Source organism: Streptomyces yangpuensis, from assembly GCF_024666385.1.
Taxonomy (GTDB): Bacteria; Actinomycetota; Actinomycetes; order Streptomycetales; family Streptomycetaceae; genus Streptomyces; species Streptomyces yangpuensis.
Map to the genome: position 1 here is coordinate 56,939 of NZ_CP102516.1, position 56,857 is coordinate 113,795.

The window sequence follows — 56,857 nt, forward strand, 5'->3', positions numbered from 1 at the left end:
AGGCCCACCGCGACTTCACCGCCCACCATCCCGCCACCGACCTGCCCTGCGACAACAACGGCAACCGCCAAACCGCCTGACCCCTGCCCGATGGACACGGACGCCGCTGCGGAATGTTCCCTGCTCTCGCGCGGGCCGCAGGGGATCAGAAGCGGTGGACGGGGGCGGTGCCGTCCGTCCAGTGCCAGTTCACCGGCGCGTGCTGCCGCTTCAGCGCGTTGCGCCCGGGGCCGTAGTCCTTCAGGGCGGCCCGTACCGCGTCCTCCAGTTCGCAGAGGTCCTCCGGCACCGGCACCCTGAGCAGCAGGTGCTGCTTCTGGTGCACGAGGAGCAGCTCGCCGGCGGGGGAACAGCCCATCAGGAGGAAGTGGGTGAGCGCCTTGAACGGGGCGTCTGCGGTGCGGATCCGGGAGCGCAGTTGCCCCTCGGCGTCCCAGGCGTACAGGCCGTAGCGGTTGAGGTGGAAGGCCCGGGCTCGGTACGGATCGCCGACGACTGTCCAGTAGGACCCGGTGAACGGACTGTCCTCGTACCGGTGCATTCCCTGCAGCTTCCCGCGTTCCGTGCCCTGCCCGTCGAGCAGGAGGAACGAGAACACCTGTCCGCGGCTGCCCGACCGGTAGGTCTTCCCGAAGACGGGGACGACGAACAGGTCGTCGCCCATCGCTGCGGGGCGGCCCATCCGGCAGCCCGTGTAGTCGTAGCGGGTTCGGTCGTCCGTGGACACCATCTCGGTGAGTGAAGGGGACGGCCGGTTCGTGCCGGCGACGGGCGCGCCGTCGTACTGGACGTGGGGGTACCGGTCGGCCTCCGTCTGCCGGTCGGATCGCGCGTCGTGCGTCGCGATGGCCCGCAGAGTGGCCTTCGATCCGGGGCTGAGCGTGCTGCCCGGCTCGGAGAGCGCGACAAGGTTGGGTACCTTCCCGGCCCAGTTGCTCACCCCGTACTCGGCCACCGCGCACAGCAGTCGGCCGGACGGCGTGACGTCGATCGACATGGCGTACGGATCGCCCGTCCGCTGCTTCTCCTCCTGCCAGCCCCAGGGCGACTGCCAGGACTCCACGAGCCGGCTCAGATCGGCGGAGAACAGGTGGGTGTTCCCCGGCTTGGAACTGACCGCCACCGTCCCGTCGGGGAGAACGGCCAGGTTGAATTCCGATCCCTGGGCGAGTCCGGTCGGGACGTTGCCCCGCGTGCCCCCGCCGTACAGGGCCGTGGCGGTGGGTGTCCCGTCCGGGTCGTACCGGGTGATCACGTGGTACGTGAAGTCCATCTGGAACGGGTCGGAGGACGCGTCGCCCCGCGCCCGATAGCGAACCGCCCCGGACAGCGCGTACGTCGCTCCGGCCGCGGTGGCGGCGACGTCGTACGTCGTGAACGCCCACCCCTCGGAGTGTTTGGCGGTCAGGTCGACGAGGTGCTCACCCACGACGGCGGCGGGCAGGGTCAAAGGAAGAAGCGCAGTCATGATCACTATCCTCCTCAGGGCCACTGACAGCGGTGCGGAGGGGTGCGACGCTGCCGTCCGGCTGCTCACAGGGGGACGAGTGCGTGCGCGCTGCCACGGGGACCGGGTGGGAAGGAACCCTCGGGACATGCGCCAGACATCCCTGAAGCTCGCACCCTGACTGGTTGGTTGTCACCCCTGTCCATGCCTGGGACGCCTGGCTGGGCTGAGACCAGCAGTGTGGCGTCAAGCCCGACGGCTCGATGAGCAACCCGTGCGGGGATGCAGAATGAGCTTGCGATTTAGCCCTCGGAGTCCGGCGGGGCAGGTTCGGTTCCAGCGGCGAGGGTGAGACCTGGGCGGTCCATGCCCAGCCCAGGGCGCCCGAGGGGGATCCCGGCTCACCTCGACGTCGGTGTCGTGGAAGTCTCGCGCGAGTTCCGTCACCATCCGGGCCGCCGCAGCTCGCGCGTCTTGTGGGTCGGTGTTGATTGGCACGTCCAGACACCCGCAGAGCATGCCGCCTTCCATGGTGAGGAGGCTGTGGCGCCAGCCCTCTGGCGTCGCCGACAGCACGATCCCCCTTGGGAATGCCCCAGTCTGGCCGCCGCTTCTTCTCCTTCTTACGTCTCACCCTGCGGTTGTCCAACATTGTCGGGGTCGTGGCGATAAGGCCGGGTGGCAGCTCACCTTGCCGACTGGTCCGGTCAGGGGTTGCCTGTCGCCGGTGGTCGGGCGTGGGACCGCAGCCGCAGTGCCTCGGCGTCCCGCGCGCCGCCCGCCGCGCTACTCCCAGCCCACCTGGCGGTTCCGGCTCGCGCACGCACGAGCCGTCCCACTCGGGCCCGGGCGTGTGGAGATCGAAAACGCGCCGTCGCAGGTCACGTTCGACGGTCGCCGCCCGCGCAGGCCGGACCGGCGGGTCAGGCGACGGTGGCCGCGTAGTGGTCGGCGTACGCCTGGAGGCGGGGAGCGAGCCGCCCCTGCGAGTCTGCGGAGTTGAGCTGCATCCACAGCTCGTTCTCCACGACGAAGCGGTACGCGAACTCCTCGAAGGAGCCGGCGCACCGTATGAGCGAGCCGGCGGCGGCCTCCTGGAACCCGTCTGCCCCCTCCTGTGCCGCCCAGGCCTCGGCGGACTCCAGCTCCAGGTGCGAGCACACCACGGACGCCTCCCCCGAGGGCCGCAGGTACAGGTACCAGATGACGCAGTCCTGCTGGTCCCGCAGGAACCGCACGAGACGGGCGCCCTCCTCGGCCGGGCTGCGCAGGGCCGGGGACAGATCGGTCCAACAGGCCGTCACCGACACCTCGTCGAAGGCGCGGCACAGTCGCTCGTCGCGGTAGAACGCGGCGAAGTCCGAGGGCAGCGTGAGTCCGGCCGCCGCCAGCTCCCCTTCGAGGGCCGCCAGGTGTGCCGCGTGCTCCGACGGCCTGCCACTCACGCCGTCCATCCACCCGAACCCGCCGTCGAGTCCCACGGCGTCCAGCCGGGGCAGGCTGTCCAGCGGGTAGACCTCGTAGGTGGAGTCGCAGGGGCGGAACCGGCCCAGGTCGGTGGCGCACCAGCCGGTGGGGAAGCGGACGGACGCGGTGTCGGACTCGGCAACGGACATGGGAAACCCCTCGTGGTGATGCTGGATCAGTGGTACGCGTCCATCCTGCCGCCGGCCACTGACATCGGCCGCGCCCCCGGCCGCCCCGCCGTCCGGGGAAGGGGGAAGGTCGCACGTCGCGCACACGAAGACCACCGCGTCGCCCGCCCCGGCCGCGTCCGTGGTGGGGGCGGGGCAGGGCGGGCGTCGCCGGGCGGGCTGGTCCCGTCCGGTGCGGCGGACCCGCCCGGGCCGTGCGGCGCCGTGGTCACGTGCGTGGGCGGCGGGCTGGGGTGCGCGGCTCTCGCGCTGGTTCCTGCCCACGTACCTGACCGGCCGGGTGGGCGGGCGTGGTCGCCAGGTGCTCGTCCCGCGGCTGCTGCTGTACCCGCTGCTCGCCTGGTGGAGCCTGCTGCACCGGATCGGGACGCCGGCCGGGGTCGAGGCCGGACGCCGCATGTGCCTCCACCCCCGCAGCCGCGCCCTGGCCGCGCTCGCCGCCGCGACCTGGCTCCCCTCCGGCGACCTCCACCACTACGCCCACTCCCCCGCGCACCCCGGGCTGCGCTGGGACGACCTCCCGGTCCTGGAACTGCACCTGCCCGCACCCCACTTCACACCGGCCGCGCTCTTCGCCGGGCAGGCGTCGGTCGTACGACGCCACCGCGCAGCACCGACCTGACACCCCCGCTCACGCCGACGGCGGGCTGCACACCGGTTTCCGGTGTGCAGCCCGCCGTTTCGTTTCAGTACACGTCGCGCCGTGTGGTGCTACCGGCCGAGGATCATGGCGAGTGCGGCTACAAGTCCGAGGTGCGCAACGACCAGCAGCAGCCACCCTCCGACCCCCGTACGCCAGCGGTTGCGTGCCAGCGTCTGCCATTCGAAGGCGAGGCACCCGAGGGTGACGGCCAGCAGAGGTATCCAGAGCAGGGCCCACCAGGACCAGACGCCGCCGAAGCGGAGCACGGCACACGTCGCTCCGGTCAGCAGGAGGGCCAGTTCCCAGGAAGGCGTTCCGTGCGCGGCATCGGTGTGTTCGGTGGTGGAGGGGTTGTTCATCGCTGACGCCTTTCGTGTGTCGATACGTCCGGAGAGCGCGGGCGCGAATGCTGGTGAGACGCACAGGTCGCAAAACCCGCTGAGCGAGTGCCGGTAGGAACGCATAAGGTGCGCGTACCGCGGCGGGGAGCTGTAGAGCAGAGGTCGACGCGCCCCCTTGCCAGGAGCGAGGACGCCGGTTCGAATCCGGCCTCCCCGCGGCCGGCGCCGCCGAGGGCTCGCACCTGGGCGTGCCGCTGTCGGCGACGCGCCCGCCGGTGGCACTGCACGGAAGCCGTGCCCGAACACAGCAGCCCCGCGCAAGCGGGGACCCGCGTCTCGCTGGGATTCCGGTGCGGGTAGCCTCCGCCTGATCATCCACATCGTGCCCGGGGACAGACCATGCCAATACGTTTTACACTGCGGGCTTCCGGCGGGCCGGCTCTCGTGGCCGTCGCCGCACTGGCCGTCGTCGGCTGCGGGGCGGGTCCTGAGAAGCCTGCGTCCGAGCTCGCGCCCCCCGAGCCCGCCTCCGCATCCGCCTCCGCCTCCGTCTCCCCTTCCGCCCTGGCCTCCGCGAGCCGCCCGCTGACCGCCGAACAGCTGGTGTCGGCCGCGCTGCCGCAGGAGAGCCCGGATGAGGACTGGCATCCCGTCTCCGTCCGTGAGCCCCAGGTCAGCGACCGGGACTATCAGGTCTCCGATCCTGCCTGCCGGCAGCTGCTGGCAGCCGCCCATGCCCGGCGTCCCTCCCAGCCGGCTCCGGCCGTGGTGGGCCAGACGTTCAACTGGGAGGACGACAATGGCGGCGCATCCACCCTCGCCTCGTACGGGAACTCCGGCGCAGTGGCGGTGTTCGCGGAGGTCCGCGAGGGTCTGAGCACCTGCCGGTACTACGAGAGCCCGGCCCCCACCACGACCTATAAAGGCACGGTCACAGTCGGTCCCGCCCCGCGGCTCGGGGACGAAGCGGTGCAGTTCGAGATCACCGCCCCGACCGAGGTGGGCCCGCACGTCACCCAGTACACGGTGGTCCGTACCGGAAGCGTCATCGCCACCTTCACCAAACTGTCGGTCGGCGGCCGCGACATACGCGCCTTCCCGCCCGCCATGATCGCCCAGCAGATCTCTCTCCTCCAGCAGGCACAAAGCTGAACCCCACGCGCCTGGGCCGGCGTGTCCCGCAGCATGCCGGTGAGCCGGCGGCAGGCTGCGACGAGCAGAGAGTCCATGGCCGTGGTGTCTTGCTGCGTCGTGACACGGGACGGCCGGCCAAGGGCCGACCCGCACCCGCACCCGCCGGGCCGGCCTGCCCCCATCCCGGGCCCCAGGGCACTCTGCGTTCACGGGCGCGGGTAGCCGTGGCTCGGGCACGGGAGTCCGGCGACGCCATGGAGGACGAGCCGCTCGGACTCAGGCCGCTCCCCCGCCGTGCCGGCACGGACGGCGACGGCGTCGTCGACCGCCCGCAGCAGCCTCGGCGAACGCTCCCGGTCCGCCTCCTGGTCCGCCTCCCGGTCCGCCTCCCGGCGGGCCGGGCACCCAGGCCGCCCAGCGGTGTCGTCGGCCGTGTCCCGCAGCACTCGAACCACCGTGCCTGTCATCGCCGGGCTCCTGCGTCACCACCGTGTCCCGGTGCTGTAAGGGAACTGGGCTCGGGGCACCAGCCCGCCCGGTCGGCGCACTAGCGTGCGGCCATTGGGCCCAGCGGCCCAGCCGACCACCACACCCCGGGAGACTCCGCCATGTCCATCGTTGGTCCCCGCACCCTCCTCGCCACGATCGCGCTGGCAGCCGCGCTGACGCTGACCGCCTGCGACCCCGCGGCCGAAGCCGAAGCCCCTCCCGCTCCTCCCGCTCCTTCCGCCGCCTCCGCCACTGTCCCCGAGCCCGCCTCCTCCCCCTCGCACTCCTCCTCGCCCGCCGGTTCGGGCAAGCACACGCTGGCCGAAGCCGCCACCGCCGGCGGGCTCACCAAGGCCACTGGTGCCGACGCGGTATCCGACGTCCCCATTGACCCGGGCGAGATGCGTGAGGGCATGCACCTGGTGGTCGCTGACTACAACCGGGCCGGGCAGACCTCCGGCCGCCGCATCCTTTTCGTCGGCGTCGACAGCGTTCCCGAGGACCCGGACAAGCGTCGCGAGCACCTTTGGCGCGGCCTGATCGACTACGCGCTGCAGAACGGTTCCACCGGCACCCCCACCACCGCGAAGCCGTACCAGCCCGGCCCATTCGGCGGATCCCTCGAGTGCCTCAGCCTGCCGGAGTCCGCCAGCACCACCGACGTCATCTGCGGCTGGTCCGACACGACCACCGCTGCCGTCGCACTCTTCCCCCGCACGACCCCGGCCGACGCTGCCCGCCTCTTCGCCGCCATGCGCGCCGACCTCGAACACTGACCGCCCCGTCTTCCGCACCCCCATGGCAGGGCGTCGCGCAGGCGGCGGCGCCGCCGGGTGGCGACGGAGCGGTCGCTGAGGGGGCGGCTGTACTGGGTGTGGACGTGGCTCTGGTCGACGGGGTAGATCTCCGTGCGGTTGCCGCGGGCGTTGTTGTCGAGGGGGCGGACCTGCCAGCCCGAGCGGATCAGGTTCTTCCGTCGGCGCCACCGGTACGCCGCGTCGATCCGCTCCCGGCTCGCCGCGGACGGCGTGGCCTGCCCCGCGTCCAGGAGCGCAGTACTGGGCCGCCGCCGCGGTCGTTGCGCCCGGCGTGCTTCCGTGCGCGTGGGGGATGCGCCCCGCCGGTGGAGTGAAGGCGGTCCAGGCGCCCGGGATACCCATGGCCGAATTGGATCAAGGAATTTCCACAATCCCGGTCAAAGGAGACTTCGTGGAAAAATCAATGGTTTTCGGTGAGCTGGAACTGGCCTTCACCGACCAGTACATCTGGCGATGGGATGACGAGGACACGGGTGGCAAGCACTGGGTGAGCTTCTGGCACCCCAAGCCCCCGCAGGGCTTCCACGCACTCGGGACGGTCGCGCTGCCGGCGTGGGGATCGGACAACCTGAACCCCAAGACCCCCAACACCAAGGTCAAGGAACACATTGTCTCGCTGTGCGTGAAGAACGGTCCGGCCGAGGCGAGCCAGGGCAAGAAGCCTCCGCTGGCACACCCCGAGGACTACACCGTCGTGTGGAAGGACGTGGGCAGCGGCGGCAAGCACTACGGTGCGTGCTGGCGGCCTGTCGCACCCGGCGGATACGTGGCGCTGGGGTGCGTCATGTCGGAGAACACCTACGACAAGCCCGCGCTGACGGACGTGATGTGCGTGCGGGAGGACCTCACGCACACGGCGGACCTGAAGTGGATCTACGAGGACAAGGGCACCGGCGCCAAGGACTACTTCAGCGTGTGGGCGAACCAGGTGCCGCCTGCCTACCAGGACGGGCGCGACGGCGGCCACCGGGCGCTGGTGGCGCCGAACACCTTCACTGCGGCATCCAGCTGGGACGAGCCCTCGCGCGGGGCGCCGGAGCGGCGGGTGCTGTGCATCGAGATGCCGGTGGAGGAGAAGCCGCATCCGGACGGTTTCCCGAAGCTGACCGGCAGGGTGCGGCCGGCCGACCGGACGCCGGAGACGACGGTCAACGTGGTGTGGGTGCCGTTCATGGCCGTGAAGGACGACGACAAGTCGGCGTCCTGGAAGCTCGCCAACTCCCCGTTCTACCGGATCGAACGGCGGGCCTCGTGGTACATGCACCGGTTCTCCAACAACACCACCAGCGCCTCGCAGTCCATCTCGGAAACGGTGACGGTCGGCGTGGAGAAGGACAGGAGCGACACTTTCAGCGCTGAAGTCGGCATCTCCGTCAGCGCACAGGTCGGCGTCAGCTCAGGCGTCGCCAGCGCCTCGGTCACCACCACCTACAGCCTGGCGCTGGGTTACTCCCGCAGCACCGCCACCAAGAACCTCGAACACAAGTCGGTGACCCACAATCTGACGGTGCCCCCGAACAAGGCAGCCGCCATGTGGGTCGGCGACCACACCATCCAGGTCACCCGCCAGGACGGCACCCACGTCGGCACACCCCTCACCTTCCACGGAGACAGCACCCACTTCGACGAGTTCCCCGACTGACCGGCTCCCTCAGGCCTGTCAGACACCGCCGCGGCCGCAGGTCGTCGGCCGCGGCGGGCGGGCGCCGGCGCGCCCCCTCCTGGCCGTGGGAGCGGGCATCACGCCGCAGGCCGACCCTTGACGGCCTCGGGTCTCCTGTCCCGGATCCGGGTGCAAAGCAGGCGTCTCAGCTCTCGGCGGGGGCGGCGGGCCGGTCTGCTCGCCGGGAATCGGTTCGCCCTCAACGGGGTTGGGGGGATGAGCCGTTATCGGAGGGGTCATGCGAGCGATTCAGGTGTACGAAGTGGGCGGTCCCGAGGTGCTGCAGGAGGCCGAGGTGGACCAGCCGCGGCCGGGTCCGGGCGAGGCGGTCGTGGAGGTCGCCGCATCCGGGGTCAACTTCCTCGACGTCTACCACCGCGAAGGCCGGTACAGCCTCCCGCTGCCCTTCACCCCGGGCGCTGAGGGCGCCGGCACGGTCGTCGAAGTCGGACCCGGCGTGGCTGACGTCGCAGTCGGGGACCGGGTCGGTTGGGTGGAGATTCCCGGCACGTATGCCGAGCGGGCCGTCGTGGACTCCTCCCGGCTGGTGCCGCTGCCCGACGACATCGGCTTCGAGACCGCTGCCGCCGTGCTCCTCCAGGGCATGACCGCGCACTATCTCGTCAAGGACGCCTACCCGGTTCAGGGGGGCGACACGGTGCTCGTGCATGCGGCCGCTGGTGGCATGGGGCTGCTTCTGACCCAGCTCATCACCCATCTCGGCGGCAGGGTGATCGGCACGACGTCGACGGCGGCGAAGGCCGAGCTGGCGAAGCGTGCCGGGGCCGCTGAGGTGATCCTTTCCTCCGCGGTCGACGGTCTCGCGGCCGAGGTGAGGCGGCTCAACGGCGGTCAGGGACTGCCGGTTGTCTTCGACGGCGTCGGCGCGCACACCTTCGACGCGAGCCTCGCCAGCCTGCGACCTCGCGGCCATCTCGTGCTCTTCGGCGCGGCGAGTGGTGCCGTGCCTGCGTTCGATCCGATGCGGCTCGCCCGCGGCGGTTCCCTGACCCTGATCCGGCCCAGCCTCGGGGACTTCATCGCCGACCGGTCCGAACTGCTCCGACGGGCCGCCGATGTGTTCGAGTGGGTGCGCTCCAAGGCGCTCGAGGTCACCGTAACGGGCCGCTACGCGTTGTCCGAGGCCGCCCAGGCCCACAGCGATCTGGAGGCTCGGCGTACCACCGGCAAGCTGCTCGTCGTACCCGATGCGGCCGCTGCTGGACGCCGCGGGGAGACGCAGAGCTGATCGCGGGTGGCGAGGTCGGGGATCTTGGAGACCGAGATGTCGAGGGCACGACCGACCGTCATCGCCGAGATCCCCGACAGCGTCAGGCACTCAGCAGGCCAAGATCAACTTCTGTCGGGTTTCCGGCGTATCCGGGTCACACCCCGTCGAGATCCCTCAGCCGAGACCTGGCTCACCCGTCCCCGACTTCCCGGGACAGAACACCTAGGCGACGTTCGGGTTGGCCGGCTGTTCTGAGCCCGCCGTCACCCGGCGGCCCTTGCCGCGCTTGACGAGGACCACTGTCTTCATGGTGACCCCCGGGTAGTTCGGGGTGTAGTACGCGCCCGTCCAGTAGTCGTGGAAGGAGGCCACCGTGCCGATCGTGTACGTCATCGGGTTCGCGGACGTCTGGCCGCTTCCGGCGAAGGCCTCCATCGTCACCGTGTCCTGGCCGTCCATGCCCACCACCGCTGCGGCGTGATACTGCGACATGATCTGTTCCCCGGGGTTCATGGCGAGCATCAGGTAGGACTGTCCCACCACCGGGCTGGCGTCGCGGTCCGTCGCCCCCTGGAAGTCGCCTGCGCGGTCGCGGTTCTGCTCGTCCGACATGCCGAAGGCCTTGAGCCCGGCGCTCGTACGGACGTTGCTGTTCGCGCCGTCGGCCAGCTCTCCGACGGCGTTGTGCATGATCTCCTCCGCCGTGTGGAGGCAGTCGTCCAGGATGTTCCGCGCCAGCTCGTGCTCCTGGTACAGCTCCGTGCCGCCGAAGAGGGCCTGCTGCGCCGTGCTTGTCGGGCGCAGGGCCGGGGAGTAGGACCCCGCGGGCGCGCTGACGCGGATCCAGATCGATGTGGCGTTGCCGTTCGGGACGGCGAAGACGCCGTTCGCCGAGACCGTCATGGGCTGCTGGTTCGGGCCGGGCTGTGCCGCCCAGCGCTGGACCGACTCCTGGGCCGCCCGCCGGCCGGCCCGGCCCGCCTCCTGTGCGTGCTGCTCGGTCCTCGGCGCCGCCCCGCTCATGGCGCGGCGGGCGTTGCTCTCCGCCTCCCGCTCGAAGCGGTCGGAGGGGTCGGAGACCCGCAGGCCCGCTCCGTTGTCCGTACCGGCCACGGGGCCCTGGCGCTGCTGGATCACGTGGGTGAGTTCGTGGGCGAGCGTGAGCTTGTCGGCGCCGCCCTCCCCGATCACCACGTGGTTCCCACTGGTGTACGCCCGAGCGCCCACCTCGGCCGCCGACGCCTTCGCCGCGCTGTCGTCGTGGATGCGGACGTCGGAGAAGTCGGCGCCCAGCCGGCTCTCCATGTCCGCGCGCGTGCTGCCGTCCAGCGGTCTGCCGCCGGCCCGCACCACGTCGTGGACGGCCGAGCGCTGGACCGGCGCCTCCTCCGCCTCGTGGCCGCACCCCGCACCGTGCCGGTGCGGCTGCTGCTTCAGACGCTGGACGACCACAGCGTTCCCCACCGTCGCCTGCAGCCCGAGGAGCCCGGAGGCCTGTGCGGGTGGTGCGGTGACCGGCCTGCGGACCCTCGACCGGGCGTCCTCGGTGGCGTTCGACCTGCCCTTCGCGTGGTCCTGCACTGGCGCTTCCTTCGTCGGAGAATCGGAGCCGTACGTGATGCCTGTGTCCTGCGTACGTCTCGCGTACGTCCTTGTCCTGGATACGCCGGGCGACCCCGCGGACGCCAGGTACCCGAGGGCAGACTCGACCGGCCGTGAGGGCAGTCTCAGTTCCTCCTGAAGAACTCGACCTCCGCCGGCGCCACATGTCATCCCCGTGCATGAGGCGGTGCCCCTTGTCCTCGGCGCCGCTCGCAGCGTGGGCGCGACGGCTCGGAGTCGGGGCCGGACGACCGTCCGGTACGCAGGGAGACTCGAACCCTGTCGCCGCCCTGGGCACCTGCGCCTGTCTCTTCGGCTCCTGCCCGGTGGCAGGGCTCAGTCCTCGGCAGCCTCGTCGGTCCAGATCCCGGTCGGGTGCTCGCCGACCGGGAGCCACAGGCTGGGCTGCGCGCGGCAGCCCGGGCTGGCGTGCTCGTCCGACGGCCAGCGGTGATCCCGGTCGGGCCAGACCAGCTGGACGAAAGGGACCGGAGTCCGGCGGTAGAAACCGACGGCCGTACCGAGCAGAGGGCGGTGCCAACTGACATCGACGGGGTGGAGCCGGACCTCGTACCCCTCGATGACGCCTGGGAGCAGCGTGCCGGGCTCTGCCGCGGCCCCGTCGCGCAGGGCGGCGGCAGCGTCATTGACCCAATGCATCAGCCCCTCGAGCTCCAACCCGAACATGGCGACCTCGGGGATCCGGTAGGAATGCCACAGGCCGACGGTGAAGGCCCAGTCCGGTATGTCCTCACCGCCGACACCCACGACGTGCCAGCCGTACTTGCGGACGTCTGCCATCACCCGGGCCCAGCGCTTCTTCCGCTGCCGGCGTGTTCGGAAGGTCGCCGCGGCTGCGGGATCGCACAGCGTGCAGGGGCACGACGAGGACATGGTCAGGTCGGTCACCCGGGCATCCAAGCAGATCAGGATCGGCTGCCCGCCGTGCGGGGCGCCACGGGGGCGGCCACGGGGCCCACGGCGCCACGGCACCTGCATGGGGCGGCGCGGCCCCCGCCGGGTCGCGCCGCGAGTCCCTGGCCCGGGCGGCCCGAACCGAAGCGGACCTTCCGCAACATCCTTTAGCTTGATCTTTAACCTGTGCGGCGTGGGCGAGGAGTCGTTGGCTTTTTCGTTTTCGGTTTCGTGGTGTCGGGTTTGCGGACTGTGTGCACGTCGTGTCGTGGGGTGGGCCGAGTGTTCTTGCGGCCTGGTGGCCTGCCGGGGCCGGGGCGGGAGGGTTTCGGTGCACCGGCCGGGCAGGTGGTCTTCGGGCGGATGTGCCGGAAGTCTCGGCGGACGCGGGCGGGCGTGAGGCGTTCGACGGGTGCGGGCTTCTCCCAGGGCCGACGCAGGTCGGCTGCCAGTGGCCGGGCGAGACGGAGCTGGGTGTAGGCGGCGAGGACCAGCCAGGTCCACCGGTCCCCCGCCTCGGGGGTGCGGATCTTCGGAGAGGTCCAGCCGAGGGTCTGCTTGAACAGGCGGAAGGTGTGCTCGATGTCGAAACGCCGCAGGTATGCCTGCCAGAGGCGGTCGACGTCAGCTGCCTCCGCGTCGGTGCCGGACCACCACAGCCAGACCGGCTTGGGGGTTGCTCCGCTGGGCAGGTGGTCGATGTCCAGACGGATCACCGTCCCCTCGACGATCGGGAGGGTGCCGTCTGCTCCGGCCCAGGAAGATCGGTGGGTCAGCTTGGGGTGGAGCCGGTCCCAGCATCGGGCGTTGGCGGTGCCGTATAGGCGCGTGTCGGTGACGGACTCGGCGTCCGGGGTGCCCCAGGTGTCGGGCTGCCCGAAGACGAACTCGCTGCCGTGCCGGGGAGGGCGCCCCATGATGTGGGGCTGTCGTGGTGGGGCGGCTCTGCGCAGGACACGGTCCGAGCGCATCCGTGCCAGGACCTGGACCGGCAGGTCCCGCAGGAGGTGGGCCAGGCGGGGCGCGTCGTATCCGGCGTCCGCGACGACGAGGACTTCCGGGTCACCGACCTGCCACTGGCCTGCGGTGATCAGCCGCTCGATCAGCTCGCGCAACTGTCGGGCGGTGATGGTGGCCGTGTCGTCCCCGGGTGCCAGACGCAACGCGTCCAGCGGGGCGGTCCACGAGCTGCGGCCGGGCTCCAGCGCGCAGATGATCGAGTACGGCCAGCCGGGGACGGGAATGTGCTGGTCTTTGCCCCGTCCGTAGGTGTGGCACAGGATCCGCTGGGGTGAGGTGTGGGCGTCGGGCCGCAGCCAGCAGGTCACGTCCACGGCCAGTACCAGCCGCCCGTCGGCGGCCCGCGGAAGCGGCACCGAGGCCAGGACCTGCCGCATCCGGTCCGCGTCGAGCCGGCCCTGGGCGAGCGCGGCATAAAGCCCTCCGTGACCGCGCCGGTGTTCACCTACCAGTGACAGCTCGGCCAGTGATCGCACCGGCCCGTCGCCGCACAGAACCGCGTCGGCCAACTCGAACAGCGCGTCCGAACGAGCGGTGAGACAGGAGTAGAACTCGCCCCGGAAGCGTGACAGTTCCGCCAACGGCTCCCGCCGGCCATCACGATGCAGCAGACTCATCCCCACGGCCTTCGCGCTGGACATGTGTGTTCCTTGGTCGGAACACATGATCCAGACGAAGGCCGCTTCCGCGTACGGCGGTTACCGAACCGAGTGATCAAGTACGAGGCATCGTTCGACCTCGGACGTTAAAGATCAAGTTAGTCGTCCATGTGGGCCAGGAGGAGGTTGGGGTCCTTCGCCGTGACGTACGCGGCGCTCAGGACGTAGGCGGTGTCGCCGCGCAGGGCGATGGAGGTGGGGTTCTGCAGGCCGTCGGCGGCGGTCAGGACGGTGGAGTGGGTGCCGTCGCTCTGGACGAGAGCGACCTGGCCGGGGCCGTTGAGGGCGGCCAGGATCTGGTCGCCGTGGCCGGTGAAGGCGAAGTCGTCGATCCCGGCCAGCCCGGTGGCCCGGGTCTGGACCTGGCCGGCGCGGCCGTCCCGCAGGACGGGTATGCGCAGGACGGTGCCCCGGTCGAGGTTGGTGGCCCACAGGGCCCCGCCCCGGATCTTCAGCCCGTTGGCGCCGAGGAATCCGGTGGAAGCCAGTTCGGGGGCGGAGGACCAGGTGTGGGGGGTGCCGCCGGTGGTGGGCACGCTTGAGATGGTGCCGAGGACGGAGTCGGTGACGTAGAGGGTGCGGGTGCGCGGGTCCAGGGCAAGGCCGTTGGGCAGGCCGGCCGCGGGCAGCGCGGCGATGCGCTGCGGTGTGCCGCCGGGCCGCAGGCGCCACAGGCCGGTCAGGTCTGCGGTGCCGGTGGCGTACAGGAAGTACAGGGTGCCGTCCTGCGCGCGGACGATGCCGGTGGTCAGCGGGAAGCCCAGGACCGGGGTGTGGACGCCGCCGTCGGCGGGTGCGGGCAGGGTGGCCAGGATCCGGGTGGATCCCCCGGGGGTGATGCGGGCGACCTGTCGGGCGGCGGCGAAGGTGACGTATGCGCTGCCGTCGGGAGCCAGCGCGATGTTCTCGGGCGTCTGGTGCCGGGTGAGGTCGAAGTGTGTGGCGATGCGTGCGCAGCTCAGTGGGGCGGAGGCGGCGGAGGCGGTGCCGGGGGTGGCCGCGATGACCGCTGCCGCGGTCAGTACGACGGTTGCAGCGGCGGTCGTGGACAACGTGTTCCTGGACATGGTTCCTTCACTGTTTTCGGGCATGCGGCAGCGGTACGCCGGCGTGCTGGGGTGGGGGGTTGGGGTGGCCGCCGTACCCGGGTGAGCGGAGGGAGGGCGGGTGTTCGCGGATGTCTGCCCGGCGTTCGCCGGTGTGTGCCGGGTCAGCCGGAGCCGGCCCGGACTCCCGGTCGCGTCGGGTCGTGCTGCGGGGTGACCTGGTCGAGCAGGGCCAGTGTGGTTCGCGCGGGCGAGTCGGCCTCGGTGGTGGCGATGACGATGTTCTGTTCCTGGCCCTGGCCCTGGCCCTGGCCCTGGCCCTGGCCCTGGCTGAGGGTCTGCTGGGTGACGGTCAGCGCCCCGATCAGCGGATGCCGCATCTCGTAGGTCGCGACGGCGCACGCCGTGACGCGGTGGTCGGCCCACATCGAGGCGAAGTCGGAGCTCTTCGCGCTCAGTTCACCCACCAGCGTGTGGAGTGCGGTGTCGTCCGGATGCCGGCCCGCCACGAGGCGGAGATTCCCCACCACGGCCCTGGCCTTGGCCGGCCAGTCGGCGTACAGGTCACGGGTGTGCGCGTCGAGGAACACCAGCCGGGCCATGTTGGGCCGTTCCGCCGGCCGGTCAGGGGCGCCGGGGTCCAGGTGTCCTGCGAACAGCGCATGGCCCAGCCGGTTCCATGCCAGGACGTCACTGCGGCGGCCTGTCACGATCGCCGGGACGTGGCCCAGTGCCTCCAGCAGCTGGCCGGTCGCCTCCGTCACCCGCTCCGGGGCGGGCCGGCGGCCCCGTCCTGCGCCCGTGGCCGAGGACCGGGCCAGGTTGTGCAGGTGCAGGCGCTCGGTCTCCTCCAGCCGCAGGGCCGCGGCGATCGCGTCCAGTACCTGCGGTGAGGCGTTCAGGGACTGTCCCTGTTCCAGCCGGGTGTAGTAGGAGACGCTGACACCTGCCAGCGACGCCAGCTCCTCGCGTCGAAGACCCGGCACACGGCGCCGCTCCCCGTAGCCGGGTATCCCGAGATCCTTCGGTCGCAGCTGGGAGCGCCGCGTCTGGAGGAACTCCCCGAGCCGGACTTTTGCGTTCATGGATCCGAGTATGGGCCGGGCCCGACCGCGCAGCCTGACCCTGTCGTGGATAGGCAGCAGCGGGTCTGGCTCGGCGGCGCGAGCGGTGGTGACGTGGACGTCGCCGCCATGGCACCACCCCGCCCGTCCAGGAGGACGCCTTGAACGCCATCACCAGCGCACACGACCCCTTCGAGGTCCTGGACGCATCGGATTTCACCTTCACCCGGCGCGCCTGGGTCGATGCCGTGCCCGCCCGCGTCTACGACCTGGTCAGTAACGTGTCCGCCATCGGGCGCTGGAGCCCCGACGCGAGCGACGTCACCTTCGACCAGGGCGCCGGTCCCCGGGTCGGGGCCTGGTTCAGCGGCCGCAACCACAAGGACGGCAGGCAGTGGACCACCCGCTCCCAGGTTGTACGAGCCGAGCCCGGCGCCGCCTTCGCCTTCGTCGTCGGCGGGGCCGAGGACGGTATCGTGCGATGGAGCTGGGCCTGCCACCCCCATGGACGCGGAACCGTCGTCGCGCAGTCCTGGCAACTCCTGCGCCTCGACCCCGTCCTGGGCACCACCCGCGCCGACCTCGACGCCCTGCGCGACTACATGACCGACAGCGCCGAAACCACCCTGCTCTCCCTCGCCCGGTGGATCGCCGAAACACCGGCCCGGTGAACGACCCCGCAGGCCGTACATGCGCGATCCGCAGGAATACCGCGGCCCACCTCCACCCTGGCCGGACCGTACTGACCGGCGCCGCACCGGCCGCCACCGCCTGCACCCGCGTCCTCGGCAAGCAGACCGGACTCGCCTCCTCAGGGAATCCCACCGGTTGCAGAGGTCAGGGTCGAGGTCACGCGGAACCGTCAGGCCCCCGGTGTGGACGACGAGGGTGAGGTGGATGCCGGTCTGGGCGGCGGCGGGCGGTTCACGGGGCGGGGCGTAAGTCGTCCTGGTCCTTGAGGACGGTGACCTGTTCGCCGTCGGCTGCGTACGAGACCACGCCGCTCCACCGGCCGTCCCCGCCGCGCCGCCACTCGGTGAGCAGGCCGGGCACCCACCGGCCGTTCTCGCGGACCAGGCAGGGCTTGGCGGTGCGGGACGGCCTGTAAGCGGGGAAGCAGGGGATGCAGGCGCCGCGGCCCTGGGCCATGGCGTCGGCGAGTGCGGAACGGGTGGGCTGGTGAACGTCCCGGCCGAAGCGTGCGGCGCGGGCCTGACCGTCGGCGAGAGCTTCGCAGGCCTCCGTCCGGTGGAAGACGGAGCCGCCGCGGGTGGTCCAGACGTTGGCGGTGAGCCCGTGCGGCACCGGCTTGCAGTGTCCGCACTGGCCGACTATCAGTCCGTGGTCGCAGCGCTGGTCGCTCATTCCTGCATCGTGCCCCGGCGTCGGCCGGAGATCAATGACTGCTCGTCAGCCCATCGTCCCGGACGCTTCTTGGCAGGCCGGCGCCGGGCGCCGGAGCGGCTGCACACCGCGAACGGACGGCTTCGTGATCGCACTCAAGTGCCGGCGGCCGCCCCGCACCCGTACGGGACCAGCACCACCAGCCCTGAGCCGGGGTGAACCGGCCGCGTCGGTCCCCACCGGGCACCCGGCGGCCCCTCACCGGTGCGGTGGCCCGGGCGGCCGGAAGGTCAGGGTGCCGAGGGGGCCGTGCCGGTGGTGGGGCCCGGGTGATCCGTGCCTTGGCTGCTGGTCGTTGATGCGTCGGGGACGAGTGCCGTCGGTCGGACACCCCCTAGGGCTGGCGCTTCCAGAGGGTGACTTCGGTGAGGTAGGTCGGGACCGTGTACTGCTTGCTGGGTGACGGCTCAACAGTGACGATCTTGACCAGGGCCAGGTTGCCCTTGGATGTGACCGTGCACAGCAGATCGCCCTGGACGATGGCGCTGGCCGCGCCTGAGAGGTCCGAACTCGGCAGCCGCTCGGGGATCGGGTTGGTGGCGGCTGCGTCCGCGCACAGCTCGGGGGTGGTTCCCTTGCTCTTCCCGAACGTGGTTGAGCTCTTGACGTCCTCGAAGCCCATCTGCAGCTCTCGCTCCTTCCAGCCGATCTCCCCGAACGGAGCGACCTTGGGAAAGTCCAGGTCGACGGCGTTGACCTTGCCGAATTCCCGGCCCGCCAGAAGCCTGAGCGGCTTGTCCTTGTAGACCTCGGTGTAGGCAGGGCTGATGGCGGAGGCCTGGGGCGCGGCCGCGGAGCCGCTGGACTGCGCGGCGGGTGCGGCGGCGTCCTTCGGCTGGTCTGCCGCCTTCTGCTTGTCGTCGCTCGCGCTTGTCTTGCTGCTGTCGTCGTCGGCGCTCGTCAGGTACCAGCTGCCGCCCGCGATCAGCGCCAGCGCCAAGACCCCCGCGCCGACGATCAGCGGCGTGTTCCTCCGACCCGCGGCAGCGGGCACGGGAGCCGCCGGGCCGACGGCCGGGGGCGGCGTGTAGGCGGCGCTGGTGGGAGCGTCGTGCAGGGGGAAGGGCGGGTGGCCGCCCGTCGCGTTGTGCGTCGGCACGTGCGCCGGGTGGGCCGGTGCTGCGGCCTGGGTGGGTGCGTACGCGGGCCGGGCCGGCTCGGGGGTGTGGGTCGGCGTGTACGCGGGCTGGACCGGTGCCTGCGCCAGTTGTTCGCGCCGCGTGATCTCCGCGGCGATCGGTGCGGGCAGCCAGTGCGCGAAATCGCGCAGGTTGCGCCCTGCGGATGTGCTGCACAACTGGGCGATTTCCGCGGGCAGGGGCCTCTGCGCCGGATCGGCGGCCAGGCAGCGTTCCAGCAGCGGCCGCAGTGCGTCCGGGTAGCGGCTGAGGTCCGGTGCCTGCTGTGGGGTGTTGGCTATCGAGGCTGCGATGGAGATGCCCGAGCCGTCGCCGTACGGGTGGCGGCCGGTGGCCACGACGGCGGCGATCAGCCCCAGCGCGAAGATGTCGGTGGCGGGGGTGACGGTCTTGCCGAGTGCGTGCTCGGGTGACATGTACTGGGGGGTTCCGATGAACCCGCCGCTGCGGGTCAGTTGGGTGGTGTCAGTGGCTCGCGCGATGCCGAAGTCGATCACCCAGGGGCCGTTTGAACCCAGCAGAATATTGCTGGGTTTGAGGTCGCGGTGCACCACCGAGGCAGCGTGTACGGAATGCAGTGCCTGGGCGGTGCAGCCGATCAGCTGGAACACGGCCGGCAGGGGCAGCGGTCCGTGGGCGGCGAGGGCCTCGTCGAGTGGCAGGCCGGGCACGAACGCGGTGGCCAGCCAGGGCTGGTCCCCGCTGGTGTCGTGGTCGAGAACCGGCACGATGTGGTAGCCCTGCACACGGCGGGCCGCCTGCACTTCGTGCTCGAACCGTGCCCGGAAGTCCTGCTCCTGGGCGAACTCGCGTCGAATGACCTTGAGTGCGACCGGCTGATTCCCCCGGGTCCGGGAGAGGTAGACGGAGCCCATGCCCCCCTCGCCGATCTTGGCGAGCAACCGGTACCCGGCTATCTCCTGCGGGTCGTTCGGCCCCAGCGAGCCCATCAGGGCACGGTCGGCGTTCGACATTGATTTCCCCTCGTTGATCAACGAGGGAAGATCGTAACGGGCGTTCGTCTCCCGGCCCGTGCCCCGTCCCTTCCGAGAGTGCGAGGGAGGCCAGCCAGGTCGGAGTGCGGTGTCGGCCGCGCCGAGGGACGCCCGACGAACGGGGTGAAGGCCGGGCCGGCCCTGAGAAGAAGCAGGCGGCGCGCTCCCCCTGGCGATGGCGGTGGAGTCGGCTGCCGCGGTTCACCCACGAAGAAGTCAAATAAGTATAATTACGGCAAAATCGAGTATTAGGGGCGCCGCCCTACCGACTGCCGTTCCGCGGGGGTCCTCCGTGCACGACGTGCCTTACTGGCTGTGGATCGTCTTCGCCGTCACCGTCCTCGTGGCGCTGGCGGTCGATCTCCTCGCGCACCGGCAGGCGCACGTCATCGGCTTCCGGGAGGCGGCCGCGTGGAGCGGGGTGTGGGTCGGCCTGGCGCTGGCCTTCGGGGGCCTCGTGTTCGCCGTCGTGGGCACGCAGGCCGGTGTGGAGTACACGACGGCGTGGCTGCTGGAGAAGAGCCTGTCGGTCGACAACCTGTTCGTCTTCGCTCTGATCTTCGGCTATTTCAAGGTCCCACGGGCCTACCAGCACCGTGTGCTGTTCTTCGGGGTGCTGGGCGCGCTGGTGTTCCGGGGTGTCTTCCTCGCCGCCGGAGTGGCCGTCGTCAGCCGGTTCACGGCCGTCCTGTACGTCTTCGCCGCGATCCTCTTCTACAGCACGTACAAGATCCTCAAGGAGGAGGACGACAGCTTCGACCCGGGGCGGAGCCTCGCCGTCCGGCTGCTGCGGAGGATCGTGCCGGTCAGTGACGACTACGTCGGGACGAAGTTCTTCGTGAAGGAGGCCGGCCGGCGCGTCGCCACACCGCTGCTGGCCGTGGTGGCCGCGATCGAGGCGGCCGACCTGGTCTTCGCGGTCGACAGCGTGCCCGCCGTGCTCGCCGTCAGCAGTGACGCCTTCATCGTCTACAGCAGCAACGCCTTCGCCATCCTCGGGCTCCGGGCCCTCTACTTCATGCTGGCCGGCATGCTCGACCGCTTCCACTACCTGAGCACGGGGCTGGCCCTGATCCTCGCGTTCATCGGCGTGAAGCTGGTCCTGCAGGCCTCTCACGAGCTGATCAGCCCCGCGGTGCCCGAGATCCCCTCGCCGGTGAGCCTGGCCGTGATCGTCGTCGTTCTCGCGGCGTCGGTCGCCCTCAGCCTGCTCCGGCCGCCGCCGGACGGCGGCAGGCCCGCCGACAGGGCGTAATCACCCCAAAGAAAGCTTCAAATCGGGGCAAAGTGGCGGTAAAGTCATTTTTATGGACGGAGAGAAGCATCCCGCCGCATCCCTTCCCGGACACCTCTGCCCCAGCTGCCATCAGCAACTGCCCGCGACGGTCCAGCGGCACAAGACGATGGGCGTCTACGTTCCCCTTTACGCCGACGCGCCCTGCACCAACCCGGCCTGCCCCCAGGCCACCCCCGCCAGCCGGCCGGAGCCGCGGACGCAGCCACTCGGCGAGGGCCGCACCGCCCCCTGAGGCGCGGCCCGGCGGCATCTCGGCGGGCCGCGCGCCCGCGACGGCCGCCGGTGCGCTCCCGGCTCCGCCGCGTCACAGCTGCGTCACGGACCGCTCCCCCGCCCCGCGCGGAGCCCACCATGTTCTGATGCGTACACACCAAGCTGCGATGCTGCTGGCCGCCGCCACCCTGTTCGCCCTCACCGGCTGCACCAGCGATCCCGAAGCCGACGCCGGACCCACCCCGGTCGCCCCCGCGCCCACCGCGCCCGCCTCGCCCGCCGGCCCCGGCGCCGCGGACACCCCCGGAATCCCGCCCGAGCCCACCGGCGACAAGCGCGTGATCTACCTCGCCACGCTGGGCGGCATCGACCCGGACATCGTGGACGGCAAGGACGACCAAGCCATCAGCCGCGGCCGCGACCAGTGCGCCGCCATGAAGGACGAGAAGGACCCCGACAAGCGCATCGCCCAGGTCGAGCAGCGCTTCACCGGCCCCGGCCACCCGGGCGGCTTCGGCCCGACCAAGAGCGCGCTCATCCTCGCCACCGTCCAGGCCAACATCTGCCCCACCTACTGACGGCACGTCGCCGCAGGGCTTCAGCCGAACGATCTTCCCCACAGGCACAGGTCGGGCCGGGGGGCAGCCCGCCCCGGGTCGGCAGGGGACGGGACCACGCAGGACGGGCTGTTCCCTGCTGGGCTTGGCCGGTGTCCGGGCGCGGGTCAGCGCTGGGGTGCGGGTCCGTTGAACTCGACACCGACCCGGCAGGGCACCCGGCCGGCGGGCGGTCCCAGGATGAGCGCGGTGTCGCCGAGCAGGACGCGTGCATGTTCGGGGTCGAGGGTGACCTCGACGCGGTCGCATTCATGCGGCCGGTCGGACGGGCCGACCAGGAGGTGGAAGGCGAGGGTGCCGTCCGCGTCGCGGGTCGTGGTGACCACCGCGTCCATGATTCCGGAGATGGGCCTGGGGGTGTGGGGCGACACGGCCGGCCCCTCCCTTCCTGTCGGTACGTCGCGCCTGCCGGTGTGTCAGGCGCTGAGCGTGGCGGGGTCTTCCCCGGCCGCCAGTTCGTCCGCGAGCTGGTTCCACAGCCGGGCATAGCCCTGCGCGAGCTGGGCCATGGGCTGCTTGCAGTGGGCGGGCAGTACGGCAGCGATCTGGTGCCGGTCCTGGGTCATCACGGTGCAGGCGCTGAGCAGTCGCAGCACGTTGCGGCCGGATTCGCTCAGCCGCAAGGAAGGGTCACGGCGCAGTGCGTCGAAGATGCGCAGCAGCCGGTCGGGGGGCGGGGCGGCGGGGACGGCCGGGTGGCGCGGAGCGAGCCGGACCGGCGCGAGTTCCACCGGAGCGGCGGCCTCGGCCGGGTACGGGGCGGAACCGTCGGGAGCGGTGCCGGGCTCGGCGGGAGGGGATTGCGGCTGGGGGCCGCGCGTCTGGGGAGCGGGGTCGCGGCCGGGCACGGGGTGCTGTCCGCGTCGCAGGCGGTCGCGTACGTCGGCGACGGTCGCCGGCGCCAGCCCGGCCTCCGCAGCGATCTGCCGCAGTGAGGCGCCGGGGTTGGCGCGGAGCAGTTCGCCGGCCCGCTCCCGGCCCGCGCAGGAGTTCACCGGCCGGACCCGCCCGTCGCGGCCGATCCGGCGGACGGCGGTGTCGGCGGCGCCGGTGTCCTTGCGCAGCCTGCCGACCCGGCGGGCCGAGAGTCCGGTGAGCGCGGCTACCGCGCGGTCCGACCACAGCGGGTGGAGGGTGAGGATCCGGGAGGCCGCGGCGGCTCGATCGGCCGGGGTGAGTGGGCGGCCGTGGGCCGTATTGGTGGCCACGGCCAGCAGTTGGGCCTCGGACGGGGGCCCGTCGAAGTACCGGACCCGGATGTCCGTGCGGCCCTGGACGGCGGCGGCGCGCAGCCGGTGGATGCCGTCGACGACGGTCATGGTGGGGCGGTGGACGAGGATGGGCGGGAGTTCGGTCTCCGTCTCGGCGAGGGTCCGTACCCAGTCGGCGTCCTCGCCGTCCACTCGGGGTGAGAAGCCGACGGAGATCTCGTCCAGGGGAACCCGTTCGACGGGGAGGTCGAGGATTCCCCGGTCCCGGAGCCCGATCAGCCGGTCTGCTGTTTCAGCGGGGCGGGGGGCCACGGTCGTCACTGCCAGCCGAGGTCGTCGCCACTCGGACGCTGTTCCGGGGTGGTGCTCACAGCGGCCGACGGGGGTGTCGTCGTGGTCCCGGTGTCGGCGTGAGCGGCGCCCGCCCCGAGGGTGCCGAGGGCCAGGGCTCCGGCCGCGATGGCTCCGCGGAGCATGCTGTGGGAGATCTTCGGCGACATGGTGTTCCTGCCCTTTCACCGGACGGGTTTGGTGACGTCCCTGAGTCTGCTCACCGCCCTGAGCTGTGGACAGGGGGGCCGGGACGGGCAAACCGGCCTTGGCATACTCAGTCCAGCTTCGACCAAGGGCAGGTAGACCTCAGGTAAATCGATGGTCAAGTGGACGGCTCCGGTGGCGGGTTCGGCAGGGCCTGCGGCAGCAGCAGCGGAACCTCGGCCCGCAGCAGGGTCCAGCCCACCAGCGACGGCAGGGCTGTCTGCGCCAGCTGCCACAGGCGCACGGCCGCCGCCTCCGCTTCCGCCAGCGAAGCAGCCCGCAGATAGACGCCGAGGACCGGGTGGTCTTCGGGCTCGGGGTGCACGCTGATGTGAAGCAGGCCCTCGCAGTCCTCGGCGCAGCCGGCGATGTCCGCCGCAGTGGTGTGCGGGAGTCGGCCGCAGGCCGGCGGGGCCCACAGGTGGATGTGGACGAGGTACATCGAGTGCCGCAAACCCTTCACTTCCGGATACTGGCGTCTGGAGGCTGTATTCCGGACGCATTTGCCAAGGCCGTATTGATCAGGGGACGACTGGCCCGTATGTTCGGCGGAATCACGCATCTCATCTCCCGGTCTGGAGTGGCGCTCGATGCTTGACCTGCTCGGACTCGACACGGCGGCCGAATCGGTCTACCGCGGAATCCTGGACGGGCCACAGGATGTACCCGATTTGTGCGCCCGGCTCGGACTGTCCGAAAAGGAAGTCCGCGATGCGCTCGACAGGCTCAGCGCGATGGCCCTGGTACGCCCGTCGACGGAGGATTCCGGACGGATGCACGCGGTCAGTCCGCACGTCGGCATGGAAATCCTGCTCGCCCGCCAGCAGGCCGAGCTCGCCCACCAGCAGCAACGGCTGGAGGAAAGCCGGGCCGCTGCCGCGCAGCTGATCCTCGAGTACGACGGGCGGAGCGACGGTGTTGCCGGGGTGCGCTATTTCGACGGGATCGACTCCATACGCGACCACCTGGCGGTGTTGCGCAGCAAGGTGACCGACGAGCTGCTCACCTTCGCCCCGGGCGGTCCGCAGACCCTGACCAACATGAATGCCTCCCGCCCGCTGAACCAGCAGCTGCTGGAACGGGGGGTGCAGATGCGCACCGTCTACCTGGACTCCATCCGCAGCTGCCCGGACACCATGGAGTATGCCCACTGGCTCTCCGAGCAGGGATGCCAGGTGCGTACGGTGCCCTCGCTGCCCAACCGGGTGATCATTTACGACCGCCGGGCGGCGGTGATAGCCGCCGACACGGGCAACACGGCGGCCGGGGCGGTGGAGGTGACCTCGCAGGGGATGGTGGCCACCCTGCACGTTCTGTTCGAAAGCGTGTGGCAGTCGGCCGAACCGCTGGAAGCGTGCAGCCGCCCGGTTCCTGGCGCCCTCAACCGGCAGCAGGCCGAGGCCCTGCGGCTGCTTGCCCAGGGCTACACCGACGAGGCCATCGGCACCCGGCTCGGTGTCTCCCCGCGCACCGCGCGCCGGATCGCCTCCGGCTTGATGGACGCCCTCGACGCTGCCAGCCGTTTCCAGGCCGGCGTGCACGCGGTGCAGCGCGGCTACCTGCCCACCACCCCCGACTGACCGGCCGGCCGGCGGGGCCGGCCCAAGGCCTGTTCTCACACCGGGGCCGGCACGGCCGCTCCCGGTGCGGCCAGCAGGTCCAGGGCCTCGTCGGCGGTCTCGGCGCTGCGTACGACACCGCGCTCCTGCGCGGTCAGGAAGCCCTCGGTCACCAGGTGGTCGAGCATGGCGAGCATCGGGGTGTAGAAACCGCGGTGGTTGACCACCACGACCGGCTTCTCCATCAGGGAGAGCTGGTTCCAAGTGGCCACCTCCATCAGCTCGTCCATGGTGCCGATGCCCCCGGGCAGTACGGCGAAGCCTGTGGAGAGCCGGTACATGAGCGCCTTGCGCTGGTGCATCGAGCGCACCACGAAAATCTCGCCGCGTGCCCGGTCTCCGCGCTCCCGCTCGTAGAGGCTGCGGGGGAGCACCCCGGTGACGGTGCCGCCGCCGGCCAGCACCCCGTCCGCGACCGCTCCCATCACGCCCACTCCCCCGGCTCCGTAGACCAGGTCCCGGCCGCGCCGGGCGAGTTCGTACCCGAAGGCACGGGCGAACGCGACGTGGTCCTCGCTCACTCCGGGGCGGGCGCCGCAGAACACCGCGATCCGTCTGCTCCTGGTGACTGGCGTCTGCATGGGCCCTTGCTCCCCGGCATTGCTCGTACTCCCGGCCGGACCGCCTCCCGGCCGGTTCACAGCACTGTCCCGTCGGCCACCCGAAGGGCGGTGCGCAGCAGCACCCGGGCTCCGGCCACCAGGTCCTCCGGTCGGCTGTTCTCCTCGGGTACATGGCTGATCCCTCCGAGGCTCGGGACGAAGATCATCCCGATCGGGGCGAGGTCCGCCACCACTTGGGCGTCGTGGCCCGCCCCGCTGGGCAGTACCTCGTGCGCCAGGTCCAGCCCGTCCGCGCTCCGCTCGATCGCCGCGCGAAGCCGCAGGTCTGCGGAGACCGGGTCCGAGCGGGTCTCGGCCACCACTTCGATCTCGGTGCCGGTGGACAGCTCGATCGACCGGAGCATCCGGCGCAGCACCTGTTCGGCGCCTGTCATGCGCCACACGTCGGTGTCGCGCAGGTCCACCGTCAGGCGGACGGCGCCGGCGATGGTGTTCGGCGTGTTGGGGTGCGGGTCGAGGCGGCCCACGGTGGCCACCCGGCACAGTCGGCGCTCCGTTGCCAGGTTCTCCGTCGCCAGTACCACCCGGGCCGCAGCCGCCATCGCGTCGCGCCGCCCCGCCATGGGGCTGGTCCCTGAGTGCCCGGCGCTGCCGCGTACCTCCAGGGTGAGCACGGTCCGGCCGGTGATGGCTTCCACCACGCCGATCCGGTTGCCGCTGCGCTCCAGTACCGGTCCCTGCTCCACGTGGAGTTCCAGGTAGGCGGCGATCGAACCAGCCGGCCAGCAGGCGCTTCCCAGCGCATCCAGGTCGCCGCCGGCAAGCCGCAGTGCTTCGCGCAGCGGCCTGTTGTGGTGGTCGGCGGGTTCCTGGGGCAGTGCGGCCAGCCGTCCCGCGACGGCCATGGATCCCCAGAACGGCTGAGGGAACAGGGCTCCCTCTTCGTTGGCGAAGGCCACCGCAACCGGCTCGAAGACGGTGTCCAGTCCTGAATCGGCGAGGGTCTGTACCACCTCCAGGGCGGCCAGCACCCCGTATGCGCCGTCCAGCCGTCCGCCGTTGACCACGGTGTCCAGGTGGGAGCCCATCATCAGCACCTGCCGTTCGCCGGCCTCGTCGCCGAGGGAGCTGGGCAGGCAGGCGCGGACCACGATGTTCCCGGCGGCGTCGACCGACGGGGTCAGCCCGGCCGCCCGGGCCTGGTCCATCAGGTATGCACGCCCCTGGCGGTCTGCGGCGCTGAAGCCCTCCCGTGTGATGCCTCCCGTCACCGGGTCCGCGCCGATGCGCGCCAGCTCGGCGACGCGCCGCAGCAGACGGTCCGGGTCGATGTCCAGGGTGCGCTGTCCGCCCCGCTCCAGTACCTGGTCGCTCATCTCACTCGCTCCTCGGCGCCATCAGCGTGAGCCGGTAGGCCGGCCGGATGTACATGCGGTCGCCCTCGCCGACCCCGAACGCTTCGTAGAAGCCGGGGATGTGGCCCAGGACGCCGTTGCAGCGGAATCGGGGTGGTGCGTGTGTGTCGTTCTCCAGGCGCTCACGCATCCGCTCCGGGGTGCGCTTTGCGCGCCACATCGACGCCCACAGCACGAAGAACCGGCGCAGTTCCCGGTGGCGGGCGGCTCCGGTCACCCCGCAGGAGGCCAAGTGCTCCTCGAACGCGGCCTGCGCCACCGTCAGACCGGCGATGTCGGCGATGTTCTCGGCCAGTGTGCGGGCCCCGCTGACCCGGCGGCCGCCGGGTCCCTCGGGCGCGTAGTGGTCGTACTGGGCCGCCAGCGTGGCGGTACGGCGGTCGAACTCGGCGCGGTCGGCGCCGGTGCGCCAAGCACGGACGAAGGCGTGCGCCATTTCGTGGCAGACGATCGCGCCGAGCACCGCGTGGTCGCGAGCCGGGTCCGCCCCGGCGGTGAACACCGGGGGCCGCAGGAGTCCCGCCGGGACGACGACCTGGTTGAGTCCGTGCCGGTAGTAGGCGGTGACGGCCTGCGGCAGGACCCGCCATTCGGCCGGGTCCGGCGGACCGCCGAGCCGGCTCAGCTGGTGGGCGAACAGCCGGGCCCGGCCGCGCTTGACGTTGCCCATCAGGTCGGCGGGGTCGGTGACCAGCGGGCCGGGTCCGGCCGGGGGGCCGGGCCGGCCGGGACGGGGGTGGCCCGGGTGGTCGGCGGCAGGGCCGCCGAGGTCGAAGCGCATGCCGGCCAGCAGTGCCAGGTCCGCCGCCCGGCCTGCGGGGCTCTGCCAGTCGGCTCCGGCCAGCCGGTCGCGGAAAGCGGTGGCCAGCCGGTTCACCAGGGCGGTGGCGGCTCGAAGGGTGTGCGGGTCCAGGTGGGTGCGCAGGTAGCGGGCGCCGACCAGGTCGCCTGCGGCGGTCTGGACGAAGGCGGTGGCCCGCAACCGGCGCGGCCAGGGCCGGCGGACGCCGGTCAGGTCCCGCCAGTAGAAGCTGAAGTGCTCGCAGAACATCCGGCGTGGCCCGAACGGGGCCATCTCGTGGACGTAGCGCCAGACCAGCCAGAGCCGCAGTGACTCCAGCGGGGTGGTGGCCCACCAGTGCTCGAGGGCCTCCAGGAAGCCGGCGGAGCGGATCCGCACTCGGGCGGCACCGGGGACCGGGCCGAGCTCCTCCAGCCACTGCGGCCAGGGGAAGCCACGGTCGCGGTTGGCCAGCTCGGCGGCGGTGCCGGGCACCGGGGGGATGTCAGGGGCTCCGGCACCCGTGCTGTCCGGCGGGATGTGCCCGCCGGACAGCAGGGTTTCCGCCCGCAGGACGCGGGCCGCGGCCGATTCGGCGTCGGGCAGCCCGGCGAGGGAGAGCATCGCCGCCACATGGACGGCGTACCGCTCGCGCAGGCGCCCGCTGCGCGCCTCGCGGTACAGCGAGGCGGAAGGCAGGCCGAGGCCGGAGGGGGTGAGGTCGAGTACGTACTCCCGCGTGTCGACGGTGACGGCGGGGGCGGCGGCGCCGGTCACGCCCTGCGCCTGTAGCCGTCCCAGGACCCGGGCGAGTGCCCGTCGGTCGGGCGCGGTGCGGATCGCGACCAGGTCGCCGGCAAGGGCGCCGACGCCGAGTTCCTCGATCCGCGGTTCGTCCATGAAGCTCGTGTACAGGTCGGTGATGCGGCGCCCGTCCGGGTCGGTGCCGGGGGCTCGTACGAGGGCGGCGACCTCTTCCTGCACCTGCTCGGCGAGGAGGGACAGCATGGTGGCCTCGGCCCGGTGCTCGGGCAGGACGAACCCTTCGGCCCAGCGGCCCGATGCGTACTGGTGGAAGTCGTCCTGCGGGCGGACCGACAGGTCGAGCAGTGGGGGCTCGGTGCCGTGGGCCTCGGCAGCGGGATCGAGGGTTGCGGCGGACGGGCGGGCGGGGGCCCGGGCAGCGGTGGGGGCGGTGGTCATCGGTCCACGCTCCCCGCCCCGACGGCGGCCGGTTCCAGCAGGCCGAGCCGGGTCAGGGACTCGGCGGCGCGCACGGAGCGCGGGGCGGGGGCGCCCTGGAGCAGTTCCCCGGCCTGGACCGATCCGCCCCCTTCGAGCAGACGCAGGGTGGCGGCCACCGCATCCGGGACGGCAAGGGTGTGGCCGTTGACGGTCAGCTGTGTTCGGCCGCCGTCGCTCGGGCCGATCGCCACCGGGATCCTGCTGCGCCGCAGCGGGTCGTGCGGGGAGAGCCCGGAGAGGGAGGCCAGCCGCTCGAACTCCCTCGGGCGGGAGGCGCCTGCCCGCTCCTGGCCCGCTGTGGTGAGCCGTGCCGCCTCCGCGGCGGGGGCCACCTGGGCCAGCCGTTCGGCGAGCAGTGTGAGCTTGGCGGCGAGCGCGGTGGCGGACGGGCCGTGGTCCGTGCCCGTGCCGCCCAGGTGGGGGACGGCGGCGAACTCCTCGTCGGCGGTCAGCGCGTCGACCGTCTCGCGCAGCAGGTCCCGCCAGCGGCGCGGGGTGACGGTGACCGATACGTGCAGGGAGACCAGGTCCCCCGCGGCGGCGGCGTGCGGGGTGCCGTAGGGCAGGTAGAGCACGTCGCCGGGGTGCAGGGTGGTTTCCAGAGCGGGCTCGCCGAGAGTGCCGTCGGGGTAGGTGGCAGGTTCGCTGCGGCGTTCGCCCGTCGGCTCCCAGACCCGCCAGCGCTTGGTGCCCTCCGTCTGCACGACGAACACGTCCACCGGGTCGTGGTGCGGGGCGTAGCCGTCGTGGCCGGCGGGGGTGAGGAAGGCGACCGCCTCGGCCGGGGCGGCGAAGGCCTGTGTGAACGCCTGGACCAGATGGCGGGCGGAGGGCAGGAAGTGGTGGAGGTAATTCCAGGTGACGGTGCCGCCGGAGCGGAACAGCTCGTAGACCTGCTCGGGTACGACGGCCTCGGTGAGTGCGGCGCCGTGCTCGGTGGCCACCCTGGTGTAGGCCTTGCCGGGGATGCCCTGGCCGCCGCGGGCCACGCGGATGTAGGCGGGGTGCACGGTCTCCATGGCGACGAGGTCGTCGAGCCGGCCGACCGACACCAGTTCCCGGGCCCGGGTGGCGTCCAGCGCCCCGCGGCGCAGCATCGGGCGCTCGCCGAAGTGTCGTGAGAAGAACTCCTCGGTGTCTCCGACCAGTTCCTCGAAGGTCCAGTCCGTCACGATGCCGTCTCCTGTTCGCGTCCCTGCGTGCCTGCGGCCGTGCGGGCCAAAGGGGCGGCCGGAGCCGCCCCTTATGCCGCGACCGGCTATTACTGGATGTTCACGTGGTACGCGGTGGCCAGCAGCTCGGCGGAGGTCTCGATGAACTCGATGTCGTCGTAGGTGTTCTCCATGACAATCAACTCCCTTTGTTTCTGGCCGGGTTGTTCCCGGCGTTGATGAAATGTTGCCCCACGGACGGGATTGCGGTCAACGAATGCCGACGGTGTTCAACCTGTTCAACCGATGCGGCGTGCGCACTTGAACGGAATCCGGAAGAAAGTGGAGCGGAAAAACAGAGAAGCCGTGCCTCGCTGCCGGGAAGGGCAGCGGGGCACGGCGTGAAAGGGTTTTGCGGGACCGGGAATTCAGACCCCGGTGGTGCCGTCGATTCCCTCGCGGAGGAAATCGGCGTGTCCGTTGTGCCGGGCGTATTCGTGGATCATGTGGAGCATCACCCAGCGGAGCGAGACGTCGAGGCCGCGACGGCGCTCGTGGACCACGAGCTCCAGGGAGCCGGCCTCCGTCTCGATGCGCCGGGCGTGCTCGACCTCGGCCCGCCAGGCGGCGAATGCCGCGGGCACGTTCGCGTCGTCGGCCTCGTAGGCCGTCTGGAAGTCGAAGTCTTCGGACCACACCAGCGGGATGTCCTGCCCATCGACCACCCGGCGGAACCAGGAGCGTTCCACTTCGGCCATGTGCCGGACCAGGCCCAGCAGGGTGAGGGTGGAGGGTGGCATGGAGCGGGTGCGGAGCTGGTCGTCGGAGAGGCCGGCACACTTCAGTTCGAGGGTCTGCCGGTGGAATTCCAGGTGGGCGCGGAGCATCTCGCGCTCGTCGGCGACGGTGGGCGGAGAAGGTCGTTCGATGGTCACAGCCGGATCCTCTCATCCGGGTCGCGGGTCCGGTTCAGGCTGCTACCTCCAACAGGCCGATCCTGGCCAGTCCTTGCGCGGTACGGGTGGCCCGCTCGGCGGGGACCCCGGGGAACACACTGGCGGCGGACATCTGTTCGCCCACCGCGAGGCCTGCCAGGCTGACGGCCACCGGCTCGGGCACGGCGATCCGGTGCCCGTTGACGGTGAGCTGGACCCGTCCGCGGTCGGGAGTGTCGAATTCGACGGTGGCGGCGGTGCGGCGCATCGGGGTGTCCGGTTCCAGGGCGTCGAGGCGGGCGGTGGTCCGGAAGGTGTTCCCGGCGGAGTTGCCGGGCATCCGGCGGCCGAGCTCGGCCAGCCGGTCCAGCTCCGGTCCGGGGGCGAGGGTGGCCAGACGCCCGGCAACGGCTCGCAGCTTCTCGGTGAACAGCGTCTCGGTGCCGGCCGTTCGGTCCGCGCCGATGAACGGGAACTCGTTGAACTCCGGGTCCCGGACCAGTTCCTCGAAGGTCTGCTTGAGCAGGTCCTTCCACATCCGCGGGCGGATCATGATGGAGAGGTGGACCGAGGCCAGCTCCTCGGCGGCGGCCGCGTGGGGGGTGTCGTACGGCAGGTAGAGAACGTCGCCGGGCTCCAGCAGGACGTCGATGACCGGCTCGCCCAGCTGCTCGGCGGTGTACGAGGCGGCCTCACCGCGGCGTACCTCGGCCGGGTTCCACAGCCGCCACCGCTTGGTGCCCTCGGTCTGCACGATGAACAGGTCGACGGGGTCGTGGTGCGGGGAGAAGCCCTGCTTGCCGGCCGGGGTCAGGAAGGCCACGCAGTCGGTCTTGGCGCCGAACCGGTCGCTGATGACGCGGGTGAAGTCGCGCAGGGAGGTGTCGAGGTGGTTCAGGGAGCTCCACACGATGGTGGCGCCGGCCCGGAACAGCTCGTAGACCTTCTCCGGGACGATGGCGTCGGTGAGGTCGGTGCCCTGGACGGTGATGGTCCGGGTGAACCCCTGGTCGGGGACGCCGGCGCCCTTGAGGTTGGCCCGCAGGTAGGGCGGACGGATGATATCGAGCTGGACCAGCTCGTCGAGCCGGCGCAGCGAGAGGATGTCCTGGGGGGCTTTCAGCGCGCCCTTGCGCAGCAGCGGCTTCTTGTTGAAGTACTCGGCGAAGAATTCCTTCTCGTCGCCGACCAGGTCGGCGAAGGTGTAGTGCGTCATGCTGGCAGTCCGTTCCAGGTGTCCCGGATTTTCTCCGGGGAGGGGTGTCAGTGGCGGAGGGCGGGGGCGTCGCCGAAAACCGTGCCCGGGCCGTGGTCGCGGCGGAATTGCTCGAGGTTCTGCGCGAAGGCCGGGTCCTTCGAGGCGACCCGTTCGGCGAGCAGCCGGATGCGGTTGGGGGTCCAGGTGTCCGGGTCGGCGAGGAGCTGCGGGGTGCCCGTGAGCAGCAGCAGGCCGGCTTCGGTGTAGCCGCGGTCGAGCCAGGACTGCCAGATCGCGTCGCGGTCGGCCTCCTGCCCGGCGAAGTATGCGGTGGCCCGGGGGTGCGGGCCGGCCAGCGGGACGGCGTCGGCGGTGCCGGACTCGTGGAGCAGCACGCGGCGGCCGGCCAGGTAGACGATCCGGATGCCCTTGCGGACGGCGAAGTTCAGCGCCTGTGCAGCGGTATCGGCAATCGGCTCCCCCTTGTCGTTGAGGGAGGTGTTGCACACGATCGGGACCCCGGTGGCGTCCCGGAACGCCTCGATCGCCCGGTACAGCAGCGGGTTGTCGGCGGCGGTCAGGGTCTGGTGGCGGGCGGTGCCGTCGAGGTGGAGGACGGCCGGTATCCGGTCTCGGGCTTCGGGGCGGACCCGGGCGGCTTCCAGCATGTAGGGGGAGGGGCGGTCCTGCTCGAACCAGTCGCCGGCGTGCTCGGCGAGCACGATGGGGGCGACCGGACGCCACCACTGGCGTTGCTTGTACGCGTTGAGGAGGTCCTTGACCTTCTCGGAGCGGGGGTCTGCGAGCAGGCTTCGGTGGCCGAGGGCGCGTGGTCCCATCTCGGCGGCGCCGTCCGCCCAGACCACCACCGAGTCGGTGAGGTCCTCGGCGAACCGCTCCGGTGTGAAGTCCTCGACGTTCTCGATGAAGGGGGCGAACGCGGCGAGCGCCTCGTCGATCTCGTCGGTGCGCAGGTCATTGCCCTGGTAGGCCGTGGTGATCTTGAGGTCGGCGGTGTCGAGGGCACCGGTCGTCCAGAGCCCGAGCAGGCCCAGGCCCAGGGCTACGCCGGAGTCGTTGGCGCAGGGCGGGGTCAGCAGGCCCCGGAACCGGTACCGCTCCAGCATCCGTGTGTTGGCCTGCACGTTGAGGGCGAAGCCGCCGCTGACGCAGAGGTAGCCGTCCTCGGGGCGCACGCCTCCCAGCGCGGCGAGTTTGTCCACGGTGCGGGCCGTGATCAGCTCGCAGCACTCCTGGACCACCTTCATCACGGCGCTGTGCAGGTTCTCCTCGGCGGTGAACCTCGGGTCGGGGGCGGTGCCGGCCAGCTGCCGTTCCGCCTCGGCGAGCACGCGCCGGACCAGGCCGAAGGCGTCGGCCCAGGGCTGCACATGCCCGCCGAAGAAGGTGAGGTCGCCGAGTTCGGCGGCCGCGTCGAGGTCGGCTGTGGTGTCGCAGGCGGAGGCGAGTGCCATCAGGGTGCCCGGCTCCTTGCCCAGTACCCTGTCGGCGGCGTGGTAGAGCGGCGCGGGCGACTCGATCGGGGCGAAGGTGATGTCGCCGCGGACCGATACGCATCCGGCGTAGTAGGCGCCGGGCAGCTCCCGCTCCAGGACCAGGTCGGGGGCGGCGTCCACGGCGAGCCCGATGATCACCGACTCCTTGAACAGCCGGGTGTCCGTCATCAGTCCGCTGAACAGGTGGCCCAGGCTGTGCAGCGGCAGTCCCTCGGCTCCCCGGGGCACCTGGAGCGGCTGGTAGCCGGGCAGGCCGGGGGTGCCCCAGCTGACGGTGACGTCGGCGGGGGTGAGGCCCTCGCCGGCCAGCAGATGGGCCAGGAAGGCCTCGGACCGCTCGGCCGTGTAGAGCGGCCAGGAGTGGTGCTTCTGGCCGCTGATCCGTTCCAGCTCCCAGTGCCGGACCAGTTCGACCCGGCCGGCGGTGCGCCGCCACAGCGAGAGGTTGTGGTCGTGGCGCGGGGAGATGACGGCCCGTTCGCCGGGCGGAGTGAGATAGGTGGAGAGGATGTACTCGGCGGGCTGGTCAGCGTGCGGGGGCACGGTCGTCCTCCTCGGGCATCTGGCGGGACCACCAGTCGAGAATCGCCTCGTAGCGGGCGACCCGGTGGCTGGGCAGACCGGTGCGGGACATGTCGTGCCCCTCGCCGGGGAACAGCAGCAGCTCGACGGGTACCCCGCGCATCTTCAGCGCGACGAACATCCGCTGTGCCTGCTCCATGGGGGTGTGCCGGTCCTCCTCGGACTGGATGAACATCATCGGGATGTCGATCTGGTCGGCGTAGCTGATCGGGCTGAGTTCCGCCCACCGGGCGGTGTCGGCGCCGTAGAGGGCGATGGAGTTGTTGACCCCGTCGTCGGCCGAGCCGAAGTGGCTGTCGATGGCGTAGCAGCCGCGTTCGCCCATCGCTGCCCGGAACCGCTTGCCGTGATGGGCGGCCAGCCAGGCCGACATGTAGCCGCCGAACGAGCCGCCCTGGACGCCGACGCGGCCGGCGTCCAGGGCGCTGTCGCGCAGCGCGTGGTCCAGCAGGGCCAGCAGGTCGGGGGCGGTCCGGCGGGCCAGGTCGTCGGCGGCCCAGCGGCCGTGCGCCTGCCCGTACCCGGAGGTGCCGCGCGGGTTGCCGAGGACCACCGCGTAGCCGGCGCGGGCGTAGACCTGCGCTTCCTCGAAAGAGGCGGGCCCGTTCAGGGTGTAGCCCCACTGGGTGTACGGGCCACCCTTGATCTGGAGCAGCACCGGGTGCGGCCCGGGGCCCTCCGGCCGGATCAGCCAGCCCTGGAGGGGGTATCCGTCCTCGGTGTGCGCGGTGAACTCCTCGATCGGTCGCAGCCGTGCGCGGGCCCGCAGTTCGGCGCCGAAGGAGGTCAGTTCGCGTTCGGTGCCGTCGCGCAGCACGGTGAGGTCGCCGGCGCTCTCGGCGCCGGACAGTACGGCGGCCACGGTGGTGGTGCCGTCCGGGGCCTCGGCGACCGCGAACCCGTTGACCTGGCGAGGGCCGGTGACGACCGGGCGGGGTTCGCCACCGTCGTAGGGCACGAGGACCAGGTGGACCTCGCCGTGCCAGTCGTTGGGGAAGTACACCCCGTCCTGGCCGGTCTGGATCATCAAGGAGGAGAAGCTCAGGTGGTGGGTCTCGGGGTCGGTGAGCCGGACCGGGTCGGCGGAGCCGTCGCTGAGGACCGACCACAGGCCGTAGCTGCTGGCGCCCCGGGCGCGGCCGTCCGCGGTGAGGGTCTCGGCGGCGAAGTAGACCGTCCTGCCGTCCGGGGAGAACTTCGGACAGCTCATTTCCAGGCCGCCCTGGGTGAGCGGGCGCTGGCCGCTGCCGTCGGGGGCGCATACCCACACGTCACGGCGGAGGTCGTCGGCGTGCCCGGGGTGGCGGCCGGAGACGAAGGTGAGCAGGGAACCGTCCGGGCTCCAGGCCACCTCGTCGTGGTCGAAGGGGCCCGAGGTGAGCTGGGCGGCGGCCGGGGCAGCGGCGAAGGCGCCCGTGGCGAACGGGGCGGTGACGAACACGTGGCGGGGCCGGTCGAAGGTGAACCCGAGGCCGTCCGCCATGAAGCGCAGCGCGGTGATCCGGCGCGGCCGCTCCTTGCCGGGCGGTACGCCGGGCAGATACCGGCCCGGCTCGGGCACCCGGGCCGTGAAGGCGAGGCGGGTGCCGTCGGGGCTCCACGCCGGCTGACCGGCGCCGAGTGGGAGGTCTGTCACGGGGAACGGGTCGCCGCCGTCCATGGGGAGCAGGTGGATCTGGGCGGGACCACCTCCGGGCAGCGGACGCAGGAAGGCGAGCCAGCGGCCGTCCGGGGAGAAGGCCGGGGCACTGTCGTGGGGGCCCCGGGTGAGCCGACGGGCCGGTGTGGACCCGTCGGTCGCGGCCACCCACAGCTCGGTCGCGTTGGCATCGGCGGCCACGTCGGGCGCCGTCACGCTGACGGCAGCCAGACGTCCGTCGCCGGACAGGGCGGGCCGTCCCAGTATTCGCAGCAGATCGATATCCGTAGGGAGCATGGACGGAAAATTAGGGGTGGAATCCGAATGTCCTCAACCGCGTTCAACTGTGCCGTTCAACTGCGCCTTTGGTCTCCGGAGGTGTTCAACCGCAGTAATGCGGCGGTTGAACGGGGAAGTTGAGCCGGCCACGGATGTTCGGCATCATCTTGCGCTCCTGCCCGCCGACCGCAGATGGTGAGGTCTCCGCAATGACCCGAGCAAAAGGCCTCCCGAAGGGACCGCTGAAGGGTCCGTTGGCGAACCGGGATTTCCGGCGGCTGTGGTCCGCCGGATTCGTCTCGGAGACCGGTGACTGGATCTTCATGATCGCCATGCCGGTGTTCGTCTACCAGCTCACCGGCTCGGTCACGGCCACCGCGGCCAACTTCATCCTGGAGCTGCTGCCCGGTCTGCTGCTGTCGCCGGTGGCCGGGGTGCTCGCGGACCGCTGGGACCGGCGTCGGCTGATGATCGGCGTGAGCCTGCTCCAGGTGCTGGTACTGCTGCCACTGCTCGCCGTCGACGGGCCTGGCCAGCTGTATCTGGTCAACCTGGTCACCTGCGCGCAGGCGGCCCTGGCCACCGTCTTCCAGCCCGCCAAGTACGCGCTGCTGCCTTCGGTGGTCGCGCCGGAGGATGTCGCCGCCGCCAACGGCCTGGCCAGCCTCAACGGCAATCTGGCGCGGCTGCTGGGCGCCTCCTGCGGCGGGTTCGTGGTGGCGGGGCTGGGGCTGCCAGGAGTCCTGGTCATCGACGCGGCCTCCTTCCTGGTGGCGGTGGCGCTGCTGGCCCGCCCGTTCGGGGTGGCGCAGCCGGCTGCGGTGCGGGAGCCGGTGTGGCGGGCCTGGGTGGCGGGGCTCCGGGAGATCAGGAACCAGCGCGGGCTGCGGCTGATGGTGCTCCCGGTGGGGCTGATCGGCCTGGCGCAGGGCCTGTTCGCCGTGCTGTTCATCGTTTTCGTGACCGAACGGCTGGGCGGCGGCGAGGGCGAAACCGGTCTGCTGCGCGGGGTCCAGGCGATCGGCGGCATCGCGGGCGGGGCATTGATCGGCACGCTGGCCCGGCGCACCGATCCCGGCCGGCTGCTGGGCTGGGCGCTGCTGGTGTTCTCCGCCATGACCGCCTTCACCTGGAACAGCGCGTATGTGACCACTGCGATCTGGTTCCAGGCGGCGCTGTTCGCGGTGCTGGGTGCCCCGGGGATCGGGGTGTTCGCGGGCCGGATGGCCATCGTGCAACTGCACACCTCGGATGCCACCCGCGGGCGGGTCCTGGCCAGTTTCCAGAGCGTGTTCGACGGGTTCACGGCCCTGGGCATGGCGCTGGCCGGCGCCCTGGCCGGGCTGCTCGGGCTGCCGTTCGCGCTCGACGTCCAGGCCGCGCTGCTGGGCGTGGCGGGGCTGTTGGCGCTGTGGCACTTCCGGCCCGGTACACGGGCGGCGGAGCCGGCCGTGTCCCGGGCGGCGGAGCCGGCCGTGTCCCGGGCGGCGGAGCCGGCCGAGCCGCACGCCGGTGCGGCAACGGGCACTGGGGCGGCGAGCACCGTCGGCACACCGGACCGGGCACCGTCGCCCGCGTCCTCACCCGTTTCTCCCTGAGTGACGTCGTCCCCGCGTCCCACGACACCGGGGCCGACCCGGCCCCGGTGTCGTGGGACTGCGAACAGAAAGGAACGATCGCCGAAGATCCGGTCGTGCCGGTGAGGGCCGGGAAATTCGGAGGCGCCGCTGTCCGCGCGTCTCATACCCTCGGCCCGCACCGACCCGTCGAGTATCACCAAGGATTTTGTGAATCACTCCGATCTCCTCGCCAAGGCTCCTTCGCTCGCGGCCGGCATGGCCGCCGCCGATCACAGCCCGGACACCCAGCTGTCCCAGACTCGCCACCGCGCCGCGCTCGTGGCGGGCTGGCACATCGCACCCGGCTCAACCGTCCTGGAGCTGGGCTGCGGCCAGGGTGACATGACCGCGGTCCTTGCGGAGGCGGTTGGGCCCGAAGGGCGCGTGGTGGCCGTCGACGTGGCCGCACCCTCCTACGGGGAACCGGTCACGCTCGGAGAATCGGCAGCCCGGCTCGCGGCGGGCCCTCTCGGGCCACGCATCGACTTCCGTTTCGGCACCGACGTCCTCGACCCGTCGGTCGACTTCCCCGAGAGCACCTTCGACCATGTGGTGCTCGTACATTGCTCCTGGTACTTCGCCTCGCTCGGACAACTGCGCGACACGCTGGCCCGGGTACGGCCGTGGGCGCGGCGACTGTGGTTCACCGAGTGGGACCTGACGCCTGCCTCCGACGACCAGTTGGCGCACCTGCTCGCCGTGCTGATCCAGGGCCAGACCGAGGCCGCGGGATCGCATGGCCAGGGCAACGTCCGCACGCCTTTCTCCCGCGAGAGCCTGCTGCGTCTCCTGCCCGGGGCCGGCTGGACGGCCGACAGCGGCGAGCCGGTCGACACCCAGGAACTTCAGGACGGCGACTGGGAAATCGCCGCGTGCCTCGACCTGGTGGAAAGGGATGAGCATCTGGCCGCGCTGCCCGAGCCGGTACGACAGCTCGTCCTGAGCCAGGCCGACGTTCTCCGGGCCGTCGCCAGGCCGCGCGGCAACCGCGCGCTCGCCGCGTATTCGGTCACCGCACACTGACAGCCCCGCGTGATGGCGTCCTCGCAGCTCTGGACTCCCCCGCCGCGTTCCCCGTGAGGTTCCTGCCCGGGGGCGGCTTCGGGCGGGCTGCCGTCAGGTTGCGCAGCTCCCGCTCCGAGCACCGGCCGGTCCTCGCGTTCGATGCCGTCCAGAAGGTGCGCGGCGAAGTCGACGCGGTGGAGACGGTCCCCGAGGAGACGGGATCCACCACGCGCGCGTCACCAGCGGCTTCCCCGACGCGGGGGCACGGCCGCACTCCACGCAGTCGGCGTATTCGTCCCCGGTCCGGCCGGGCCAGGAGCACCCCGCACCGGCTGCGTCGACGGGCGGCTCCGAGCGCGGCGGCCAGATCGAAGCCACGGAAGGCCATCGGCGGACCCGGCACGGCTCGGGGCGCGGTACGGGCGGGGCCGGGGAACACGGCCCCCTCCTCTGCGGCCGGGCTGGGCCGGAAGCGGGTTGCGGCGGCGGTCAGGCCGCTCGCGACTTCCGCCGGAGGGCCTCCCTTGATGCGGGGTTCCCGGTCCCGGGTGCGTTCGACCGGAATTTGGTATGGACCTGACAAATCAGGTCGGCTAGCGTAGCGCCGACACTCCCTGAGAGCGCTCTCAAGCGGTCGGTCCCCCACACCAGGAGGTCTCGTGAAACGCACCACCCCCTTACGCGCCGCCGTCGCCGCCCTGCTGCTGACCGTCGGCCTGGGCGCCGCCCACGCCGGCGCGGCGAGCGCCGTCCCGCTGCCGGAGCCCGCCGCGGCATCGTCCGCCGCGGTGCCGTCCGCCTCGGCCGGACTGCTCGACGCGATGCGCCGGGACCTCGGGCTCACCGCCTCCCGGGCCGAGGAACGGCTGCGCGCGGAAAAGGCCGCCGCGGCCGTGGAGAAGACCGCACGTCAGGCCGCGGGTGGCGCGTACGGCGGCTCCTGGTACGAGCCGTCCACCGGCCGGCTCGTCGTCGCGGTGACCGACCCCGTGGCGGAGTCCGAGGTGCGGGCACTGGGCGCCGACACCCGCCTCGTCCGGCACAGCGCCGCCGCGCTGGACCACGCCAAAGCGCGCCTGGACACGCTGGGTGCGCCCACCGGGGTGGCCGGCTGGCACGTCGACCCGCGGACCAACAGCGTCGTCGTCACGGTCGTACGTACCGAGCGGGAAGCCCCCGCCGTACGGGCGTTCGTCGACCGGGCCCGGGCCGGCGGACCCGTCACCGTCGCCGAGACGGCGCAGGCGCCCCGTACGTACGCCGCGGGCACCGTCGGCGGCGACCCGTACTACACCGGCAACGTCCGCTGTTCGATCGGCTTCTCCGTGCACGGCGGCTTCGTGACGGCTGGGCACTGCGGGCGGGCGGGGGCCGCCGTGCGCGGCTGGGACGGGTCCGCGATGGGCACCTTCCGGGGATCCTCGTTCCCCGGCGACGACTACGCCTACGTCGCCGTCCACAGCGGCTGGTGGACGGTACCGGTGGTGCTCGGCTGGGGCACCATCCCGGACCAGCTGGTACGCGGCTCCGCCGAGGCACCCGTGGGCGCCTCGATCTGCCGGTCGGGGTCCACGACGCGCTGGCACTGCGGCACCGTCCTCGCCAGGAACGAGACCGTCAACTACAGCCAGGGCGCCGTCCACCAGATGACGAAGACCAGCGTCTGCGCCGAGGGAGGCGACTCCGGCGGCTCGTTCCTCAGCGGGGACCAGGCCCAGGGCGTCACCTCCGGCGGCTGGGGCAACTGCTCGTCCGGCGGCCAGACATGGTTCCAGCCGGTCAACGAAATCCTCGGCCGCTACGGCCTGACGCTGCACACCGCCTGACCCCGCACCCGTCTGAGGCCGGCGCGGCGACAGGTCCTTCCGGGCGCGAGCATCCCGCAAGGACCTGCCGCCCCGCTTCCCGCAAGGACCTGTCGCCCGGCTTCCCGTACGGGGCCGGCGGCGCCGCTCGTCGAGGTGTCCGGTGTCGCGGGCCGACGCCGGTGCACCGGTCGACGGGCTGCGCGGCGCCGGACACCCGCGCGTGAACGAGGAACCGCCGGCCGGGGCCGGGTGCGTGGCCGGGAGCACGCGGTCCGGACGCCCGCGCGAGTACCCGCGGCGGCCGTCCCGGCCGACGATCACGTGAGGCTCCGATGCACGCATCTCTGCATCAAGCCAGCCTTAAGAGATCGTTAAGCTGCGGGCCACACGAGAAAACCGCAGGTCACAGGCGTGCGATGAGTGACGTCTGACGTTGCCATGACGGTTACCCCTCCGTAATACTCACTGCCACGGGTGACGTTGCGTCATGTTTGAGAGCGCTCTCATATCTCTCTGTCATTCTCCACGGCTCGCCCGGCCCGGCGCCTCCGCTCCTCCCCCACCCAGACAAGGAACCACGCCCATGGCTGCTGCTCATCGCGCACGTCGCCGCTCTCTCGGCGGAGTGGTGCTCCTCGTGACCACCGCCCTGGTCGCGGCGGTGCTCCTGTCCCTCACCCGTTCGGTCGCCCCGCCCGCCGGTGCCGCGGTTGTCGCGCAGACCTGGTCCGACGAGTTCGACGGTCCGGCCGGCCGCGCTCCTGACGCCGCCAAGTGGACGCTCGAGACGGGCGGTTCGGGCTTCGGCAACCGCGAGCTGCAGTACTACACCAACAGCACCTCGAACGCCGCGCTCGACGGCCGGGGCAACCTCGTCATCACCGCGCGGAAGAACACCGACGCCGGCCTCGGCTGCTGGTACGGGCCGTGCCAGTACACCTCGGCCCGGCTGAACACCGCCAAGACCTTCACCCAGGCGTACGGCCGCTTCGAGGCGCGCATCAAGATCCCGCGCGGCCAGGGCATCTGGCCCGCCTTCTGGATGCTCGGCAACGACCTCGGCAGCGTGGGCTGGCCGGGCAGCGGCGAGATCGACATCATGGAGAACATCGGCCGCGAACCCAGCACCGTGCACGGTACGGTGCACGGCCCCGGCTACTCCGGAGCGGGCGGCCTCGGCTCCGCGTACAACCTGCCCGACGGCCGTGCCTTCGCCGACGACTTCCACGTGTTCGCCGTCGACTGGAGCCCGAACTCCCTCGTCTGGTCGGTGGACGGCACCACGTACAAGACGCTCACGCCGGCCGACACCGGTGGCAACAAGTGGGTCTTCGACCACCCGTTCTTCGTCATCCTCAACCTGGCGGTCGGTGGGGACTGGCCCGGCAGCCCGGACGCCTCCACGTCCTTCCCGCAGACGATGACCGTCGACTATGTCCGCGCCTCCTCCGCAAGCGCCCCCGCCGCACGCCCGATCCGTGGCATCGGTGGCATGTGCGTCGACGTCGCCGGCGGCTCCGACGCCGACCGCACCCCCATCCAGCTGCACGACTGCACCGGCAGCGCGGCCCAGCAGTGGACCATCGGGGGCGACGGCACCGTCCGCGCCCTCGGCAAGTGCCTGGACGTCGCGGGCGGCTCCACCGCCGACGGCGCCGTCGTCCAGCTCTACACCTGCAACGGAACCAACGCCCAGAAGTGGACGTACACCGCCGCCCGTGACCTCACCAACACCGGTGCGGGCAAATGCCTGGATGCCAAGGGCAACTCCTCCGCCGACGGCACCCGGTTGCAGACCTGGACTTGCACCGGCGCCGCCAACCAGAAGTGGACGGCCGGCTGACCCACCGGCCCGCCGCCCTCCCGTCTCCCCCGCCCGACCCACGAAGAACGGAAACCCCCACTGTGACGGCTCGTCACCAGCGAACCATGCCCCGTAGAAAACTCCTCGCCGTGTCAGCGGGCCTGGCCCTGGCCGTGCCCGCCGCGGCGGCCTGGCTCGAGATGGCCGCCAACGCGTCCACCACCGCCACGCTCCCCCTCGACCTGGTGAACACCACCGGCAACAACACGGTGTACGCCTATGTGCTCGGCCGTGACCCCGCGGCCGGCGGCACCTGGGCCTTCATCCGGGCCGACGGCTCCAGCCTGTACCACCCGCCGGCTCCGGCCGCCGATCAGACCCCGCTCGGGGTCGACTGTGCCATCGCGCTGAACGCGTCCGGCGCCGGAGCGCGGAGGGTGACGCTGCCGCGCCTGGACAGCGGACGTATCTACTTCTCCGTCGGCGCGAAACTCACCTTCCTGGTGAACCGCGGCGGCGGTCTGGCCCTGCCGTCGGTGAGCAACCCTTCCGACCCCAACGCGAACATCGCTCACGACTTCTGCGAATTCACCTTCAACAGCGACCAGTTGTACGCCAACATCACGTTCGTCGACATGGTCTCGCTGCCGATCGCCTTCCAGCTGGAGACCGGCCAGGGCACCCAGACGGTGCGCGGGCTGCCCGCCGACGGACTGTCGAAGGTCGCCGCCGCGCTGCGGGCCCAGTCCGCCGCCGACGGCAGCGACTGGAGCCGGCTGATCGTCACCTCGGGCGGCCGCGACGTGCGCGTACTGAGCCCCAACCTGGCGATCCGCGGCAACAACGCCTTGTTCCGCGGCTACTTCGACGGCTACGTGGACGAGGTGTGGAACAAGTACCGCTCCACCGACCTGCGCATCGACACCCAGTTCACCTGGGGAACCGTCACCGGCCGGGTGAACGGCGATGTCCTCGCCTTCCCCGGAGTCGGCAGCTTCGCCAAGCCGTCCACCCTTTCGGTCTTCTCCTGCAGCGACGCGCCCTTCACCACGGGCAACGACCTGATGGGCAATATCAGCGCACGGCTCGCCGCCGCCTTCAACCGCACCACCCTGCTGGACAACCCCCACCAGCCGACCGCCGAGAAGCCCGCCGCCTTCTACACCCGGCCGCGCACCAACCACTACGCCCGCATCCTGCACAACACCACGCCCGACCATCTCGGGTACGCCTTCCCGTACGACGACGTGCACCCGGCCGGAGTCGACTTCGAGGGCAAGGTGCAGTCCGGCACCCCCGGCCGCTGGACCATCACGGTCGGGGGTGTGGCCGGCGGCGGCACACCGGCCCCGACGCCGACCGCCACCGCCCCGGGCGGCGGGGCCGGCGCCTTCACCACCATCCAGGCCGAGGCGTTCAATGCCCAGTCCGGAGCACAGGTCGAGGCCTGCTCCGACGGCGGCGGCGGATCCGCCGTCGGCCATCTGTCCAACGGTGACTGGCTCAAGTTCTCGGCCGTGGCCTTCGGCTCCACCGGCGCCACCCGCTTCGACGCGCGCGTCGCCTCGGGGGCCGCCGGCGGAGTGAGCGGCCTGGTCCAGGTCCGCCTCGGCAGCCCCACAGCCACCCCGGTCGGCGGCTTCGCCGTCGCCAACACCGGCGGCTGGCAGGCCTGGCGCACCGTCCCCGCCGACATCCGCCGCACCACCGGCACCCACGACGTCTATCTGACCTTCGACAGCGGCCAGTCCTCCGACTTCGTCAACGTCAACTGGTTCTCCTTCGCCTAGCCGGGCGGGGGCCGATCGAGGGCGTGGGCGCTGGGGCGGCCGCCTCCGCCCTCACCAGCCCCAGCTCCCGGGCACGCCCTTGAAGGGGCCCGTGATCCCGGCCGTGATCCACCCGCCGTAGAAGCCGCCCGGCTGGGCGCGGACCCGCTCGCCGTCGACCGTGCACGTGTCGACCCGGTCGGCGTGGAACGCCAGATGCCCGGCGATCGGGGCGTAGTCCGGGAGCGGGGCCTCGTAGCTCCAGGCGATGGGGGCCGCGGACGGGTGGCCGAGCTCCGGGCCGAGGTCCCAGTAGGTGGCGGTGCCCTTCCACTCGCACACGCTCCGGTGCTGCGAGGCCCGGAGGAGTTCCATGCGCACGTCGGCCCGCGGCACGTAGAAAACCGGCGGGTGGCTGGTCTCCAGGACGCGGACACAGCGCCGGGAGTCGGCCAGCGGCACGCCCGCGTGCCACACCATGACGTGCCGGGTGTCGGGCTCGGTCCGGGGCGGGCGGGGGTAGTCCCACACCGATTCCGTACCCCCCGTGTCCGTACCGTTCGTTCCCATTGGGGCCTCCCATCGGTACCGCGCCCCGCCTGTCGGTGGGTCCGCTGCGTCGGGCCGGGCCCGGACCAGGAAGACCTCGTCCGGGAAGCACCAGGCCCAGTCCTCGTCCGGCGCGAGGGACACGGCCACGGGGTGGCCGCTGCGCGCATGGTGCCCGTAGGAGTGGCGGCCCGGGGAACTGTCGCAGCATCCGACGTACCCGCAGGTCACGCACTGCCGCAGCCTGACCCAGGGCGCCCCGTGGGGCGCGCATCCCCGGCATCCGGCGGACGGCGCGGCCCCAGGCGCGCCGCTCTGCTCCAGGAGGCCGAGGTGAGAGCACGCGCGTCCCTCCGGACGACCCGCGTCGGGAGCGACCTCCCACCGCTCGGTTCCGTCCATCGGCCCTCCGTTCCGCGATCGCACCGCGTCCGCCGCTTCCCGCCTCTCCAGCGTCACTTCTTCGGCGGGAGCGGCGCCGACGGATGCGCCCGCAACGCCACCCGAAGGGTCCCTTGTGGACAGGCACTGTTCCGCAGGCGGCGGTCAGGCCGCGGCCCGCACCCGGGCGGCGGTCCCGGTCTCCTGCTGCGCGACCCGGCGGCGCCGGCCCGGCATGCCGACGGTCGGGTGGGCCACGCCCCACGCCGCGCCCTTGCAGATCATCTCCTTGTAGAAGGCGGCCGCGCGGCCGGTCAGGACCTTGTCGACGGCCCGGTCGTCGGCGGTGACGAACTGGATCAGGCCCTCCTTGCGGCCCAGGGAGATGCACTGCTGGAAGTAGCGGATGGGGACGCTCGGGATCTTGGTGCCGGCGAGCCGGGCGGCGATCGCGTCGGCGGCCTGCCAGGCCATCGGGACGCCCGAGGCGCACGACATGCGCAGCGGCTTGCCTCCGGGGCCCGTCGCCGTCGCCGCGTCGCCCACGGCGTACACGTCGGGGTGGGAGACCGAGCGCATCGTCGCGTCGACGACGATCCGGCCGCCGTCGGTGAGCTCCAGGGCGGTGGCCCGGGCGATGGGGTGGACGGCGAATCCGGTGGTCCAGACGGTGACGTCGGCGGGGACGGTCCGGCCGTCGGCGGTCGTGACGCGGTCGGCCTCCACGGCGTCGACCACGGCGTGTTCGTGGATTGTGATGCCGAGCCCGTCCACCGTCCTGCGCAGGTGGGCGCGGCCCTTCTCCGACAGCCAGTCGCCGAGGGCGCCGCGGGCGGCGAGGGCGACGTCGAGGTCCGGGCGGGCCTCGGCGATCTCGGTGGCGGCCTCCAGACCGGTCAGTCCGCCGCCGACCACGACCACGGGCCGGCCGGCGTCCAGGGCGGCGAGGCGGTCACGCAGGCGCAGTGCGCCGGGACGGCTGGAGACCTCGTGGGCGTGCTCGGCGGTACCGGGGACGCCCCCGTCGTTCCAGCCGCTGCCGAGCGCGTAGACCAGGGTGTCGTAGGCCAGTTCCTCCCGGCCGGGGGTGTTCGCGGCGGCGACCACCACCGTCTTGCGGTCCACGTCCACGGCGGTGACCTTCGCGAGCTTCAGCTCCACGCCCGTGCCCGCGAACATCTCTCCGAACGGCCGGGGCCGGAGGTCCTGGCCGGCCGCGAGCTGGTGCAGCCGGACGCGCTCGACGAAGTCGGGCTCCGGGTTGACGAGGGTGATGCGGACGTCCTCGCGGTGCAGCCGCTTGGCGAGACGGCCGGCGGCGACGGCACCGGTGTATCCGGCTCCGAGAACGACGATGCGGTGCTCCATGTCCGTGCTCCTGTCTGGGCGGGTCCGCCGGTCTCCGGCGTGGTTTCGCACCTTGAACCGGGCAGCCCCGCGTTTCCTGACAGGAATCGAATGTGACCTGCGTCATAACGCTCTGGGTCGGTGTGACGCCGGGTCTCACAAGGTGTGGAGCGGGCCCTCCCCGTGGTCCGCGGCCGCCCACCGCTCGGTCGCGCGCACGAGCTTGTCGGGGTTGACCTGACTGGTGACCGCCACGATGCCGTCCACGGTGACGTCCAGGCAGGTGATCCCGACGAGCCGGCCGTCGACGACCGCCGCGATGGCGGGCCCGCCGTTGGCGGTCGTGGCGTAGATCTCGGGCGTACCGCCGACGATGGCCCGCTTGGCCGTGCCGGGCTTGAACAGGCCGCGCAGGAACGTGGCGACCGCGAGGGCGCCCTCGAACGCCTTCGCGCGGGCCGGGACCTTGCCGCCGCCGTCGCCCACCGCGACGGCGTCCTGGGTGAGCAGTTGGACGAGGGGTTCGGTACGGCCGCTGGTCGCGGCGGCCAGGAACTCCTCGACGATCCGCCGTGCCGCGGCCCCGTCGATCTCGGTGCGCACCCGGCCGTCCGCGATGTGCTTCTTGGCCCGGTGGTGGATCTGCTGGCTGGCGGCCTCGCTGATGTCGAGGATCTCGGCGATCTCCCGGTGCGGGTAGTCGAAGGCCTCCCGCAGGACGTACACGGCACGCTCGTTGGGCGTGAGGCGTTCCAGCAGGACGAGGACGGCGTACGACACCGACTCGCGCTGTGCGGCGGTGTCGGCCGGCCCGAGCATCGGATCGCCTTCGAGCAGCGGCTCGGGAAGCCAGCGCCCCACGTACGTCTCACGCCGGACGCGGGCCGAAGTCAGCTGGTTGAGGCAGTAGTTGGTCAACACCTTCGTCAACCAGGCCTCGGGCACCTCGATCCGCCCGACGTCCGCCGCCTGCCAGCGCAGGAACGTCTCCTGCACGGCGTCCTCCGCATCGCCCGCCGACCCGAGCAGCCGGTACGCGATGGCCTCCAGCCGGGGCCTCGCGGCCTCGAACCGGTCCACGTCACTCATGAGCAGCGCCATACCGCGATCCTAGGCGCCCCGCCCTCCGACGCCCGTGGCGGCCCTGAGGGTTCCGCTCCGACCGCCGCTGCCCCACCTCTCATGGGCCCGCGGAACGGGCCGTCCACGGTCCGCTGCGGACGCCCGGCTCGCCGGCCGCCGGCTGATGAAGGCGCGGCGGTGGACCGGCACGGCCGCCCTCCGGGGATCCCGTCCCGGCCAGGGCCCCGCACCGGCCACCTGCCGACCCGCCGACTCGCCGACCCGCCGATCAGGGGGCGTCGACGAGTACCCGGCCGTCGGTCGGCACGGCTGCCGCGAGCCCGTTCGCGTACGCGTTCTGCACGCGGGACCGCTCCGTCGCGTTCGGCACGGCGTTGGTGCAGGCCGTCCCGGCGCTGGACCCGGACATCAGCTGGGAGCACGGCCCCGGCTTGGTGTCCGGGAGGCCCAGGCTGTGGCCCAGCTCGTGCGCGGCGATGCGTGTCTTGTCGTACCCCTGGCTCACGGCCTGCGCGCCGAGTTCGACTCGGACCTGTCGCCCCGGACGGACGGGACCGAGGGTGGCTTGCGGCCAGCCGGTGGTGGCCACGATGACGATCTCGGCCCGGGTCCCGGGGGCGGCCTCCACCAGCCGTACGTTGCTGACATTCGCGTTCCAGGAGGCGACCCCGGCCGCGATGGCCGCTTCCCAGCCGGCGGCCCGGCTGTCGTCGTAGCGGAGTGTCACTACCGCCGCGGTGGCGTCCGGTAAGGGCGCGGGTGCCGCGGTCGCGGCGGGTGCCGCGGCGAGGACCAGTGCGGCGGCGGAGGTGCCGATTTTCAGCCAGGTGCCCAGAGACATGGTCGTCTTCCTTCATGCGTGGGGGGATCCGGCCCCTTGGCGGAGCCGGGGCACTGGAGACGCCGCCACCTCCCGCCTGTGGTCCGCGGGTTCGGACAGCCGCGCCTTCGGAGCCCTAAGAAGGTAGCCCCGCACCCCACCATTTCGTCATGCACCTGCCAGCCAATTCCGGTGCGAACAGGTATGGGCCGTGGCGGTGGCCGCCGCGATGCCGCGGTGCTGCCCGGACCCGGGCCGCCGGTCTCGCCGGTGGCCTTCGTCGTACCGATCGGTCAACGGGCAGTCCTGCCGCCCGGCGCCGCGCAGGGAGGTCGTCCAGCGAGACCGTTGGGCAGGCACTGTGCCGGCCGGCGCGGCACCGGTTCGCGCGTCAGTCTCCGGGGAGTTCGCGGTAGAACTCCATCCGGTGCGCGCCGGGCAGGGCGGCCGGGATTCCCTCCGCGTTGCGCGGCACCCGCTCGGGCTCCGGCCGGTGCATCGTTGCGCGGTCGTCGCCCCCCCTTTCCAGAGGCCCCGAGTCTGCCTGGTCGGCGTGGCTGCGGTCGACCGTCAGCCCTGCCCGGGAAGGCCCGACTTGCGCTCGGTCGCCACGTACGTGCCGGCGGCGGTGCGCAGCTCGGGGGTGTCTGCGCGTCGCAGGCGGGACCGGCTGGGCCGGCGGCCGTTGCTGCCGGGCCTGCCGCTACTTCAGCAGGGTGCGGAACTCTTCGAAGTCGAGGACCCCGTCGTGGTTCACGTCGGCCTTCATGGCCTTCTCCACCTCTTCGGCGAGGTGCTCCTGGGCGCCCTCGGCCTTGAACCCCTCCGCCAGTTCGACGACGCTGATCCGCCCGTCACCGTCCGTGTCGATCTGGTCGAAAAGCGCCCTGAGCTCAACCTCGTTCATGACATACCCCTCTCGCGTTCAACAGGCCCCGAAGGCCCACATGCCCCACCACCCTGCCACACCCTCAACATCCCGCTGACGGGCAGGACTCCCCGTCCTGCGCGCTCCTGACCGGCGACGGCGCAGCCGGCAGGGCGCTGCTGCCTGTCGCCCCGCGGCCAGGCGTTCGATCGGGTGCCGGCCGAGGTCGGTGAGCCCGGTGCAGTTCTTGGACCGCCGACGCGGCCTTCGACGTTGCACCGGGCCTGGCCGTGACGGGCGATGACCAGCTGTGTGGTGGCGCTCGTGGGTTCCGCCGTCACAGGGTGGCGGCGAGTTTGTCGGCGGTGCGGAGGGTGAGCGCGGCGAGGGTGAGGGTGGGGTTGGCGGTGCTGCCGGTGGGGAAGACGGAGTTGCCGACGATCCAGAGGCCGGGGTGGGCGTGGGAGCGGCCGTCGGCGTCGACGACGGAGGTGGCGCGGTCGGTGCCCATGCGGGTGGTGCCCATGGGGTGTCCGGCGCCGTTGTACTTCAGGCTGGGCTGGAGGGGTTCGACCTCCTCGGCTCCGGCGGTGTGCTCCAGGTGCTCCCAGATACGGCGCGCGACGGAGTGGCCGTAGGCGAGGGCGCGCTTGGAGTAGTCGTCGATCCTGAAGGCGATCTTGGGGCGTGGGACGTCCAGCTGGTCGCGCTGGTCGGAGAGGGTGACGCGGTTGGCCGGGTCGGGGAGCTGCTCGGTGGAGTAGCCGATCCGCATCATGCGGGTGACGCGTTCGGCGAGCTTGTCCCGCAGGTCGTCGCCGTAGTGCCTGAGCCGCTTGGCGGCCGGGTCCCACATGAGCTTGTCGAGGGCGGCGCCGGGGGATTCGAAGCGGCCCCAGCCGTCGTTGCCGATGGTCATGCGGAACGCGCCGGTGGTGCGTCGCCAGTCGCCGTCGCGGAAGGTCTCGATGCTGAGGGTCGACTGGGGGCCGCGGAAGGGGAAGACGGGCTGTCCGAAGAGGCCGACGACCTCCTCGGCGAGGTGGTCCATGAGGTTGCGGCCGACCTGGTCGCTGCGATTGTCCAGTCCGGAGATCAGCCAGAGCTTCGGCGTCTCGATCGCGTTGAGGGCCAGGACGATGTGGGTGCCGTTGACCTGCTGCTCGGGGCGGTCGGTGGTGGTCCAGTCGCGGAAGACCACCGTCGGCGACGCCGTGCCGGGCCGGGGGGCGAGACGGGTGACGGTGCAGCCGGTGCGCACCTCGACGCCGAGCTCGTCGCGGGCCCTGCGGACGTGGACGGAGGCGTCGTACTTGGCGCCGGAGGGGCAGACCGGGATGCAGCTGGAGTTGCCCTGGCAGGCGGGTCGGCCCTGGTAGTCGCGTGTGTTGCGGGCCTGGGGGGTGGTGACGACGGTGACGGGCACCTCGTCGATCTCGGTGAGGGAGGCCAGGGCGGTGCGCACGAGCTCGTCGCCGTAGCTGGGGACGATGCCGGGCATGGGGAAGTCGGTGCTGCGGGGGGTGGCGGTCTCCCACTCGGTGCGGTTGCCGGAGACGCCGAGCTCGTTCTCCGCCTGTGCGTAGAAGGGTTCGAGGTCGTTGTAGGTGAGCGGCCAGTCCACGGCGACGCCGAAGCGGGTCTTCATCTCGAAGTCGCTGGGCAGGAAGCGGGGGCTGTTGCCGCGCCAGGCCCAGGTGCTGCCGCCGACCATGCGCTGGAACCCGCTCTTGTACAGGTCGGGGCCGGTCTCGACGTAGTAGCGGTTCATCGCGACCGGGTCGCCGACGCCGTCGGAGGAGGGGGCGTAGCCGTCCTTGTTGTTGCGCAGGGCGGCGTACGGCGAGGGCACGTTTTTTGCGGCGGAGAGCTGGTAGGCGTCGACGAATGCGGCGCGTTGGGTGGTGTCGATGGCGTTGTCGCCGGCGTCGATGAGCAGGACGCGGGCGTGGGGTCTGGATTCCTTGATCCGGCAGGCGGCGAGCGCGCCCGCGACGCCGGCGCCGACGATGACGACGTCGTAGGAGGAGGTGTCCATGGAGGTGTCCAAGGAGGTGTTCATGGAGGTGTCCATGAGGGTCCCTCGTTTCAGGGGTGCCGGGTCCAGTAGCCGTATCCGCCGGGCACGGGTGCGGCGGAGAGCGGGTGCGCCTTGATGACGTTCCAGACGAGCCCGTCGCGGTAGCGGGCGGGTGATTCGGGGCCGGCCTGGGTGTTGTCGGGGCGGGTGAACTGGGCGGTGTACCAGATGGCGAGGGTCTCGCGGGCGACGCGGGCCAGCTCGGGGTCGGCGTTGACCGCGGCGAACAGTGCCGCTCCCGGGTCGGGTTCACCGGCGACGCTGCGACAGGTGTCGATCAGGCGGGTGAGCGCCGATGCGTAGTGCGCTTCGAGGCGGGTGCGGTGCGCGTCGGCGGTGGCCTGGTCCAGCGGCGCTTCGCCGGTCAGCAGCTCGGACAGGGCGCGGAAGTCCGCTGCGGGGGTCATGGCGCTCCTGGTTCAGTTCTCGACGAAGACGAGGTCCTCGGGCGGGTGGGTCATCCGCACCTTGCTGTCGATGACCTCGACGATGGCGTCGAGGCCGGTGGTGGAGTGGCCCGCGGAGATGATCCAGAACTGGTCCGCGGCCTGGTCGAGGAAGGCGGGGAAGCCGGTCAGGTCCGCGTTGTCGGGGTCGCCGAGGTAGAGGTAGTCCACGAGCCGCCGGAACAGCTTGGGCAGGATCACGGCGTCGTCCTGGAGGGAGTCGATGCCGGTGACGGTCGCGCCGTCGAGTGTGTCGTCGTCCTTCCACAGGCCCTTGTCGGCCGCCCGGGCCTGGCGTACCGCGGCGGTCAGCTCCTCGCGCAGGTCGGGGAAGAGGCTGGTGTAGTACGTGGGGTACGCCAGGCCCTCTTTGAGGATGTGGTGGTTGAACGTGGTGCTCAGCAGCGCCTCGTCGACGTGGATGAACGTGCCACTGGTGCCCGGCGGCGTGCCCTTGCCGGCCAGCGCGATACAGCGCTTGTCGCGGCCCGCACTGCGGGTGAGGATCCAGCCCGGGCAGGTCGTGGGGGTGGCGGCGGTGACGGTTTCGTCCGGCAGGCGGTCGACACTGGTGAAGCCGAGCCACTTGGTCAGCTCATCCCGTGCCGCGCGGCCATGCAGCCACGGCTGGTGGACCTCCGGGTTGCCGTTGCGCGCGTAGTGCGTCTCCAGCGTGTCGATGGCCTCCAGCCGCAGCTTCGCCTTGCCGGACGTGTTCTGCTCGACCTTGTGGGGGCCGGGGACGAGGTCCCACTCCTCCTTCTTGTCCGGCTTGAAGGGGATGGTGTCCCCGTCCGCCCGACTGTTGACGAGGTGGTACGAACCCTTGATCAGCAACATGGGCATGCCGATGCGCTCCCTCACGATGTGCACGAACACCGGAACAGATCCTCACTCAGCGTTACACATTAGGGGGATCCGGTATACAGAGGGTGAAACCACGCGCGCGGTTCGCTCGTTGAGCCCTTTTCGGCCCTGCGGAAGGCCTGATCGGCGGCTCTCGGCTCCGCGGCCGCGTCGTGCAGGCCGTGGCGGCACCGTCGAGGGAGCTTCGGCTCGGGTGCGTTCGATGCACCGAGAGCCGGCCGCGGGGGCCCGGCGTGGCCGACGCCGGGCCGCGGGGGCGCCGGGTTCAGTGGCTGTGGGAATGGCCGTCCTGTGCCGGCTCGTCAGGGGCCTTGGACGGAGGGGCCGACTCGACGGGAGCCTGAGCCGGCTTCACGGGCGTCCCGGTCATGGAGCCGTGGTCGTGGCCGCCGCCGGAGCTGACGGTGGCGGCAAGGGTGATCATGCCCAGCCGGGCGAGGGCCGAGATGACGACGACGACCGCTGCGAACGGGCTGACGAGGTGCCGCCGGCGGCCTTCGGAGTCCTTGGCGACGAACGCGACGTACGACATGAGCAGGCCGATCGGGGTCATCCAGGCGCTGCGCTCGGGCGGCCGGGCTGTCGGTGTTCAAGCCCCGCGGGGTGACCCGCTACGGTGTCCGGCGCCGCCGGCTCGGGCAGGAGCCGGGCGCGCCGCGGCGGCGTCGGCCTGAAGCGGCTCTCTCCCGTCTCTGCCGGACCGCCGGGACCCTGAGCACAGCGTGGGGCCGGTCCCTGCGGGGCGTCAGAGCCCCGGAGCGAGGAGGGTCAGTCGCAGGTCCGCGGCAGGAGCGAAGAGTGCTGGCAGGATCAACCACCATCTGCGCATCCACTCGGCCTTCAGGAACACCCACGGGAGGAGTGCCGTCACAGCGGCAAGGGCCAGGGCGAGGCCTGCGGTGATGTGGGAGTGGGCGACGGTCTCGCCGTCCCAGGGGCCTGCGGGTTCCGCAGCGTAGGCGAGCAGCAGCAGGCCGACAGTCCGCTGACACCGACACCGAAACCGACACCGCCCCGCCAACGGCCGCCGGGAGTCGGCCTGGTGGGCCGGCTGGGGGTCTCGGGCTCCTCCCGGGCATGAACGGCATCGGCGTGATCAAAGAGGTACGGGCGGCCGGCGCTCTCGGCCGTCAGCTTGTGACAGCCGTGCCGAACTCGGTGGTGAGGATGTCGGCGAGGACGGGCAGGCCGCTCCAGTCGCCGTTGATCTGGCTCGTGAGCAGGTGCTCGCCGTCACGGGAGCCCATGGCGCAGGTCCACGAGCCGTACGTCGCACCCGCGTTGCCCCAGACCGTGACGCCGGACGGCAGTGTCCAGGAGAACACGCCCAGGCCGTACCGGGTGCCCGGGATCCACGGGACGGGTCCCGCGGTGTCGACGCTGGTGAACATCTCCCGCTGCTGTTCGGCGGGCAGGAGGTGGCCCTGGAGCAGTGCGCCGAAGAAGCGCTGCAGGTCACCCGTGGTCGAGACGATGCCGCCGGCCGCCCATGCGAAGGACTGGTTCCGCTCGGTCGCGTCGTGGATCACGGGCTGGGCATCGGAAGCGAAAAGGGTGGAGTAGTGCCGGCAGTGCGTCCCGCGGATCGCCGCTTCCGTGCCGGGCAGGTAGGTCCCGGTCAGCCTCAGAGGGCGGATGATCCGCTGGGTGAGCGCTTCGGCGAACGTCCCGCCCGTGACCTCCTCGACGATCAGGGCGGCCAGGAAGTAGTTGGTGTTGGAGTAGAGGAAGGCGTCCCCCGGAGCGAAGGGTGCCGGGGTGGCCAGACCGATCCTGATCAACTGCTCGGGGGCGTAGGTGTCGTAGCGGTGCCGCAACCATGCCTCGCCGATGCCGTTCTTGAAAAACTCCGCGTCATTGGCGTAGTTGAAGATGCCGCTGGTGTGGTCGAGCAACTGCCGGATGGTGATCGCGCGGCCGTCGTAGCCGTTGCCCGCCACCATCCCGGGCAGCCACCGCTCGATCGTGTCGTCGAGACCCAGCCGGCCCTCGGCCGCGAGCTGCAGGACGAGCGTGGCGGTGAACGCCTTCGTCGTGCTCCCGATCCGGAACCGCTCGGACGGCCGGCGTTCCTGTCCGGTCCAGGTGTCGGAGACCCCCGCCGTGCCGAACCAGGCGTCACTGCCCTCGCGTACCTCGACGACGATGCCGGGAGCGCCGCCCGGGACGGTGGCGCGGTCCAGGGCGTGCTGCATTGCGGAGCGGTCGGGGGTGGCGTCGACGGCCGCTGCGGAGACCTCCGGCGTACCCTCTGTGGTCGCCTCGGTGGAAAAGTGACTGGTCATGACGGTCTTCCTTTCAGGGGTGCGGTTCGGTTCGTCGGATCGGGCGGGCAGGCGGGCGGGCGGGCGGTCAACGTCAGCGCGCCACCGGCCAGGAAGGCCCGGGGGTCCCGGCCGGTCGCGCCGCGGCGGGCTCGGCCGGAGTGCGCTCGGCCGTGGCGGGCTCGGCCGGAGTGCATGCGGCCGTAGCGCGTTTGGCGGTCGCCATCACTCGTACGGTGACCCCCGCGGTGAGCAGCAGCACCGCAGCGAGGGCGAGGAGGGTGGCGGTGTCGGGATGGATCAGGGGCTGTCCGCGCCACGCCTGCCAGGTCACCACCGCCACCAGTCCCGTGTAGCCGAGCGCCGCGCTGCCGACCAGGCGGGCCCGCACCTCCTCGTCGCGCAGCCAGACGCGCTCGGCGGCCAGGGCGGCCAGTACCGCGGCGATCAGGAGGAGCACCTGGATGCCGTGCAGGGCGAAGAAGTGCGGTACCCGGAAGTCGCCTCCGCTCACGCTCCAGTTGGTGAGGGGCATGCCGTGGCCGTCGGGGTCACCGATGCCGTGGCCCTGGTACATCTGGACGGAGTGTCCGTTGGCGTCGGTCACCGTACGGGGGTGGATCTCGGTGACCATCCAGAAGACCGGCACGACCATGCCGAAGGTAGCGAGCGCGAGACCGTGGCGTATGGCCCGGTTGAGCGCTGCTCCGCCCGTGCGCTGGAAGAGGACGACGGCTGCGAGCACCAACTGCGCGATGACGATGACCATCACGCCGAAGGTGAGGAGGGGGACCAGGGCGAGGGTGACCGGGTCGCCCTGGTCCGCGTTGAAGTGGCTGAACGTGCCGCGCGCCGCCTGGGCGGTGATGGCGCCCACCTCCACGGTGGCCGCCAGTGCGAAGACGGTGCCCAGCCGGCACCCCAGCCGCCTGCCCCTGGTCAGCTTGGTCAGCAGCCATGCCAGCGTGCCGGCGTAGAGGCCGAAGGCGAAGCCGAACTTGAGCGGCTTGACCCACACCGACTCGCCCAGCAGCGTCCGTTCGTCCAGGACCGTACCGACGGCGGCGACGAGCACCAGGCCGAACATGAGGACGGCGCAGGCCGTCAGCGGCCGGTGCCAGGCGCGTACGGGTGCGAGTAAGGAGGTCATGGGGGCTCCGATCAGGGCGGCGAGCAGCCCTCGTCCGGGGCCCGCTCGAATCACATCGCGCATTCGCGAATGACTAAAAGCTAAATTGCTTTCACTCTTCCGTCAACAAAGAAACCAACTCGCATCGCATTTATGCAGGTCAACGAAAGAGTTTCTTGCAATGACAATGAGGTCGAATGCAAATGCAGCCTCGTCAGATTTGCAATGAACTGGCCGTGAAAGCAATACTGGGCACCCGCACGCACCTGACACGGAGGCCATGCCGATGCCCGGAGGCAGACTGACCCACGACGAGCGGTCGCAGATCGCCGAGGGGCTGCGCGACGGACTCAGCTACACCGACATCGCCGGGCGCCTGGGCCGGCCCATCTCCACCGTCACCCGGGAGGTGGCCCGCAACGGCGGCCCCGCCGCCTATCGGGCCGACGCGGCCCATCGCGCCACCACGAGCCGCGCCCGCCGCCGCAAGCAGTCCCCGGCCGCCGCTCCGGCCACCTCCCCGAGCGCGGGTGACGTACACGGGCGCGACCCGGAGGCCGTCCTCGAACTGGAGGAACAGTTCACGGCGATGATGGTCGCTACGGGGCTCCCGCGCATGACCGCCCGGGTACTGACGTGCCTGTACGTCACCGATGGCGGCAGCCTGACCGCCACCGAGCTGGCCCAGCGCCTGCGGGTCAGCCCCGCATCCGTCTCCAAGGCCGTCGGCGAACTCGAACAGCAGGAGCTCATCAGGCGCGAGCGCGACACCGGCCGGCGGCGCGACCGGTACGTCATCGACGCCGACGCCTGGTTGCGCGGCTGGATGGCCAGTGCCCGTCAGAACACCATGCTGGCCGACTTCGCCCTGCGCGGCGCCCGCGTCCTCGGCACCGCGACGCCCGCCGGCACCCGGATGCAGGACATCGGCCACTTCTTCGAGCACGTCGGCCG

Annotated in this window: 51 protein-coding genes and 1 pseudogene (2 of these 52 cut by a window edge); 17 read left to right on the plus strand and 35 right to left on the minus strand. The window is 71.6% G+C overall.

Annotated elements, in window-relative coordinates:
* Positions 1-80, plus strand: partial view of a bestrophin-like domain gene (locus NRK68_RS35575; RefSeq protein WP_257858304.1) — the 3' portion only. It extends 619 nt beyond the left edge of the window; 80 of the gene's 699 nt are visible here — the last part of the coding sequence; its start codon lies beyond the left edge, outside the window; it ends in the stop codon at positions 78-80.
* A gap of 65 nt (positions 81-145) precedes the next feature.
* Here the strand turns inward: NRK68_RS35575 and NRK68_RS35580 are convergent, their stop codons facing one another.
* Together NRK68_RS35580 and NRK68_RS35585 are read right to left on the minus strand one after the other, a co-directional pair.
* The gene (locus tag NRK68_RS35580) at positions 146-1,468 is read right to left on the minus strand and encodes a hypothetical protein (RefSeq protein WP_257858305.1); all 1,323 of its coding nucleotides are present in this window, start codon (positions 1,466-1,468) and stop codon (positions 146-148) included.
* A 902-nt stretch (positions 1,469-2,370) separates the two neighbouring features.
* Positions 2,371-3,063, minus strand: a complete 693-nt coding sequence (locus NRK68_RS35585; RefSeq protein ID WP_183068826.1) for a hypothetical protein — start codon at positions 3,061-3,063, stop codon at positions 2,371-2,373.
* A gap of 211 nt (positions 3,064-3,274) precedes the next feature.
* Here NRK68_RS35585 and NRK68_RS35590 point away from each other — a divergent pair, with 211 nt between their 5' ends.
* On the plus strand, positions 3,275-3,724 hold the full coding sequence (locus tag NRK68_RS35590) for a hypothetical protein (RefSeq protein ID WP_257858306.1): 450 nt from the start codon (positions 3,275-3,277) through the stop codon (positions 3,722-3,724).
* Between the two features lie 89 nt (positions 3,725-3,813).
* Here the strand turns inward: NRK68_RS35590 and NRK68_RS35595 are convergent, their stop codons facing one another.
* Positions 3,814-4,104: a hypothetical protein gene (locus tag NRK68_RS35595; protein WP_257858307.1), complete on the minus strand. Its 291-nt coding sequence runs from the start codon at positions 4,102-4,104 to the stop codon at positions 3,814-3,816.
* Positions 4,105-4,485: 381 nt separating this feature from the next.
* On the opposite strand from NRK68_RS35595, the gene NRK68_RS35600 reads away from it, so the two are divergent.
* Complete coding sequence (locus NRK68_RS35600) at positions 4,486-5,238, plus strand: hypothetical protein (RefSeq protein ID WP_257858308.1); 753 nt, start codon at positions 4,486-4,488, stop codon at positions 5,236-5,238.
* A 188-nt stretch (positions 5,239-5,426) separates the two neighbouring features.
* On the opposite strand, the gene NRK68_RS35605 is transcribed toward NRK68_RS35600, so the two are convergent.
* The gene (locus tag NRK68_RS35605) at positions 5,427-5,687 is read right to left on the minus strand and encodes a hypothetical protein (RefSeq protein ID WP_257858309.1); all 261 of its coding nucleotides are present in this window, start codon (positions 5,685-5,687) and stop codon (positions 5,427-5,429) included.
* 141 nt (positions 5,688-5,828) lie between these two features.
* On the opposite strand from NRK68_RS35605, the gene NRK68_RS35610 reads away from it, so the two are divergent.
* From NRK68_RS35610 to NRK68_RS35620, 3 genes are all read left to right on the plus strand, one after another.
* Positions 5,829-6,485, plus strand: a complete 657-nt coding sequence (locus NRK68_RS35610; RefSeq protein WP_257858310.1) for a hypothetical protein — start codon at positions 5,829-5,831, stop codon at positions 6,483-6,485.
* Positions 6,486-6,867: 382 nt separating this feature from the next.
* Positions 6,868-8,169, plus strand: a complete 1,302-nt coding sequence (locus NRK68_RS35615) for a Vps62-related protein (RefSeq protein WP_308296354.1) — start codon at positions 6,868-6,870, stop codon at positions 8,167-8,169.
* 259 nt (positions 8,170-8,428) lie between these two features.
* Positions 8,429-9,439 carry a quinone oxidoreductase family protein gene (locus tag NRK68_RS35620; protein ID WP_183068819.1) on the plus strand — a complete coding sequence of 337 codons (1,011 nt, stop codon included), beginning with the start codon at positions 8,429-8,431 and terminating at the stop codon, positions 9,437-9,439.
* 204 nt (positions 9,440-9,643) lie between these two features.
* On the opposite strand, the gene NRK68_RS35625 is transcribed toward NRK68_RS35620, so the two are convergent.
* From NRK68_RS35625 to NRK68_RS35645, 5 genes are all read right to left on the minus strand, one after another.
* A complete protein-coding gene (locus NRK68_RS35625; RefSeq protein WP_308296355.1) occupies positions 9,644-11,002 on the minus strand; it encodes an eCIS core domain-containing protein in 1,359 nt (452 codons plus the stop codon).
* 357 nt (positions 11,003-11,359) lie between these two features.
* Positions 11,360-11,932 (minus strand): DUF4262 domain-containing protein, encoded by a 573-nt coding sequence (locus tag NRK68_RS35630; RefSeq protein ID WP_183068817.1) that lies wholly within the window; start codon positions 11,930-11,932, stop codon positions 11,360-11,362.
* Positions 11,933-12,117: 185 nt separating this feature from the next.
* Entirely contained in the window at positions 12,118-13,575 is a 1,458-nt protein-coding gene (locus NRK68_RS35635; RefSeq protein WP_257857822.1) for an NF041680 family putative transposase, read from the minus strand.
* Positions 13,576-13,715: 140 nt separating this feature from the next.
* Entirely contained in the window at positions 13,716-14,684 is a 969-nt protein-coding gene (locus tag NRK68_RS35640; protein ID WP_183068816.1) for an SMP-30/gluconolactonase/LRE family protein, read from the minus strand.
* A 143-nt stretch (positions 14,685-14,827) separates the two neighbouring features.
* Entirely contained in the window at positions 14,828-15,748 is a 921-nt protein-coding gene (locus NRK68_RS35645) for a helix-turn-helix domain-containing protein (RefSeq protein ID WP_257858311.1), read from the minus strand.
* 140 nt (positions 15,749-15,888) lie between these two features.
* Here NRK68_RS35645 and NRK68_RS35650 point away from each other — a divergent pair, with 140 nt between their 5' ends.
* Positions 15,889-16,398 (plus strand): SRPBCC family protein, encoded by a 510-nt coding sequence (locus tag NRK68_RS35650; RefSeq protein WP_257858312.1) that lies wholly within the window; start codon positions 15,889-15,891, stop codon positions 16,396-16,398.
* A 253-nt stretch (positions 16,399-16,651) separates the two neighbouring features.
* Here NRK68_RS35650 and NRK68_RS35655 read toward each other — a convergent pair whose 3' ends face one another.
* Positions 16,652-17,092 (minus strand): hypothetical protein, encoded by a 441-nt coding sequence (locus NRK68_RS35655; RefSeq protein ID WP_183068813.1) that lies wholly within the window; start codon positions 17,090-17,092, stop codon positions 16,652-16,654.
* 373 nt (positions 17,093-17,465) lie between these two features.
* On the minus strand, positions 17,466-19,244 hold the full coding sequence (locus tag NRK68_RS35660; protein ID WP_257858314.1) for a serine/threonine-protein kinase: 1,779 nt from the start codon (positions 19,242-19,244) through the stop codon (positions 17,466-17,468).
* 313 nt (positions 19,245-19,557) lie between these two features.
* On the opposite strand from NRK68_RS35660, the gene NRK68_RS35665 reads away from it, so the two are divergent.
* From NRK68_RS35665 to NRK68_RS35675, 3 genes are all read left to right on the plus strand, one after another.
* The gene (locus NRK68_RS35665; protein WP_183068812.1) at positions 19,558-20,520 is read left to right on the plus strand and encodes a TerC family protein; all 963 of its coding nucleotides are present in this window, start codon (positions 19,558-19,560) and stop codon (positions 20,518-20,520) included.
* Positions 20,521-20,572: 52 nt separating this feature from the next.
* Positions 20,573-20,794: a hypothetical protein gene (locus NRK68_RS35670; RefSeq protein ID WP_183068811.1), complete on the plus strand. Its 222-nt coding sequence runs from the start codon at positions 20,573-20,575 to the stop codon at positions 20,792-20,794.
* Positions 20,795-20,921: 127 nt separating this feature from the next.
* Positions 20,922-21,353, plus strand: coding sequence for a DUF732 domain-containing protein (locus tag NRK68_RS35675; RefSeq protein ID WP_257858315.1), 432 nt, complete (start codon positions 20,922-20,924; stop codon positions 21,351-21,353).
* A gap of 146 nt (positions 21,354-21,499) precedes the next feature.
* Here the strand turns inward: NRK68_RS35675 and NRK68_RS35680 are convergent, their stop codons facing one another.
* The 4 genes from NRK68_RS35680 to NRK68_RS35695 form a co-directional block, all read right to left on the minus strand.
* Positions 21,500-21,763 carry a hypothetical protein gene (locus tag NRK68_RS35680; protein ID WP_183068809.1) on the minus strand — a complete coding sequence of 88 codons (264 nt, stop codon included), beginning with the start codon at positions 21,761-21,763 and terminating at the stop codon, positions 21,500-21,502.
* Between the two features lie 45 nt (positions 21,764-21,808).
* Positions 21,809-22,924, minus strand: coding sequence for a ParB/RepB/Spo0J family partition protein (locus NRK68_RS35685; RefSeq protein WP_257858316.1), 1,116 nt, complete (start codon positions 22,922-22,924; stop codon positions 21,809-21,811).
* Entirely contained in the window at positions 22,921-23,103 is a 183-nt protein-coding gene (locus tag NRK68_RS35690; RefSeq protein WP_257858317.1) for a hypothetical protein, read from the minus strand. The genes NRK68_RS35685 and NRK68_RS35690 overlap by 4 nt, the downstream gene beginning before the upstream one ends.
* Before the next feature lie 155 nt (positions 23,104-23,258).
* Positions 23,259-23,603, minus strand: a complete 345-nt coding sequence (locus NRK68_RS35695) for a hypothetical protein (RefSeq protein ID WP_257858318.1) — start codon at positions 23,601-23,603, stop codon at positions 23,259-23,261.
* A gap of 127 nt (positions 23,604-23,730) precedes the next feature.
* On the opposite strand from NRK68_RS35695, the gene NRK68_RS35700 reads away from it, so the two are divergent.
* A complete protein-coding gene (locus NRK68_RS35700; RefSeq protein WP_183068805.1) occupies positions 23,731-24,720 on the plus strand; it encodes a helix-turn-helix domain-containing protein in 990 nt (329 codons plus the stop codon).
* A 35-nt stretch (positions 24,721-24,755) separates the two neighbouring features.
* Here NRK68_RS35700 and NRK68_RS35705 read toward each other — a convergent pair whose 3' ends face one another.
* From NRK68_RS35705 to NRK68_RS35740, 8 genes are all read right to left on the minus strand, one after another.
* Positions 24,756-25,340, minus strand: a complete 585-nt coding sequence (locus NRK68_RS35705) for an LOG family protein (protein ID WP_183068804.1) — start codon at positions 25,338-25,340, stop codon at positions 24,756-24,758.
* A gap of 56 nt (positions 25,341-25,396) precedes the next feature.
* Positions 25,397-26,698 carry a Zn-dependent hydrolase gene (locus NRK68_RS35710; protein ID WP_183068803.1) on the minus strand — a complete coding sequence of 434 codons (1,302 nt, stop codon included), beginning with the start codon at positions 26,696-26,698 and terminating at the stop codon, positions 25,397-25,399.
* 1 nt (position 26,699) lies between these two features.
* On the minus strand, positions 26,700-28,721 hold the full coding sequence (locus NRK68_RS35715) for a M13-type metalloendopeptidase (protein ID WP_183068802.1): 2,022 nt from the start codon (positions 28,719-28,721) through the stop codon (positions 26,700-26,702).
* Positions 28,718-29,935, minus strand: coding sequence for a JmjC domain-containing protein (locus NRK68_RS35720; RefSeq protein ID WP_257858330.1), 1,218 nt, complete (start codon positions 29,933-29,935; stop codon positions 28,718-28,720). Before NRK68_RS35720 ends, NRK68_RS35715 begins: the two co-directional genes overlap by 4 nt.
* A 407-nt stretch (positions 29,936-30,342) precedes the next feature.
* Entirely contained in the window at positions 30,343-30,849 is a 507-nt protein-coding gene (locus tag NRK68_RS35725; protein ID WP_183068800.1) for a DinB family protein, read from the minus strand.
* Between the two features lie 34 nt (positions 30,850-30,883).
* The gene (locus tag NRK68_RS35730) at positions 30,884-32,065 is read right to left on the minus strand and encodes a cupin domain-containing protein (protein WP_183068799.1); all 1,182 of its coding nucleotides are present in this window, start codon (positions 32,063-32,065) and stop codon (positions 30,884-30,886) included.
* Positions 32,066-32,112: 47 nt separating this feature from the next.
* Positions 32,113-34,107, minus strand: coding sequence for a carbamoyltransferase C-terminal domain-containing protein (locus NRK68_RS35735; RefSeq protein ID WP_257858332.1), 1,995 nt, complete (start codon positions 34,105-34,107; stop codon positions 32,113-32,115).
* Positions 34,091-36,082, minus strand: a complete 1,992-nt coding sequence (locus NRK68_RS35740) for a S9 family peptidase (protein WP_257858333.1) — start codon at positions 36,080-36,082, stop codon at positions 34,091-34,093. Before NRK68_RS35740 ends, NRK68_RS35735 begins: the two co-directional genes overlap by 17 nt.
* Before the next feature lie 236 nt (positions 36,083-36,318).
* Here NRK68_RS35740 and NRK68_RS35745 point away from each other — a divergent pair, with 236 nt between their 5' ends.
* The 5 genes from NRK68_RS35745 to NRK68_RS35765 all read left to right on the plus strand — a co-directional run bounded on the left by NRK68_RS35745 (position 36,319) and on the right by NRK68_RS35765 (position 44,090).
* The gene (locus NRK68_RS35745; protein WP_257858335.1) at positions 36,319-37,662 is read left to right on the plus strand and encodes an MFS transporter; all 1,344 of its coding nucleotides are present in this window, start codon (positions 36,319-36,321) and stop codon (positions 37,660-37,662) included.
* 189 nt (positions 37,663-37,851) lie between these two features.
* The gene (locus tag NRK68_RS35750; RefSeq protein ID WP_257858337.1) at positions 37,852-38,706 is read left to right on the plus strand and encodes a class I SAM-dependent methyltransferase; all 855 of its coding nucleotides are present in this window, start codon (positions 37,852-37,854) and stop codon (positions 38,704-38,706) included.
* A gap of 641 nt (positions 38,707-39,347) precedes the next feature.
* Positions 39,348-40,514, plus strand: coding sequence for a S1 family peptidase (locus tag NRK68_RS35755; RefSeq protein WP_257858338.1), 1,167 nt, complete (start codon positions 39,348-39,350; stop codon positions 40,512-40,514).
* Between the two features lie 565 nt (positions 40,515-41,079).
* A complete protein-coding gene (locus NRK68_RS35760) occupies positions 41,080-42,339 on the plus strand; it encodes a glycoside hydrolase family 16 protein (protein ID WP_183068793.1) in 1,260 nt (419 codons plus the stop codon).
* Positions 42,340-42,425: 86 nt separating this feature from the next.
* Positions 42,426-44,090: a glycoside hydrolase family 64 protein gene (locus NRK68_RS35765; RefSeq protein ID WP_183068792.1), complete on the plus strand. Its 1,665-nt coding sequence runs from the start codon at positions 42,426-42,428 to the stop codon at positions 44,088-44,090.
* 51 nt (positions 44,091-44,141) lie between these two features.
* On the opposite strand, the gene NRK68_RS35770 is transcribed toward NRK68_RS35765, so the two are convergent.
* From NRK68_RS35770 to NRK68_RS35820, 12 genes and pseudogenes are all read right to left on the minus strand, one after another.
* Positions 44,142-44,639: a DUF427 domain-containing protein gene (locus NRK68_RS35770; RefSeq protein WP_257858340.1), complete on the minus strand. Its 498-nt coding sequence runs from the start codon at positions 44,637-44,639 to the stop codon at positions 44,142-44,144.
* Between the two features lie 78 nt (positions 44,640-44,717).
* Positions 44,718-45,020: pseudogene (locus NRK68_RS37030) on the minus strand (UBP-type zinc finger domain-containing protein); the annotation flags it as partial.
* Between the two features lie 144 nt (positions 45,021-45,164).
* On the minus strand, positions 45,165-46,367 hold the full coding sequence (locus tag NRK68_RS35775; protein ID WP_257858342.1) for an NAD(P)/FAD-dependent oxidoreductase: 1,203 nt from the start codon (positions 46,365-46,367) through the stop codon (positions 45,165-45,167).
* 135 nt (positions 46,368-46,502) lie between these two features.
* Positions 46,503-47,447 carry an RNA polymerase sigma factor SigJ gene (gene sigJ / locus NRK68_RS35780; RefSeq protein WP_257858344.1) on the minus strand — a complete coding sequence of 315 codons (945 nt, stop codon included), beginning with the start codon at positions 47,445-47,447 and terminating at the stop codon, positions 46,503-46,505.
* A 250-nt stretch (positions 47,448-47,697) separates the two neighbouring features.
* Positions 47,698-48,270: a snapalysin family zinc-dependent metalloprotease gene (locus NRK68_RS35785; protein ID WP_183068788.1), complete on the minus strand. Its 573-nt coding sequence runs from the start codon at positions 48,268-48,270 to the stop codon at positions 47,698-47,700.
* Between the two features lie 682 nt (positions 48,271-48,952).
* Positions 48,953-49,156: an EF-hand domain-containing protein gene (locus tag NRK68_RS35790; protein WP_183068787.1), complete on the minus strand. Its 204-nt coding sequence runs from the start codon at positions 49,154-49,156 to the stop codon at positions 48,953-48,955.
* A 298-nt stretch (positions 49,157-49,454) separates the two neighbouring features.
* The gene (locus tag NRK68_RS35795) at positions 49,455-51,191 is read right to left on the minus strand and encodes a GMC family oxidoreductase (RefSeq protein ID WP_257858346.1); all 1,737 of its coding nucleotides are present in this window, start codon (positions 51,189-51,191) and stop codon (positions 49,455-49,457) included.
* Between the two features lie 14 nt (positions 51,192-51,205).
* Positions 51,206-51,604 (minus strand): sugar dehydrogenase complex small subunit, encoded by a 399-nt coding sequence (locus NRK68_RS35800; protein ID WP_183068785.1) that lies wholly within the window; start codon positions 51,602-51,604, stop codon positions 51,206-51,208.
* A 12-nt stretch (positions 51,605-51,616) separates the two neighbouring features.
* Positions 51,617-52,489, minus strand: coding sequence for a thermonuclease family protein (locus NRK68_RS35805; protein ID WP_257858347.1), 873 nt, complete (start codon positions 52,487-52,489; stop codon positions 51,617-51,619).
* A gap of 286 nt (positions 52,490-52,775) precedes the next feature.
* Entirely contained in the window at positions 52,776-53,063 is a 288-nt protein-coding gene (locus tag NRK68_RS35810; RefSeq protein ID WP_257858348.1) for a hypothetical protein, read from the minus strand.
* 577 nt (positions 53,064-53,640) lie between these two features.
* Positions 53,641-54,795: a serine hydrolase domain-containing protein gene (locus tag NRK68_RS35815; RefSeq protein WP_257858349.1), complete on the minus strand. Its 1,155-nt coding sequence runs from the start codon at positions 54,793-54,795 to the stop codon at positions 53,641-53,643.
* Positions 54,796-54,868: 73 nt separating this feature from the next.
* On the minus strand, positions 54,869-55,924 hold the full coding sequence (locus tag NRK68_RS35820) for a hypothetical protein (RefSeq protein WP_257858350.1): 1,056 nt from the start codon (positions 55,922-55,924) through the stop codon (positions 54,869-54,871).
* 265 nt (positions 55,925-56,189) lie between these two features.
* Here NRK68_RS35820 and NRK68_RS35825 point away from each other — a divergent pair, with 265 nt between their 5' ends.
* Positions 56,190-56,857: the 5' portion of a GbsR/MarR family transcriptional regulator gene (locus NRK68_RS35825; RefSeq protein ID WP_257858351.1), read on the plus strand. Its footprint extends 55 nt past the window's final position; only the first 668 of its 723 coding nucleotides appear in the window; its start codon is at positions 56,190-56,192; the stop codon falls past the right edge of the window.

Coding starts and splice junctions, on each gene's coding strand:
- NRK68_RS35580 (WP_257858305.1), bottom strand. CDS start 1,468: ATGACTGCGCTTCTTCCTTTGACCCTGCCCGCCGCCGTCGTGGGTGAG.
- NRK68_RS35585 (WP_183068826.1), bottom strand. CDS start 3,063: ATGTCCGTTGCCGAGTCCGACACCGCGTCCGTCCGCTTCCCCACCGGC.
- NRK68_RS35595 (WP_257858307.1), bottom strand. CDS start 4,104: ATGAACAACCCCTCCACCACCGAACACACCGATGCCGCGCACGGAACG.
- NRK68_RS35600 (WP_257858308.1), top strand. CDS start 4,486: ATGCCAATACGTTTTACACTGCGGGCTTCCGGCGGGCCGGCTCTCGTG.
- NRK68_RS35605 (WP_257858309.1), bottom strand. CDS start 5,687: ATGACAGGCACGGTGGTTCGAGTGCTGCGGGACACGGCCGACGACACC.
- NRK68_RS35610 (WP_257858310.1), top strand. CDS start 5,829: ATGTCCATCGTTGGTCCCCGCACCCTCCTCGCCACGATCGCGCTGGCA.
- NRK68_RS35615 (WP_308296354.1), top strand. CDS start 6,868: ATGGCCGAATTGGATCAAGGAATTTCCACAATCCCGGTCAAAGGAGAC.
- NRK68_RS35620 (WP_183068819.1), top strand. CDS start 8,429: ATGCGAGCGATTCAGGTGTACGAAGTGGGCGGTCCCGAGGTGCTGCAG.
- NRK68_RS35635 (WP_257857822.1), bottom strand. CDS start 13,575: ATGAGTCTGCTGCATCGTGATGGCCGGCGGGAGCCGTTGGCGGAACTG.
- NRK68_RS35640 (WP_183068816.1), bottom strand. CDS start 14,684: ATGTCCAGGAACACGTTGTCCACGACCGCCGCTGCAACCGTCGTACTG.
- NRK68_RS35645 (WP_257858311.1), bottom strand. CDS start 15,748: ATGAACGCAAAAGTCCGGCTCGGGGAGTTCCTCCAGACGCGGCGCTCC.
- NRK68_RS35655 (WP_183068813.1), bottom strand. CDS start 17,092: ATGAGCGACCAGCGCTGCGACCACGGACTGATAGTCGGCCAGTGCGGA.
- NRK68_RS35660 (WP_257858314.1), bottom strand. CDS start 19,244: ATGTCGAACGCCGACCGTGCCCTGATGGGCTCGCTGGGGCCGAACGAC.
- NRK68_RS35670 (WP_183068811.1), top strand. CDS start 20,573: ATGGACGGAGAGAAGCATCCCGCCGCATCCCTTCCCGGACACCTCTGC.
- NRK68_RS35675 (WP_257858315.1), top strand. CDS start 20,922: ATGCGTACACACCAAGCTGCGATGCTGCTGGCCGCCGCCACCCTGTTC.
- NRK68_RS35690 (WP_257858317.1), bottom strand. CDS start 23,103: ATGTCGCCGAAGATCTCCCACAGCATGCTCCGCGGAGCCATCGCGGCC.
- NRK68_RS35700 (WP_183068805.1), top strand. CDS start 23,731: ATGCTTGACCTGCTCGGACTCGACACGGCGGCCGAATCGGTCTACCGC.
- NRK68_RS35705 (WP_183068804.1), bottom strand. CDS start 25,340: ATGCAGACGCCAGTCACCAGGAGCAGACGGATCGCGGTGTTCTGCGGC.
- NRK68_RS35710 (WP_183068803.1), bottom strand. CDS start 26,698: ATGAGCGACCAGGTACTGGAGCGGGGCGGACAGCGCACCCTGGACATC.
- NRK68_RS35715 (WP_183068802.1), bottom strand. CDS start 28,721: ATGACCACCGCCCCCACCGCTGCCCGGGCCCCCGCCCGCCCGTCCGCC.
- NRK68_RS35730 (WP_183068799.1), bottom strand. CDS start 32,065: ATGACGCACTACACCTTCGCCGACCTGGTCGGCGACGAGAAGGAATTC.
- NRK68_RS35740 (WP_257858333.1), bottom strand. CDS start 36,082: ATGCTCCCTACGGATATCGATCTGCTGCGAATACTGGGACGGCCCGCC.
- NRK68_RS35760 (WP_183068793.1), top strand. CDS start 41,080: ATGGCTGCTGCTCATCGCGCACGTCGCCGCTCTCTCGGCGGAGTGGTG.
- NRK68_RS35765 (WP_183068792.1), top strand. CDS start 42,426: ATGCCCCGTAGAAAACTCCTCGCCGTGTCAGCGGGCCTGGCCCTGGCC.
- NRK68_RS35770 (WP_257858340.1), bottom strand. CDS start 44,639: ATGGGAACGAACGGTACGGACACGGGGGGTACGGAATCGGTGTGGGAC.
- NRK68_RS35775 (WP_257858342.1), bottom strand. CDS start 46,367: ATGGAGCACCGCATCGTCGTTCTCGGAGCCGGATACACCGGTGCCGTC.
- sigJ (WP_257858344.1), bottom strand. CDS start 47,447: ATGGCGCTGCTCATGAGTGACGTGGACCGGTTCGAGGCCGCGAGGCCC.
- NRK68_RS35785 (WP_183068788.1), bottom strand. CDS start 48,270: ATGTCTCTGGGCACCTGGCTGAAAATCGGCACCTCCGCCGCCGCACTG.
- NRK68_RS35790 (WP_183068787.1), bottom strand. CDS start 49,156: ATGAACGAGGTTGAGCTCAGGGCGCTTTTCGACCAGATCGACACGGAC.
- NRK68_RS35795 (WP_257858346.1), bottom strand. CDS start 51,191: ATGGACACCTCCATGAACACCTCCTTGGACACCTCCATGGACACCTCC.
- NRK68_RS35800 (WP_183068785.1), bottom strand. CDS start 51,604: ATGACCCCCGCAGCGGACTTCCGCGCCCTGTCCGAGCTGCTGACCGGC.
- NRK68_RS35805 (WP_257858347.1), bottom strand. CDS start 52,489: ATGCCCATGTTGCTGATCAAGGGTTCGTACCACCTCGTCAACAGTCGG.
- NRK68_RS35810 (WP_257858348.1), bottom strand. CDS start 53,063: ATGACCCCGATCGGCCTGCTCATGTCGTACGTCGCGTTCGTCGCCAAG.
- NRK68_RS35815 (WP_257858349.1), bottom strand. CDS start 54,795: ATGACCAGTCACTTTTCCACCGAGGCGACCACAGAGGGTACGCCGGAG.
- NRK68_RS35820 (WP_257858350.1), bottom strand. CDS start 55,924: ATGACCTCCTTACTCGCACCCGTACGCGCCTGGCACCGGCCGCTGACG.